This is a genomic window from Pseudomonas sp. NPDC086278, from assembly GCF_050280905.1.
Lineage (GTDB): Bacteria > Pseudomonadota > Gammaproteobacteria > Pseudomonadales > Pseudomonadaceae > Aquipseudomonas.
In genome coordinates this window covers 1-57,671 of record NZ_JBNNWE010000030.1, presented here as the reverse complement: position 1 = coordinate 57,671, position 57,671 = coordinate 1, and the positions used below count along the sequence as shown (strand labels likewise).

Below are 57,671 nucleotides of genomic sequence, written 5' to 3'. Positions count from 1 at the left end.
CGGCGGCCAGAACGCGATGATCGTCGACTCTTCGGCACTGACCGAACAGGTTGTGATCGACGTCGTTTCCTCGGCATTCGACAGCGCCGGCCAACGTTGCTCGGCACTGCGGGTGCTGTGTTTGCAGGAAGATTCCGCCGACCGTGTCATCGAAATGCTCAAGGGCGCCATGGCTGAATGCCGTCTGGGCAACCCTGAACGCCTGTCCGTGGACATCGGCCCGGTGATCGACGCCGAAGCCAAGGCGGGCATCGAGAAACACATCCAGGCCATGCGCGACAAAGGTCGCAACGTGTACCAGGTGGCCATCGCCGACGCCGAGGAAATCAAACGCGGCACCTTCGTCATGCCGACCCTGATCGAGCTGGAAAGCTTCGACGAGTTGCAACGCGAGATTTTCGGCCCGGTACTGCACGTGGTTCGCTACAAACGCAAAGACATCGACCAACTGATCGGCCAGATCAATGCCTCCGGCTACGGCCTGACGCTGGGTGTTCACACCCGGATCGACGAGACCATCGCCAAGGTGATCGATAACGTCAACGCCGGTAACGTCTACGTGAACCGCAACATTGTTGGCGCCGTGGTCGGTGTGCAGCCGTTCGGTGGCGAAGGCCTGTCGGGCACCGGTCCGAAGGCTGGCGGCCCGCTGTACCTGTACCGCTTGCTGTCGACGCGCCCTGCCGACGCCATCGAACAATCCTTCGCTCGCGGTGACGCTGTCGCTGCACCGGACGTTCGTCTGCGCGATGCCATGAGCAAGCCGCTGACCGCCCTGCAAGCTTGGGCCGACAGCAACAAGTTTGCCGACCTGAGCGCCTTGTGCGTGCAGTTCGCCGCGCAATCGCAAAGCGGCATCACTCGTGTTCTGGCGGGCCCGACCGGCGAGCGCAACAGCTACGCCATCCTGCCGCGCGAACACGTGCTGTGCCTGGCGGAAGTCGAAGGCGATCTGCTGACTCAATTGGCGGCGGTGTTGGCCGTGGGCGGTTCGGCGGTCTGGCCGGAAGCTGATCTGACCAAGGCATTGTTCGCACGGCTGCCGAAGGACATTCAGGCGCGAATCAAACTGGTTTCCGACTGGAACAAGGATGAAGTGGTATTTGATGCGGTCCTGCATCACGGCCATTCCGATCAGCTGCGTGCGGTGTGCCAGCAAGTGGCCAAGCGTGCCGGGGCGATTGTCGGGGTTCATGGGTTGTCCCAAGGCGAGACCAACATTGCGCTGGAGCGCTTGGTGATCGAGCGGGCGTTGAGCGTTAACACCGCGGCGGCGGGTGGTAATGCGAGCTTGATGACCATCGGCTAAACCGCTTCAAAACCAGGCGCCCGCAATGGTCGCCTGGTATGCAAAACCCCTTGTGGGAGCGGGCTTGCTCGCGAAGGCGGTGTGTCAGTCGACATCACATTGACTGTTACACCGCCTTCGCGAGCAAGCCCGCCCCCACATTTGATCAGTGGTTCTCGCCGACCACCATCACGCTCATCAATCATCCTGTTCAGCTTTTATTCGCGAGCCTAGACTCGGCCCATCCCCAAAAAAGGCAGGCCGACATGTCCGAGACGTTGCTCAGTTCCCGCAATCTGGCTTTCGAGCTGTACGAAGTCCTCGATGCCGAGGGCCTGACCCAGCGTGAGCGGTTCGCCGAGCACAATCGCGAGACGTTCGACGCCGCCATCGGCACCGCCCGCAACATCGCCGAAAAGTTCTTCGCCCCGCACAACCGCAAGGGTGACGAGAACGAGCCGCGCTATGAGAACGGTCAGGCAATTCTGATTCCTGAGGTAAAACCGGCGGTGGATGCCTTCCTCGAGGCCGGTTTCCTCAATGCCGCGCGCAGTTTCGACGCCGGTGGCATGCAACTGCCGACGTTGTTGTCCCAGGCCTGCTTCGCACATTTTCAATCGGCCAACGCGGCATCTACCTCGTATCCGTTCCTGACCATGGGCGCGGCCAATCTGATTGAGAGTTTTGGCACCGAGGAGCAGAAACGGCGCTTCCTGCAACCGATGATCGACGGGCGCTTCTTCGGCACCATGGCGCTGACCGAGCCGCATGCCGGGTCATCGCTGTCGGATATTCGTACGCGTGCGGAGCCGGCGTCTGACGGCACCTACCGCCTCAAGGGCAACAAGATCTTCATCTCCGGCGGCGACCATCCGCTGTCGGAAAACATCGTGCACATGGTGCTGGCCAAATTGCCGGACGCACCTGCCGGGGTGAAGGGCATTTCGCTGTTTATCGTGCCCAAGTTTCTGGTCAACGATGACGGCAGCCTCGGCCAGCGCAACGACGTGTTGCTGGCCGGGTTGTTCCACAAGATGGGCTGGCGCGGCACCACCTCCACCGCGCTGAACTTCGGCGATAACGGCGAGTGTGTCGGCTATCTGGTGGGCAAGCCGCACCACGGCCTGAGCTACATGTTCCAGATGATGAACGAGGCGCGGATCGGCGTCGGCATGGGCGCGGTGATGCTCGGTTACGCCGGCTACCTGTACTCGCTGGAATATGCCCGCGAACGTCCCCAAGGTCGCGTGCCGGACAGCAAGGACCCGAACACCGCGCCGGTGGCGATCATTCAACACGCCGACGTCAAGCGCATGTTGCTGACGCAAAAGGCCTACGTCGAAGGTTCGTTCGACCTTGGCTTGTATGCGGCGCGGCTGTTCGACGACACCACGACGCTGGAGAGCGAAGCCGCGCGCAAACAGGCCCACGAGCTATTGGACTTGCTGACGCCGATCGTCAAATCCTGGCCGTCGGAGTTTTGCCTGAAGGCCAACGAACTGGCGATCCAGATCCTCGGTGGCCACGGTTATACCCGCGAATATCCGGTGGAACAGTATTACCGCGACAACCGTTTGAACCCGATTCACGAAGGCACGCATGGCATTCAGTCGCTGGATTTGCTGGGCCGCAAACTGGCGCAAAACGGTGGCGCGGGGCTCAAGCAATTGATCCGGCTGATCGCCAACACCGCCGAACGCGCCCAGGCGTACGAGTCGCTGACCGCACTGCGTGAACCGCTGGAGAAACTGGTGGCGCGCCTGCAAACGGTGACCATCGGTTTGCTGACGGACCTGGGGCAGGGCAAGGTCAACAGCAGCCTGGCGAACTCGGCGCTGTATTTGAAAGTGTTCGGGCACACGGTGATTGGCTGGCGCTGGCTGGAACAGGCGATTCGCGCCGAGGAAGGGTTGGCCAGGGGCAACGCGGCGGATGTGAGCTTCTATAAAGGCAAGCTGCAGGCGGCGCGGTATTTCCTGACCTGGGAAGTGCCGGGTTGCCACCATGAACTGGCGATTCTTGAGGCGCGGGATGATGTGTGTTTGACGATGCAGGATGAGTGGTTCTGATCCAGGCCCCTTTAGCGCTGCTGAAATCCATTCGCGGGCAAGCCCGCTCCCACAGGGTCGGTGTTTACAGATCCAATGTGGGAGCGGGCTTGCTCGCTATGGCGCGGTTAACTGTGGGAGCGGGCTTGCTCGCGAAGAGGCCAGCGCTGACGACGCGTCAGTTGAGCTTGAACCCACCCATCTGCCGCGCCAAATCATCGGCCAGGCGCTGCAAGGTCTGACAATCTTCACGACAAGCCCTGACCTCCCCGGCGGTAGCCCGGGCCAGATCGGAAATCCCTTGCACGTTGCGGTTGATCTCTTCGGTCACCGCCGACTGCTCCTCCGTCGCCGTCGCCACCTGATGGTTCATGTCGCTGATGCGCTCGACCTGCCCGGTGATCGCCGTCAACGACGCCCCGGTGCGCTGGCTCGATTCAACCCCTGTGCCCGTCGCCGCTTGCCCGGAATGCATCGATGACACGGCATTCTCGGCGCCTTGTTTGAGGCTGCCGATCATCTGCTGAATCTCATCCGTCGATGACTGAGTCCGTCGCGCCAGCGTTCGCACTTCATCCGCCACCACCGCAAACCCGCGCCCCATGTCGCCGGCCCGCGCCGCTTCGATGGCCGCGTTCAGCGCCAGCAAATTGGTCTGCTCGGAAATCCCGCGAATCACCGCCAATACCTGATCGATCGACGCCACCTGATTGGCCAACTCACCGACGGCATGGGCGGCGAGGCCGATTTCATCGGACATGCTTTCGATATGCCGAATCGAACCGCCGACCACTTCCCGCGCCTGCATCGCTTCGTCGCGAGCGTTCTGCGAAGCGACCGCCGCGTTGCCGGCGTTCTGGGCGATTTCCTGCACGGTCAGGCCCATTTCGTGAACGGCCGTGGCGACCATGTCGGTCATTTCCTGCTGGCGCCCGGAACGCTCGGCGGTGTTGTCCACCACCTTCGCCACTTGGCTGACAGCGGTACGCAAGCGTTCGCTGGTGGTCAGCACTTCGCCAATCATCTCGCGCTGACTGTCCAGAAAGCGGTTGAAACCGCGCGCCAGGTCGCCCAGCTCATCGGCGCGACTGGCATCCAACCGGTGAGTCAGATCCCCACCGCCGCTGCCGATGGCTACCAGCGCCGCTGTTACCTGGCGGATCGGGCGCACCAAACCACGGGCCAGCAACACCACCAGCATCAGGCACACCAGCGCCACCGCCAGGCCGATGCCGCCGCTCATCCACATCGCGCGACGGGCCTCGGCGTAAATCTGCGCCTGGGGCACTTCGGCCACCAGCGTCCAGCCCAAGTCCCGCAACGGCAGGCTCAGCGCCAGATAATCTTCGCCGTCCCGCACAAAACCGCTGCTGGTGGCGGCTTTTTGACCCATGACCGCTTGTGCCGCCGGCGCGCCAATTTGCTCGGCCAAGGTGCGTTTGCCGCTGAATTTCGCCTCGGGATGCACCTGGATCAAACCGTCGGAACGCACGAGATAGACCTTGCCGCGCGCCCCGAAGTTGAAGTTGTGGATCAGCTGCGACAGCTCGTTCAGGCTCAGGCCAAGCCCGGCGACGCCCACGACTTTGCCCGCCTGCTCGACCTTGAGGTCGATGAACAGCGCCAATTCTCCGGTCGCGGTGTCAGTGTCGATATTGAGGGTGCGCGGCTGGTTACTGTCCAGAAACGAGTAGAACCAGGCGTCTTTGGGATTGGCACGGCTGAGGGTCCGGTCCAGGCCTTTTTCCGTGAAGTAGTGGTTTGAGGATGTGCCGACGATCAGCGCGGTAAACGCTTTGTGCTCGGCGCGGATGCCTTCCAGGTACTGCACAAACGTGGCGGTCTGCGCACTGTCTTCACCCCCGGCCAACCAGTCGCGCACCATGCTGTTGCTGGCGATGTCCTTGGCGGCGGTGAGGGGTTGAACGAGGATTCGTTCGATGTCGTTGCGCATCGCTTCGATGCTCGACGGCAGCGCTTGTTCGACCAGATAGCTCTGGGCGAGACGGTTAACCACCAGGGTATAAATGCCCGCCACGATCAGAATACTGACCAGCAGGGCGGTGCCCATACTCAGGATTAACTGCCATTGAATACTGCGTCGCCAGAACTGCATGGAGCACCCCCAAAGAATAAGTGGCTGAAACACTGCAACAGCCGTGCCGATTGTATACAACGCTTATCGACAATTTATTCTCTGGTTGTGCGCAAAGCTGATCAGGCCTGATTGATCGTCTTGGAGATCACTTCAACCGTGGCGCTGACTTGCTCTTGGTAACGGTCGAGTTCGAACTTGTGCTGCTTTTGCATCTCGATCTGCTGGGAACACAGGTTCATCGCAGCCAGCACCAACAGGCGATCACCGATCAGCGTCGGGTACTTCCTTTTAGTGTCGGCCAGAGCAGCCTTCAACATCATGGCGGCGTCCAGCAGGGTTTGCTCTTCCCCGGCCGGTGCCTTGATCGAATAGTCCTCCCCCAGGATCGAGACGACTTTTACCCCTGCGGCGCCTTGATTCATGCGCTTACCGGGCCGGCGCTGACGCGCTCGACCAGGGCCTGGATGCGGGCGGCAGTGGCGCCTTGTTTCTCTTCCTGTTCCATCAGGCTCAGTTGCAGGCTTTCGTTTTCATCCTTGGCCTGGGCCAGTTCTGCACTCAGGGATTGGTTGGTGCCTAGCAGCGTCTGGTTCTGTTGCACCAGGTCGCTGACCAGTTGTTCCAATTGGCTTAGGGATGCTTCCAACATTTTGATTTTCCAAGCATTTCAAGGGGCGCGTACGATAAAGAAAAGTCACCACGGATGCCAGGGTTATTGGGGCGCAAAGCCTTGATTTTCCTGGCGAGCGACCTTCCTCGCGAACTTAAAAGACTGTGATTGGCGAATCTGGTTCCTGCACTTCGTCGCCATGGGACGCCTGTGGCAAATACGCGCAGCCATTCAAGACTTCAGTCGCGTGACCGATAAGTCACCCATACGTCAGTCTCAGCGCCGCACGGATAGCGCTCTTTTCGGTAAACACCATGTCCCTTCGTAATATGAATATCGCGCCGCGGGCGTTCCTCGGTTTCGCCCTGATTGGCGGTTTGATGCTGGTTCTGGGGGTGTTTGCCTTGAACCAGATGAGCAAGATCCGCGGTGCCGCCGAAAACATCACGTCGAACAGCGTGCCGAGCATTCAAAGCCTCGACGAGTTCACGCAGTTGACCCTGCGCCTGCGCGTGCTCTCTTACCGTTTGCTGGTGAACCGCGAACCGGACATCCAGCAAAAAACCATGGACCTGCTGGAATCGCGCAACCAGCAAATCCGCAGCGCTCAGGCGATCTACGAAAAACTGATCAGCGGCCCGCAGGAACGTGCGGCCTACGATCAATACGTGCAGTTGCTCGGCCAGTACCGCCAGATCGAAGACCGCATGAAAACCTTCTCGCGCAACAATCAGGTCGACGAACTGCGCACCCTGCTCAACACCGATTTGCTGGCCAACTCTGAAGCCGTCAACACGGTGTTGAACCGCTTGCTGGAAATCAACACCCAGCAAGCCGTCGACACCAACCAGCAAGCCGCCGACCAATATTCCTCGGCCTTTAACCTGGTGGTGACGTTGCTGGTGCTCGCCACTGGCCTGACCTTGCTGTTCGCCTGGCTGTTGACCAACAGCATCACCAAGCCCATCGCCAACGCCTTGAATGCTGCCGAGGAAATTGCCGAAGGCAACCTGACGCGCCCGATCACCGTCGATGGCGCAGACGAAGCCGGCCGCTTGCTGCAGGCCATGGCGAAGATGCAGGACAAGCTGCGCGACACCCTGCAACGAATTTCCGGCTCGGCCACGCAACTGGCGTCCGCCGCTGAAGAACTCAACAGCGTCACCGACGAAAGTGCTCGCGGCCTGACCCGGCAGAATAACGAAATCGAACAAGCCGCCACGGCGGTCAACGAGATGACCAGCGCCGTGGAAGAAGTCGCGCGCAACGCGGTGAGCACCTCCGAAGCCTCGAAAAACGCCACCACCTCGGCCGGTGATGGCCGTGATCTGGTGCAGGAAACCGTCACCGCCATCGAACGCATGAGCGCCGATGTGCAAAGCACCGCGACCTTGATTGGCGACCTGGCCAACGAATCCCGCGACATCGGCAAGGTGCTGGACGTGATCCGTGGCCTGGCGGACCAGACCAACCTGCTGGCGCTGAACGCCGCGATTGAAGCCGCGCGCGCCGGTGAAGCCGGGCGTGGTTTTGCGGTGGTCGCGGATGAAGTTCGCGCCCTGGCGCATCGTACCCAACAGTCGACCAGCGAAATCGAACGCATGATCGGCAGCATCCAGAGCGGCACCGAGCATGCGGTGGATTCGATGCGCAACAGCACCGAGCGTGCGGAATCGACACTGAACATCGCCCGGGGTGCGGGGATGTCGCTGGACACCATCAACAGCGCGATTGTCGAGATCAACGAACGCAACCTGGTGATCGCCAGCGCGGCTGAAGAGCAGGCGCAGGTGGCGCGGGAAGTGGATCGCAACCTGGTGAACATTCGTGATTTGTCGGTGCAGTCGGCGACCGGCGCCAGTCAGACGAGCGCGGCGAGCAATGAGCTGTCACGCCTGGCGCTGGACCTGAACAACATGGTCGGACGGTTCAGCCTGTAACGGCCAACAGCCTTTTTGTGGCTGATCGGCTTTTGAGCCCAGGGCTTTGAGCTTTGAGCTTGTGGGCTTATAGGCTTGTGGGCTTACAGGCTTCCGTGGCGAGGGGGCTTGCCCCCGTTCGACTGCGAAGCAGTCGCAAAACAGCCGACCTCATTCAATTGATATACCGCGGCGCCTGAATTCAGGGCCGCTCCACGACCCAACGGCGGCAAGCCCCCTCCCCACCACAGCAAAAGCTTTTTGACAGCATCACATTTCAACAGGTTAGAATCGCTGGCACGCAGACTGCATGGTCAGTTTGTGCCCGCCTTATCAGTTTTCTGGAGTACTGCCTTTGAATGCGACGACCATCAACAGCCTGTTCTTGATCGGCGCGTTGCTGGTAGGTGCGAGCATTCTGGTGAGTTCCCTGTCGTCCCGCCTCGGCATCCCGATTCTGGTGATCATCCTGGCCGTGGGCATGGCCGCCGGCGTCGATGGCGGCGGGATCATTTTCGATAACTACCCGACGGCCTACCTGGTCGGCAACCTCGCCCTCGCGGTGATCCTGCTCGACGGCGGTTTGCGCACCCGAGTGTCGAGCTTTCGCGTGGCATTGTGGCCGGCGTTGTCGCTGGCCACCGTCGGCGTGTTGATTACCACCGCGCTGACCGGCATGGTCGCCGCGTGGCTGTTCAACCTCAACATCATTCAGGGCCTGCTGATCGGCGCCATCGTCGGTTCCACCGACGCCGCGGCGGTGTTCTCGCTGCTGGGCGGCAAAGGCCTGAACGAACGGGTGACCGCCAGCCTCGAAATCGAATCCGGCAGCAACGACCCGATGGCGGTGTTTCTCACCGTCACCCTGATCGACATGCTCGCCAGCGGCCAGACCGGTTTGCACTGGAGCCTGCTCGGGCACTTCGTGCGTGAGTTCGGCATTGGCGCGGTCATCGGCCTCGGCGGCGGCTGGGTCATGTTGCAACTGGTCAACCGGATCAATCTGGCTAACGGCCTCTATCCGATTCTGGTGATTGCCGGCGGGCTGGTGGTGTTCGCGCTGACCAACGCCCTGCACGGCAGCGGCTTCCTCGCGGTTTACCTCTGCGGCCTGGTGATCGGCAACCGCCCGGTGCGCAGCCGCCACGGCATTCTGCACATGCTCGACGGCATGGCCTGGCTCGCGCAAATCGGCATGTTCCTGGTGCTGGGCCTGCTGGTCACCCCGCACGACTTGCTGCCCATCGCCCTGCCCGCTCTCGGTTTGGCGCTGTGGATGATTCTGTTTGCGCGGCCGCTGTCGGTGCTGGTCGGGCTGCTGCCGTTCAAGGCGTTCCACGGGCGCGAGAAGGCGTTTATTTCCTGGGTCGGCCTGCGTGGCGCGGTGCCGATCATTCTGGCGGTGTTCCCGCTGATGGCCGGCCTGCCCAACGCGCAGCTCTACTTCAACCTCGCGTTCTTCATCGTGCTGGTGTCGCTGCTGGTGCAGGGCACAAGCCTGCCGTGGGTGGCGAAGCTGTTGAAGGTGACCGTGCCACCGGAGCCGGCGCCGATCTCGCGCGCCGCGCTGGAAGTCCACGTCACCAGCGAGTGGGAGCTGTTCGTTTATCGCCTCGGCGCCGAGAAATGGTGCATCGGCTCGCCGCTGCGCGAACTGAAAATGCCCGAAGGCACTCGCATCGCCGCCCTGTTTCGTGGCCAGCAACTGCTCCATCCGTCGGGTAGTACCGTGCTCGAAGTCGATGATTTGCTGTGTGTTATCGGCCATGAACACAACCTTGCGGCCCTCGGCAAACTCTTCAGCCAGGCGCCACAGCGCGGCCTCGATTTGCGCTTCTTCGGCGACTTCGTGCTTGAAGGAGACGCCCAACTGGCCGCGGTTGCAGCGCTGTACGGGTTGAAGGTCGAAGGCATCGATCCGGACATGTCCCTGGCCCAGTTCATTGCACAAAAAGTCGGCGGTGCACCGGTCGTGGGCGACCAGGTGGAGTGGAACAACACCATCTGGACGGTCGCGGTCATGGAAGGGAACAAGATCGGCAAAGTGGGCGTCAGATTCCCCGAAGGAAGTCGCCCGGGTCCGGGACTCTTCCTCTAAACTCCACTCTTCGTCTCGTTCTCGATCGGTCTTTATGTCAACCCTGCGCACCTTTTTCATCATCGCCCTGCTGGGCTTGAGTCTTTCTGTCGGCACGTTGCAAGCGGCCGAACCGCCATCCAGCGAAGCCGTGCAGGCGAGCCTGGACAAGATCGCCGATCGCAAGCTGCCGGAAGCCGATCAGAAAGCCCTGCAAACCATCCTGCAAAACACGCTGAACCAGCTCAATAACCGGCGTGATTACGAGCAGAAGCTGACGGATCTCAAGCAACAGCTCGCCTCCGCGCCGAAGCAGAACATCGAAAACCAGCGCGAACTGGTTCGCCTCAAAGGCACCAAAGTGCAGCCGGTGGCGCAGCGTTACGCCAACCAGACGATTCAGCAACTCGAGCAAATGCTCACCGAGCGCTCGACTCAACAGAGCGATCTGCAAAAAGCGCTGGCTGACGCCAACAGCCTGGTGATCACCGCCCAGACTCGCCCCGAGCGCGCTCAAGCGGAAATCTCTTCCAGCCAGACCCGCATCCAGCAAATCAACAACACCCTCAAGACCGGCAAAGACGCCGGAAAAACCTTGAGCGGCGAGCAGCGTGACTTGCTCAACGCCGAGCTCGCGGCCCTCAACGCATTGATTCCGCTGCGGCGCCAGGAACTGGCCGGCAACAGTCAGTTGCAAGACCTGGGCAACAGCCAGCACGACTTGCTCTCGGAAAAGTCCGACCGTCTCGATCAGGAAATCCAGGAGCTGCAAAACCTGATCAACCAGAAGCGCCTGGCCCAGTCCCAGGAGACCGTAACGCAGCAGTCCATCGAAGCGCAGAAGTCCGGCGGCAGCAGCTTGTTGGCCACTGAAAGCGCGGCCAACCTGAAGCTCTCGGACTACCTGCTCAAAAGCACCGACCGCCTCAACGAAGTCACGCAGCAGAACCTGCAGACCAAGCAGCAACTGGACAACGTGACCCAGAGCGATTCGGCGCTGGACGAGCAAATCAACGTGCTCAAGGGCAGCCTGTTGCTCTCCAAGATTCTCTACAAACAGAAGCAGGCACTGCCGCGACTCAAGCTCGATCGCGACCTGGCGGACCAGATCGCCGACATTCGTCTGTACCAATTCGAAGTCAGCCAGCAACGGGAACTGCTGAGCAATCCGGCGACCTACGTCGACAACCTGCTGGCCTCGCAACCGCCGGAGCAAGTGACCCCGCAACTGCGCAAAAGCCTGCTGGATCTGGCCACGACCCGCGCCGACCTGCTGGAACGGTTGAACCGCGAGTTAAGCGCGGTGCTTAACGAATCCATCACCCTGCAACTCAATCAGAAGCAACTGCTGAGCACCGCACAAAACCTGCGCGCGACCCTCGACGAACAGATGTTCTGGATCCCCAGCAACAAGCCGCTGGACCTGGAATGGATGCGCGCGGTGCCGGAGCGTCTGCAACGCCAGGTCACGACCTTGCCGTGGGCTTCAAGCCTCAGTGAATTGACCGATGGCCTGATTCAGCGACCACTGCTGTTTCTGCCGCTGGTGCTATTGATCGGCGCGCTGCTGTGGCGGCGTAAAAGCCTGTATGCCCGACTCAACAAGGTTCACCAGGACATTGGCCACTTCAAACGTGACAGCCAGTGGCACACGCCGCAGGCGATCCTGATCAATATTCTGTTGGCGATGCCGGTCGCGCTGGGCCTGGCCTTATGCGGTCTGGCGTTGCAGATCGATGCTCGTGGGCAGAACGCCAATATGGGCGCGGCGTTGCTGCAAATGGGCCAGGCATGGCTGGTGTTCTACACCGCGTACCGAATCCTCGCACCGGGCGGCGTGGCCGAACTGCACTTTCGCTGGGAAAAGCCTCAGGTCGAATTCCTGCAAGGCTGGGTGCGGCGACTTGGGCTGGTGGTCATCGCGCTGGTGGCCGTGGTGGCCGTTGCCGAACTGCAACCGGCGGCGCTGGCCGACGATGTGCTGGGCATGCCCGTCGTACTGATCTGCTACGCCCTGATGGCGTGGCTGCTCAGCCGCTTGCTGATCAGCAGCCCGGCTCACGAAAACGCTTCGCTGTTTCGCAAAGCGGTCGGAATCATGTTTACCGTGCTGCCCGTCGCGCTGTTTGTGGCGGTGTGCTTCGGCTACTACTACACCGCGCTGAAACTCAGCGATCGCTTGATCAACACCCTTTACCTGCTGATGTTCTGGCTGGTGATCGAAGCCACCTTCGTGCGCGGCCTCAGCGTTGCGGCACGCCGGCTCGCCTACCAGCGCGCCCTGGCCAAGCGTCAGGCGGCGAAAGAGGCTGGCGATGGCGAAGCGGTGATCGAAGAACCGACACTGGACATCGAGAAGGTCAACGAACAATCCCTGCGCCTGATCCGCCTGGCGTTGCTCGGCGGCTTCATCGCGGCGCTTTACTGGGTCTGGTCCGACCTGATTTCGGTGTTCTCGTACCTCGACAACATCACCCTCTACGAGTACACCAGCGGCACCGGCGCCAACATGAGCATGGTGCCGATCAGCATCGGCGACATGCTCGGTGCGCTGATCATCATCGGCATCACCTTCGCCCTCGCGCGCAACTTGCCGGGGCTGCTGGAAGTGTTGGTGCTGTCCAAGCTGAACCTGGCGCAGGGCAGCGCCTACGCCACCACCACACTGCTGTCATACGTGATCGCCGGCGTCGGCTTCGTCTCGACCCTGTCCACACTCGGCGTGAGCTGGGACAAGTTGCAATGGCTGGTGGCGGCGCTGTCGGTGGGGCTCGGCTTCGGCATGCAGGAGATCTTCGCGAACTTCATCTCCGGCATCATGATCCTGTTCGAGCGCCCGGTGCGGATCGGCGACACCATCACCATCGGCAACCTGTCGGGCACGGTGAGCAAGATCCGCATCCGCGCCACGACCATCACCGACTTCGACCGCAAGGACATCATTGTCCCGAACAAGACGTTCATCACCGGGCAACTGATCAACTGGTCGCTGACCGACACCATTACCCGCGTCACGCTCAAGCTCGGCGTCGATTACGGTTCGGACCTGGACCTGGTGCGAGAGCTGCTGCTCAAGGCCGCGCGCGACAACCCGCGTGTACTCAAGGACCCGGAGCCGCATGTGTATTTCCTGAACTTCGGCGAAAGCACCCTCGACCACGAGTTGCGCATGCACGTGCGCGACCTCGGTGACCGTAACCCGGTGCTGGACGAGGTCAACCGCTTCATCAACCGCGAATTCAAGAAACAGCACATCAACATCTCGTTCCGGCAGATGGAGGTTTACCTCAAGAACCTGCACGGCCAGGAATACAAACTGGTGCCCATCGAGTCCGAAACCAAAACCATCGTGCCGATGGCCGATGGCAAACCGCTGCAAGAGCCGCCGGCCGCCAAGCTCGACTAACCGCCCTATCCCTAGCAGAATGCCCGGACATTCTGCTGGAGATGGCCGGTGAAAGCCCTCGACGAACTGACCTTCGATAATCGCTTCGCACGCCTGGGCGATGCATTTTCCGCCCACGTGCTGCCCGAGCCCATCGACAATCCGCGTCTGGTCGTTGCCAGCCCCGCCGCCATGGCGTTGCTGGACCTCGACCCGGCCGTGGCCGAAACCCCGGAATTCGCCGAGCTGTTCAGCGGCCACAAGCTGTGGGCTGACGCGGTGCCGCGGGCGATGGTCTATTCCGGTCATCAGTTCGGTTCGTACAACCCACAACTGGGCGATGGTCGCGGCTTGTTGCTCGGCGAGGTTTATAACGAGGCCGGCGAACACTGGGACCTGCACCTCAAGGGCGCGGGCCAGACGCCTTTTTCGCGCATGGGCGATGGCCGCGCCGTGTTGCGTTCGTCGATCCGCGAATTCCTCGCCTCCGAAGCGCTGAACGCCCTGAACATCCCGACCACCCGCGCCCTGTGCGTGATCGGCTCCGACACCCCGGTGTGGCGCGAGAAGCAGGAGCGCGCCGCCATGGTCCTGCGCCTGGCACCCAGCCACGTGCGCTTCGGGCATTTCGAATATTTCTACTACACCAAGCGTCCCGAGCAGCAAAAAGCCCTCGGCGAACACGTCCTGGCCATGCACTTCGCGCAATGCCTTGAGCAACCGGAGCCGTACCTGGCGATGTTCCGTGAAATCGTCGAGCGCAATGCCGAGCTGATCGCCAAATGGCAGGCGTATGGCTTCTGCCACGGGGTGATGAACACCGACAACATGTCGATTCTGGGTATCACGTTCGACTTCGGGCCGTTCGCCTTCCTCGACGACTTCGATGCCAATTTCATCTGCAACCACTCCGATGACCAAGGCCGCTATTCCTTCAGCAACCAGGTGCCGATCGGCCAATGGAACCTGAGCGCCCTCGCCCAGGCCCTGACGCCGTTCATCGAGGTCGACGCCCTGCGCGAAACCCTCGGCCTGTACTTGCCGCTGTATCAGGCGCATTACCTCGACCTGATGCGCCGCCGTCTCGGTTTCACCACGGCCGAAGACGACGACCAGAAACTGCTGGAGCAACTGCTGCAACTGATGCAGAACAGCGGCGTCGACTACACCTTGTTTTTCCGCCGCCTGGGGGATGAATCACCCGAGTTGGCCGTTACCCGTTTGCGCGACGACTTTGTCGACATCAAGGGTTTCGATGCCTGGGCTGCGCTGTACGTGGCCCGTGTTTCTCGCGAAGGCCTGGCTGATCAGCAACAACGCCGCACCCGGATGCATGCGGTCAATCCGCTGTACATCCTGCGTAATTACCTGGCGCAGAAAGCTATCGATGCTGCGCAAAGTGGCGATTACTCGGAAGTTCGGCGACTGCACGCGGTGTTGAGCAATCCGTTCAATGAGCAGCCGGGAATGGAGAGCTATGCCGAACGGCCACCGGAGTGGGGCAAGCATCTGGAGATCAGCTGTTCGTCGTGAGGCCGGCTAGATAAAGGTCTCCACCGACACTCCGAAGCGCTCGGCCAACCAGCGGATTTGCCGCAGGTTGAGCTGACGCTTGCCGCTCAGGATCTCGGACACGACCGACTGGGTGCCGACACCGGGCAGGTCGCTTTGATTCAAACCGTGTTCGCGCATCAAGTAGCCCAGGACATCGACGCCGCTGGCCTTCGGCATCGGATGATGCTTGTGATCCCACTCCTCGATCCAGTCGCCGATGATGTCCACCAGACTCATCAGCGGATGGGACTCATCGTCGCCGGTCATCTCGAGCAATTCGTCCAGCGCCTGCGCCAAGAGGTCGTAGTCCTCTTCATTCTTCGGCTTGCGCAGCAACGGTGAGACGAACTCCCAATGCTCGGCCGCTCTTTTGATCAGCGCACTCATACCCTTTCCTCCTTCCATTTTCCGCGGTCATATTCGCGGTGATCCAACACATGCTTGATATAAAGCTTTTGCTTTCGATACCTGACAAAAGCGATCAGTCGCAGTTTGTTGCCACCAATATCGAAAACATGAAGTTCACCTACCTTGTCGACAGCAGGAAATATGGCCTTCATCGCCGAGAAATCCGGCGGCGTATTACGTTTGCTCAATCGATACCAATGATCCAATGCGGTGGCTGCCTGCGGCCATTTTGCCTTGGCTTCACGAATTCGTTTTTCGGTGATGACATGCATGCAACATCCTTATCGCATTCTGCTATGGAGAGTAATCCCAGCGCGGACATATCGCAAGTTGCGATAATCATGCGTTGACGAGTGGTCTCGCTGAGTACGATTGAGCCTGGTTTTGTCGCCAAGCGCTGCACGGTTGAAACTGTGAGCAAACGTCTCCAAATAGCAGTTATTGGCTTCTTAACTGGATCACCCTCATGACCGACCCACTCCTCATCCCCTGCCCGCACTGCAACGGCCTCAACCGCATCCCCGCAGAACGCCTCGACGACCACCCGAAATGCGGTCGCTGCAAGGCTGCGGTCTTGCTCAGCAAACCGTTCGAATTGAAGCAAGGCGATTACGCCAGCCAGATCAAGGGTGATCTGCCGCTGTTGGTGGACGTGTGGGCGGACTGGTGTGGGCCGTGCAAGTCGTTTGCGCCGGTGTTCGAGCAGGCGGCGGGGCAATTGGCAGGCAAGTGCCGGCTGGCGAAACTGGACAGCGAGGCGAACCAGCAGTTATCGGCGCAGTTGGGGATCCGCTCGATTCCAAGCTTGATTCTGTTCAAGAACGGTCGAGAGGTGGCCCGCCAGAGTGGGGCTTTCCCGTTACCGCAACTGATGAGCTGGCTGCGCAGCCAAGGGATTTAAATCCACCCCGAATCAACTGTGGGAGCGGGCTTGCTCGCGAAGGCGCAGTGTCAGTCGACATCAATAATGAATGTCACATCGCTTTCGCGAGCAAGCCCGCTCCCACAGGGGTCTGCGTCATCCGCAGGGTTCAGGCTTTTTCCAGCAAGTTATGTAACTCGACAAATTGCTGGGTCAGCTTGTGCCGTGGGTCGAGGTGGATCAGCGGCGTATTGGCCTGGTGTGATTCGCGCATACGCACCGAACTGGCCAAATACACCGGCAACACCGGCAACCCTTCGGCAATCAGCTCGTCGAGGATCTGTTGCGGCAGGCTGGCACGGGCCTGGAACTGATTGACCACGATGCCTTCAACTTCCAGCCCTTCGTTATGGTCTTCCTTCAACTCTTCGATTTCCGCCAACAGGCCGTAAAGCGCCTGACGCGAGAAACTGTCGCAGTCGAAGGGGATCAGCACACGATCAGCGGCAATCAATGCCGAAACCGCGTAAAAATTCAGCGCTGGCGGCGTGTCGAGGTAGATGCGGTCGTAGTCCTCGCTCAGCTCTTCCAGCAATTTGCGCAGCTTGTTGATTTTGTGTTTGGCCTCAAGCTTGGGCTGCAGATCGGCCAGCTCGGCGGTAGCGGTGATGACGTGCAGGTTTTCGAACGGGGTTTCGTAGATGTCGACCTGGTTTTTCTTCGAAAACGGCCCGGAGGACAAGGTCTGCTTGAAGAAGTCGGCAATGCCCATCGGAATGTCATTCCCGGTGAGCCCCGTCAGGTACTGAGTGGAGTTGGCCTGGGCATCGAGATCGACCAATAACGTGCGATAGCCCTCGCTGGCGCTGACCGCCGCCAGATTGCAGGCAATGCTGGACTTGCCCACGCCCCCTTTCTGATTGAACACCACACGCCGCATGTCAAAACCTCCGTGTATCAAAGAATGACCGAGTGTAGTAGTCCACGGCGCTGCTTCGCTACCTCGACGGGAAAGGGACTACGCAGTCAGGTGCGATCGCCAGACAAAAAAATCGCCATCTCCTCAATTAAGCAAGCCTCCAGCCGACAGACATACTCAGTGCGTCGTGGATAATGGCCATTCGACAGCTTTTTCGCGAACCGGACGGTACATTTCATTGCACAAAATGTAACCAGCATTTGCTACACGCCCGCAGCACCGGGATAATGCGCGCCACTCGGCGCCAAGCGCCACGTCAGGCCAGTCGCTTTTTTTTACGACTGGCCACGTCAAGGAAGCCCGCAGGGGCGGGATGAATACCAGTGATCAATTTCAACATCGCCCAATGGCGCGCATGGGCCCCAGGGCTCGAAAGCGTGGACGATTGGCAGGCCTGGAGCCGACAACCGGTCGCTCTCCAGAGCAGCGATGCCGCCCCCGACGTCTCTTTTTTGCCGGCGATGCAGCGCCGACGCCTCAGTCGTCTGGCGCGAATGGCCTTCAGTGTAGGCTGGCCACTGGCCGACGGTCGCAAAGACCTACCGTTGGTCTTTATTTCTCGCCACGGCGAAACCCCGCGCACCTTTGAAATCCTCAGCGATCTGGCCGCTGATCAACCGTTGTCGCCGACCCAATTCAGCTTGTCGGTCCACAACGCGATCATCGGTCTGTGGTCGATCATGCGCGGCGAGACCAGCGAAATGACCGCCCTCGCCGCCGCTGGCGACGGCCTTGAACACGGCATGCTAGAGGCAGCGGCGCTGCTGGCCGAAGGTGCGCCGGCCGTGTTGCTGATCGTCACCGAGGAGCAACCGCCCGAGGCCTACTCGACCTGGATCGACGACGTACCGTTCCCGTACGCGGTCGGGCTGTTGCTGACCCCCGGCAACGACTGGCAGCTGTCGCTGAACAGCACTTCGCAACAATTGTCCAAAGCCCACTGGCCCCATGCCCTGAATCTCTTGCGTACGCTGCTCGGCCCGCAGGCCACCTGCCAACATGCCTGGAAAAATCGTGTATGGAACTGGCAACGCAACCCGTAACCGCCAAGCACCGCGACGCCTACTACTGGCGCCTGCTGGCGACTGCCACAAGCTTCGCCCTGTTCGGGTTGGGCGGGCTGTGCCTGCGGTTGATGGTTTTCCCGCTGCTGAGCTGCCTGCCTGGCAATGCGCAGAAGCATCGGCTGCGGGCGCGCCAGACCGTCAGTCGTTGTTTCTGGTTTTTCGTACGCTTCATGGCTCGCACCGGCGTGCTCACCTACGACATCCAGGGCGCGGAAAAACTCGGGCGTCCAGGGCAGATGATCATCGCCAATCATCCGTCGCTGATCGACGTCGTGTTCCTGATCGGCCTGGTGCCGCATGCCAACTGCGTGGTCAAGCAAAGCCTGTGGGACAACCCCTTCACCCGTGGCCCGCTGCGGCGCACTGAATACATCAGCAACGACGGCAGCATGGACATGCTCGACGCGGCGGCCGACGCATTGAAAAGCGGCCAGACCCTGATCATTTTTCCCGAGGGCACTCGCACCCAGCCAGGCGAACCGCCAGCCTTTCATCGGGGTGGCGCGGCAATCGCCCTGCGCGGTGCGAAAATCCTCACCCCGGTGATTATCAAGGTCAGCCCGGCCACGCTGACCAAGGCCGAGCCCTGGTATCGGATCCCGAAACGCCGCGTGCACTTCAGTTTTCGCGTCGGGGCCGATATAGACCCACAAGCCTTCGCCGCGCTGGGCCCTGCGCCTCAAGCTTCACGCAAGCTCAACGACTATTTGCACCACTACTTTATGAAGGAGCTCGCCGAAGATGAGCGATCTGAATCGTGACATCAAACTGCTGATCATCGACGCACTGGGCCTTGAGGACATTGGCGCCGACGACATCGGCGACGACCAGACGCTGTTCGGCGAAGGCCTGGGCCTGGACTCGGTAGACGCCCTGGAACTCGGCCTGGCGATCCAGAAAAAGTACGGCATCAAAATCGACGCCGACGCCAAAGACACCCGCAATCACTTCACCAACGTGGCGAGCCTTGCGGCGTTCGTCACTGCAAAACAGGCAGCTTGAGACCGGACCATGCAAACTCGTGACGACATTTTCAACACCCTGCGCGATGCCTTGGTCGAACTTTTCGAGCTGGACCCTGAACGCGTGAGCCTCGATTCCAATCTTTATCAGGACCTGGAAATCGACAGCATCGACGCCGTCGACCTGATCGATCACATCAAGCGTCAGACCGGCAAAAAAATCGCCGCCGAAGAGTTCAAATCGGTGCGCACGGTCAGCGACGTGGTCGAGGCGGTCTACCGTCTGGTTCAACCGGCCGCATGAGCCGACTGATCGGCCTTGGCTTGCTGCTCGCGGGCCTGTTGTACCCCTTTGCGGTGTATTTCGGCATGGAACATTTCGCGCCGTGGCAGTTCGGTCTGCTGCTGGGCAGCCTGTGGCTGGCGCGGGCGCTGCTTGGTGTGCGCAAGCCTGGCAGCCTGTGGATGGCGATTACCGCGATTGGTTTCTGCCTGTTGCTGGCGCTGTTCGACAGCCCGCTGTTGCTGCGCTGGTACCCGGTGTTGATCAGCGTGTTCATGCTCGGGCTGTTCGGCCTGAGCCTGAAATTCGGCCCGCCGATGATCGAGCGCCTGGCCCGGCTGCGTGAGCCGCGCTTGCCTGCCAGGGCGATTGTTTATACGCGCCAGGTGACGATTGTCTGGTGTGTGTTTTTCCTCTGTAACGCTGTGCTCGCCGCCGCCCTGACCCTGTGGGCGCCGCTGAGTTGGTGGATGTTGTACACCGGCCTGATTTCCTACGGATTGATGGGCCTGCTGTTTGCCATTGAATGGCTCATACGACAACGGGTACGAGGCCACCCATGAATTGGATAAAACTTGAGCAACTGTTGCTCAAGGCTCACCCGGATCGAGCCGTCACGGCCGAGCCGGCGTTGAATCACGCGCAGCTGTGCGAACAGGCGCTGAGCTTCGCGGCCGGCCTGCAAGCCCACGCTGTGCAGCGCATTGCCGTGCACCTGGAAGACGCCGCCGACCTGGCGATTGCCCTGCTGGGGGCCTGGCGCGCCGGTGTCAGCGTGCTGTTGCCCGCCGACCTGCAACCGCAGACGCGCCAACGCTGGTCCGGCGAAGTCGATCTGTGGCTGACCGATCTGCCGGACGACGCGCACCTCGCGGATTACCGCCCGGCACCGCTGAGCGCCGCAGCACTGGATCTGGATCGCTGTCAGTTGAGCCTGTGCACGTCGGGCTCCAGCGGCGAGCCCAAGCGCATCGACAAAACCCTGCGGCAGATGGCCAACGAAGTTCAGGCGCTGGAGCAGCTGTGGGGCGCGGACCTTGGCGATGCCTGCGTCATCGGCAGCGTCGCCACGCAACATATTTATGGCTTGCTGTTTCGCGTGCTGTGGCCGCTGTGCGCCGGGCGACCGTTCATGCGCAAGCAACTGGCCTTTCCGGAAGACTTGCAACGCGCCAGTCGCGAGCATGCGTCCTTTGCCTGGGTCGCCAGCCCGGCGCTGCTCAAGCGCATGGGCGACAACCTCGACTGGCCGGCGTTGAGTGCGGTGCGTCGGGTGTTTTCCTCCGGCGGCGCCTTGCCAATCGACGCCGCGCTGAGCTTGCGGCAGCGCTTGCAGCAATGGCCGACGGAAATCTTCGGCAGCTCGGAAACCGGTGGCATCGCCTGGCGTCAGGGGCACGATCTCTGGCAACCCTTTGCCGATGTCGAGCTGAGTCAAGAAAGCGACGGCGCCCTGTTGATCGCTTCGCCGTACTTGCCGGTCGGCCACATCGAACACACGGCGGACGCCGCACGCATCGCCGCCGATGGCCGTTTCGAATTGCTGGGGCGGCTCGACCGCATCGTCAAACTGGAAGAAAAACGTATCTCGCTGCCAATGCTCGAACAGGCGCTGCAAGCCCACGACTGGGTCGCCGAAGCGCGGCTGGGCGTGGTGCAGGAAAACCGTGCCTCGCTGGGTGCGCTGCTGGTGCTCAGTGCCTCGGGACTGCACGCGTTGCGCAATCAGGGGAGACGCACCCTCACGCAGGAATTGCGTCAGCACCTGAGCCAGCATTGCGAAGCGCTCGCCTTGCCCAGGCGCTGGCGCCTGCTGCGCCAACTACCCTTGAACGCGCAAGGCAAACTGCCTCAGGCGGACGTCGAAGCCTTGTTGCTGGCGCCGCGCCCGACGGCACCCGAGGTGTTGAATCAGACCGAAGTCGATGGCGAATTAAGCCTGCTACTGGCGGTGCCACCGGACCTCGCGTATTTCAGCGGCCATTTCCCGCAAACCCCGGTATTGCCGGGCGTGGTGCAGGTGGATTGGGCGCTGCACCTGGGCCAGCAATTGATGACACTGCCGGCGAAATTCGCCGGGATGGAAGTGTTGAAGTTCCAGCAACTGGTGCGCCCCGGCGATGAAATCCAGCTGCACCTGCGCTTCGATCCGGAGCGCAGCAAGTTGTATTTCGCCTACCGCAATGAAAGCGCCACCTGCTCCAGCGGGCGGATTTTGCTGGAGGCGGCGCATGTCTGATTTTGCTGAGTGTTTCGCCCTCATTCGCGAGCAAGCCCGCTCCCACAGGGGAATGGCGTCGTGCATAGATCCAAAGTGGGAGCGGGCTTGCTCGCGATGCAGTCACCTCGGTTTATCGGGTGTACGCCAACATGCATAACCCCTGCGCAATCATCCCGGTCTACAACCACGAAAACGCGATCACCACCGTGGTCGACGCGTTGATCGCCCGTGGTTTGCCGTGCATTCTGGTGGACGATGCCAGCGACCGGGCCTGCGCCAAGGTGCTCGACCAACTGGCCCGGCGCGAGATGGTCAACCTGATCCGCCTCGCCGCCAACCAGGGCAAGGGCGGTGCCGTCATGACCGGCCTGCGCGAAGCGTCGCGCCTGGGGTTCAGCCACGCCTTGCAGGTGGACGCCGACGGCCAGCACGACCTGCAAGACGTCGCGATCTTCATCGAGCAGTCACGCGCTCATCCGCACGCGGTGATCTGCGGCTATCCGCAATACGACGCCAGCGTGCCGAAAGGCCGGTTGTACGCCCGCTACCTGACCCATGTGATGGTCTGGATCAACACCCTGTCGTTGCAGATTCGCGATTCCATGTGCGGCTTTCGCGTTTATCCATTACCGCCGACCCTGGCGCTGATCGACTCGGCGAAGATCGGCAAACGCATGGACTTCGACTCCGACATCCTCGTGCGCCTGGCCTGGCGCAATCAGCCGATGCAATGGCTGCCGACCAAGGTTCATTACCCGCTGGATGGCGTCTCGCATTTCCGGATGATCCACGACAACGTACTGATTTCGAGCATGCACACCCGGCTGTTCTTCGGCATGGTGCTGCGGGCGCCGGTGATTCTCTGGCGACGGTGGCGAGCATGAACACTGAAACCGACAAAAAGCATTGGGCCGACCGCGAGGAGCGCGGCAGCTTCTGGCTGATGAAATTCACGGCGCTGTGCGCCAAAGTGCTGGGCCGGCGGCTGTTGAGCCCGCTGTTGTACGGCATCGTTCTGTACTTTTTCCTGTTTGGCCGCAGCGCCCGCAAAAGCGCCTGGCAGTACCAGCAACGCCTCGCGGACTGGAGCGGCCGCGCCGAATTGCGCCCGACGCACTGGAAGGTGTTCGGTCAGTTCATGGCGTTCGCCGATTCGATGCTCGACAAGCTCGATGTGTGGAACGGCAAACTGCGCATCGATCAGATCGAAATCGTCGACCCGGCGCTGCTGCGCAACCAACTGCGCAGCACGCGCGGGCAGCTGTTGGTGGGCGCGCACCTGGGCAATCTCGAGGTGTGCCGCGCGCTGGCGGAACTCGGTGAAAAGGTCACGATGAACGTGCTGGTACACACCAAGCACGCCGAACAATTCAACCGTCTGCTGGGCGAAGCCGGGGCGAGCAATCTGCGGCTGATTCAGGTCAGCGAACTGGACCCGGTGATCATGCTGCAACTGAGCGAGCGCCTGGAGCGCGGCGAGTGGCTGGCGATTGCCGGCGACCGCGTGCCGCTGCACGGTGGCCGCACGGTGACCGTGGATTTTCTCGGGCATCAAGCGGCATTCCCGCAAGGGCCGTGGCTGCTGGCCGGATTACTGAAATGCCCGGTCAATCTGCTGCTGTGCCTGAAGAAGCCGTCGGGCCAATACCGGATAACCCTCGAACCGTTTACCGAGGCCGTGGTGTGGAAGCGCAGCGACCGCGAACAGGTCATTCATCAGTGGACCTCCCGCTACGCCGAACGCCTGGGTCACTATTGCCTCCAGGCGCCACGACAATGGTTCAACTTTTACCCTTTCTGGAAAACCGATGACGACGCCAACGCTTGAGCCGGTAACCTTCGGCGAATTCCCTTTGCGCATCGAAGACGTGCTGGCCCTGGCCAACCGTCAGGTGCCGACCCGGTTGCAGAGCGATCCGGCTTACCGCGAGCGCATTGCCAAGGGCGCGCGATTCCTCGACTCGCTGCTGGACAAGGAAGGCGTGATCTACGGCGTGACCACCGGTTACGGCGACTCGTGCGTGGTCGCGGTGCCGCTGCATCACGTCGAGGCGCTGCCGCGTCACCTGTACACGTTCCACGGCTGCGGCCTCGGCAAGTTGCTCGATGCCCAAGCCACTCGCGCGGTGCTGGCGGCGCGTTTGCAGTCGCTGTGCCACGGCGTGTCCGGGGTGCGCGTCGAACTGCTGGAGCGCCTGCACGCGTTCCTCGAACACGACATCCTGCCGCTGATCCCGGAAGAAGGCTCGGTCGGCGCCAGCGGTGATCTGACGCCGCTGTCGTACGTCGCCGCGACCTTGTCCGGCGAGCGCGAAGTGATGTTCCGTGGCGAACGCCGGCAAGCCGCCGACGTGCACCGCGAACTCGATTGGCAGCCGCTGGTGCTGCGCCCTAAAGAAGCGCTGGCGCTGATGAACGGCACCGCCGTGATGACCGGTCTCGCCTGCCTCGCGTTCGCCCGCGCCGATTACCTGCTGCAACTGGCCACGCGCATCACCGCGTTGAACGTGGTGGCGCTGCAAGGCAATCCGGAGCACTTCGACGAGCGCCTGTTCGCCGCCAAACCGCATCCGGGGCAGATGCAAGTGGCCGCGTGGCTGCGCAAGGACCTGGCGATCGACGCACCGACCGCGCCGCTGCATCGCCTGCAAGATCGCTATTCCCTGCGCTGCGCACCGCATGTGCTCGGCGTGTTGGCCGACAGCCTGAACTGGCTGCGCTCGTTCATCGAGATCGAACTCAACAGCGCCAACGACAACCCGATCATCGACGCCGAAGCCGAGCGCGTGCTGCACGGCGGGCACTTCTACGGCGGCCACATCGCGTTCGCCATGGACAGCCTGAAAAACCTCGTGGCCAACGTCGCCGACTTGCTCGACCGCCAACTCGCGCTGCTGGTCGACGAGCGCTACAACCATGGTTTGCCGAGCAATCTGTCCGGCGCCAGCGCGGATCGGGCGATGCTCAACCACGGCTTCAAGGCGGTGCAGATCGGCACCAGCGCCTGGACCGCCGAAGCGCTGAAAAACACCATGCCGGCCAGCGTTTTCTCGCGCTCCACCGAGTGCCACAACCAGGACAAGGTGAGCATGGGCACCATCGCCGCCCGCGATGCGATTCGCGTGCTGGAGCTGACCGAACAGGTCGCCGCCGCGACCCTGCTCGCCGCCAATCAGGGCGTGTGGCTGCGCAGCAAGGCCGAGGACGCGCGCCCATTGCCGCCAGCCCTGGCCGCTATGCACGAAGCACTGGCCCAGGACTTCGCGCCGGTCATCGAAGACCGTGCGCTGGAAGGTGAATTGCGCCTGTGCCTGAAGCGGATCGCCGAGCAACACTGGAGGCTGCATGCGTAGCAAGGGCGTGCTTCACACCGATACGGAAATCCTCGTGCCGTTCTTCGACGTCGACACCATGCATGTCGTGTGGCACGGCCATTACGTCAAATACCTGGAAGTCGCCCGCTGTGCCTTGCTGGACAAGATCGGCCACAACTACACCGCGATGGTCGAGTCCGGCTACGCCTGGCCGGTGATCGACCTGCAACTGCGCTACGTGCGTGGCGCGGTGTTCGGGCAACGGCTGAACGTGCGGGCAAATCTGGTGGAGTGGGAGCACCGCTTGAAGATCAACTACCTGATCAGCGACCTGCAAACCGGCGAACGCCTGACCCGCGCCAGCTCGGTACAAGTCGCGGTCGACATGAGTAACCGCGAGATGCAATTGGCCTCGCCGAAGGTCTTCACCGATGCAGTCGAAAGGATGCTTGCATGAACCCGCTCTTCAAAGGCCTGGGCGCGTTGGCGCTGCTGGCGTTGTCCTCAATGGCACACGCGTTTGATCTGCAACAACTCAGCGATCAACTGGCCAGACCCGAAGTGATCCACGGCAACTTCGTTCAGGAAAAACACCTGCGGGCCCTGCCGAAACCCCTGATCAGCAAGGGCACCTTCGTCCTCGCTAAAAACAACGGCCTGTTGTGGTTGCTGAAAACGCCGCTGCAACAGGATTACCGCATCAACGCCAAAGGCATTGCCCGGCGTGACGCCAATGGCTGGCAACTGCTGCCGGGCAAAAGTGCCGGGGCCGAGCAGAACCGCTTGTTCCTCGCGGTGCTGCAAGGCGACAGCAGCGGCTTGCAGCGCGACTTCGAACTGAGCCTTGCCGGCGATTCACAGAGCTGGAAGCTGACGCTGACCCCGCGTTCGCTGCTGCTCAAGCAAGTGTTCAACCAGATCAACATCACCGGCGGTGAATTGGTCAGCACCATCGAATTGCTGGAAACCCAAGGTGACAGCACCCTGTTGCGCATGCAGGACAGCAGCAGCGCCCAACCACTGAGCGACGCGGAGCAACATGACTTTGCCGAGTGAACGCAGGCTTCCATGGCTGTTTCTGATCCTGCTGCTGGCGGTGCTCGCGCTCGCCGGTTGGCAATGGCGCAACGGCGCGCCGCTGTCGGCCAACCTCATGGAACTGGTGCCCGGCACCGCGCCGGACGCACTGGAACTGCGCGCCGAACAACGCATGCAGGAACCGCTGAACCGCGAAATGCTGGTGCTGGTCGGCCACAAGGATCGCGAACAGGCGGTCGCCATGGCGCAGAAGCTGGGCGAACAGTGGCAGGCCAGCGGTTTGTTCGAAAAGGTCCAGTGGACCCTGCAAGCCGACCTGCCGGCGCTGCGCACACAGTTGTTGCAAGGCCGTCTGGCCATGCTGTCCGATGCCGATCGGCAGCAGTTGATCGAGCACCCCGACGCGTTTATCCAGCAACGCGTGCAAGGGCTGTTCGACCCGTTCACCGGCTTCAGCCTGGTGCCCAGCCAGGACGACTGGCTAGGTTTGACCGGACGCATCCAGAACAGCCAGCCGCAACACGGCGCTGTGCAACTGGACATCGGCAGCGGCGCGCTGATCGCCGATGCCGACGGCAAGAGCTGGGTGTTGCTGCGAGCGAAAACCACCGGCAATGCCTTCGACATGAGCCTGCCGCTGCAAGTGGCCGACTTGCTCAAACACAGCCGCGAACAAGCGGCGCAGGCCGACGTGCAACTGCTCGCCGCCAGCGGTTTGCTGTATGCCGCCAACGGTCAGCAACAAGCCACCCGGGAAATGACCTGGGTCGGCGGCGGCGCCACGCTCGGCATTCTACTGTTGCTGTTATTGGCCTTCCGCCGCTGGCGGGTGCTGCTTGCGTTCGTTCCGGTGCTGGTGGGCATGCTGTTCGGCGCGGTGGCCTGTGTAGCGCTGTTCGGCCACATGCATGTGATGACGCTGGTGCTCGGCTCCAGCCTGATCGGCGTGGCGGTCGACTACCCGCTGCATTACCTGTCGAAAAGCTGGAGCATGCGGCCCTGGCACAGTTGGCCGGCGTTGCGCATCACCCTGCCGGGCCTGACGCTGAGCCTGATCACCAGTTGCATCGGCTACCTCGCGCTGGCCTGGACGCCATTTCCAGCACTGACCCAGATCGCCGTGTTCTCCGCCGCCGGCCTGCTCGGCGCCTATTTGTCTGCCGTGTGCCTGCTGCCGGCGCTGCTCAAAGGCGCGGACCTGCGACCGGCGCAATGGCCGCTGCGGGTCTGTGAGTGTTTGTTGAGCCTGCGTGAAGCGCTGCTCAAACGGGCGAGCACGCCGGTGTTGTTTGCCCTGCTGATCGCTTTCTGCGTCGGCGGGCTGATGCAACTGGAGAGCAAGAACGACATCCGCCAGTGGATCGGCGCACCGCAGCAACTGACCGACGAAGCCCGGACCATTGCGCGCATCACCGGTTATCAACCGACCAGCCAGTTCTTCCTCGTGCGCGGGGCCAATCAGCAGGAACTGCTGGCGCGGCAGACCGCGCTGAGCGAGCGACTGGATCAGTTGGTCAACCTGGAAAAACTTCAAGGTTACCTGGCGCTGAATCAACTGGTCAGCCAGCCGAGCGAACAGCAACAGGTGCGTGAAGCGTTGAGCAAACTGCCGCAGTTCTGGCAGCCGCTGCTGGACGTCGGCGTGCCGCTCGAAGCGCTGCAAGCCGAGCTGACCAAGCTGCAAGGATTGCCCACCGAAGACATCGACGCGGCGCTGGCCGGGCCGCTGGCCGAACCTTATCGCGCCCTGTGGCTGGGGCCGACCGCTGAGGGCGACGTGGCGGCGATGGTCAGCCTGCAAGGTCTGAACAATCCGGCGCTGCTGCGGGTTCAGGCGCTGGACTTGCCGGGCGTGGACCTGGTGGATCGCCTCGGCGAACTGAACAGCGTGTTCGCCGCGACGCAGATCAGCGCCGCTGAACTGAAGCTCGCCTCGTGCGTGCTGATTGTGCTGGTGTTGATCCTGCCCTTCGGCTTGGGCGGTGCGTTGCGCATCGTCGCCCTGCCGCTGCTGGCCGCGCTGTGCAGCCTGGCCAGTCTGGGCTGGCTCGGTCAGCCGCTGACGCTGTTCAGCCTGTTCGGCCTGCTGCTGGTGACGGCGATCAGCGTCGATTACGCGATCCTGATGCGCGAACAGGTCGGCGGCGCGGCGGTGAGCCTGCTGGGCACCCTGCTCGCGGCGTTGACCACGTGGCTGTCGTTCGGTTTGCTCGCGGTGTCCAGCACGCCGGCGGTGAGCAACTTCGGTTTGTCGGTGAGCCTCGGCCTGGCGTTCAGCTTCATGCTGGCGCCGTGGGCGGGACGAAACGGGCACACCGTTGCGGTCGCGGAGCCGGCCGTATGATGATCGCCGTGTTCTGGGCCATGGCCCTCGTGCTGTTCGCCGTGGCGACCCGTATCGGTCGTCATTTCGGCCTGATCCCGATTGTCAGCCAGTTGCTGCTGGCGTCCTTCGGCCTGCCGCTATTGATGTATTTCTGGATTGAACCGGGCTGGCACCTCAGCGGCGCCGAGCTGATCTCGCCGGTGTGGCTGAAAAATCTCTACAGCCTGAGTTTTGCCCTGCTGCTCGGGCACATTCTGAGCGACGTGATCGACCTGCGACTGGACCGCCAAAGCCTGAAAATCGCCCTGCCGAGTTTCTGCCTGCCGTTCGCCTGCGGACTGGCGACGGCGGTGTGGCTGTTGCCGGCGCAATCGTGGATCAGCTCACTGGCCGTCGGACTGGTGTTCGCCATCACCGCGATCCCGGTGTTGTATTTGTACCTGCGTCACATCAACTACCCGCCCACCGCGACCCGGCGACTGGTGCAAACCGCGATCCTGATCGACCTGACGTGCTGGACTGTGTTCGGCTTCGCCCAAGGCAGTTTGCACCTCGGCAGTCTGCTGCTGCCCTTGGCCGGCGCGTGCCTGCCGTTGCTGTTGCGCGTTATCGGGTTGCGCCAGCCGTTGCTGCACAGCGGCTGTTTCTTCGCGCTGCTGGTGGTCGCCGAACATTTCAAGCTCAACGCGTTGATTTTCGGCATCGGCTATCTGCTGTGCATGGCCGCAATGAAAGTGCCGCTGGTGCTGCCGTTGCCGGCAATCTGGATGAACCGTTTGCAGACCTGGATCGCCATTCCGCTGATCCTCACGTTCGGCATCGTGCAAATCGACGTGCACGCGGCCATGGCCAGCCTCGGCTGGGTGCAACTGGCGGCGCTGCTGCTGTTGCCGATTGTCAGCAAATTGCTCGGTAACTGGCTGGGCCTCGGCTGGGCCGGCGCCTCGTTCGAAGGTGCCAGCCGCTGGCGCGAAAGCCTGCTGCTGAATATTCGTGGCTTGAGCGAGATCGTCTTTCTCAACCTGCTGCTGCAACAACAACTCATCAGCCCGGCGCTGTACTTTGCGCTGATGGTGATGGGCCTGATCGCCACACTGCTGCCGGCACTCGCCGGCATGCACCGCCCCCCTTTGAACATCGCCGTCCCGGCAAGGAGCCCCCGTGCCAACAGTTGAAATGGAACATCGCCAGGTGGTGATCATTGGCGCGGGGCCTTCGGGCGCCATCGCCGGTGCGTTGCTCAAGCGCAACGGTCACGACGTGCTGATGATCGAGCGTCAGCGTTTTCCACGGTTCTCCATCGGTGAAAGCCTGTTGTCGCACTGCCTGGATTTCGTCGAAGAAGCGGGCATGCTCGATGCGGTAAACGCCGCCGGTTTCCAAGTGAAAAACGGTGCCGCGTTCATGTGGGGCGAGCAGTACAGCGCCTTCGATTTCGGCGATACGTTCAGCCACGGCAAGCCGACCACGTTCCAGGTACAACGCGCCGATTTCGACAAGCTGCTGGCCGATCAGGCTGAGCTGCAAGGCGTCGAAGTGCGCTATGGCGAAGCCATCGTCAGTGTCGACTTCAGCCTGCCGAAACCGCAGCTCGAGGTGTTGCGCGAAGACGGCAGCCACTACCGCATCGAAGCCGGTTTCGTACTCGACGCCAGCGGCTATGGCCGCGTGCTGCCGCGCTTGCTGGACCTTGAAGCACCGTCGAATTTCCCGGTGCGCCAAGCGGTGTTCACCCACGTCGAAGACCACATCGACAGCCCGACTTTCGAACGCGAAAAGATCCTCATCACCACCCATCCGATCCACCGCGACATCTGGTTCTGGACCATCCCGTTCAGCAACGGCCGTTGCTCGGTGGGGGTGGTCGCGGCCGCCGAACACTTTGAAGGTCGCATGGACGATATGGACGCCTGCCTGCAAGGGTTCATCGCGCAAACCCCGAGCCTGTCCAGCGTGCTGAAAAATGCCGTGTGGGACACGCCGGCGCGCACCATCGGCGGCTACTCGGCCAACGTCAAAACCCTGCACGGCCCGGGCTTTGCGCTGCTCGGCAACGCGGCGGAATTTCTCGACCCGGTGTTCTCCTCCGGCGTGACCATCGCCATGCGTTCGGCGAGCATGGCCGCCGCCGTGCTGCACCGCCAGTTGCAGGGTGAAGCGGTCGACTGGCAGCGCGAATTCGCCGAACCGCTCAAGCGCGGCGTCGACACCTTCCGCTGCTACGTCGAAGGCTGGTACGCCGGAACCTTTCAGGACGTGATTTTCCATCCGGGCAGCTCGCCCGACATCCGCCGCATGATCAGCTCGATCCTCGCCGGTTACGCCTGGGACGAACGCAACCCGTTTGTGGTCGAACCGAAACGCCGGTTGCGCATGCTCTCCGAAATTTGCGCCAGGGACGCCACATGAGTTTCTTCAGCGAAAGCTACGTTGAAGAAACCCGGTTCGGTTTCTGGTTCCTGCGCAGTCACACCTGGCAGCACCATGTGCTGCGCGTGGCGATCAATGATTTGCGCAGCCTGTTCAGTGAGCCGCCGCCGAGCGGCCCGGTGCTGCTGGACGCGGGCTGTGGCCAGGGCAAGTCTTTTCAGTACCTGCGCCAGGCGTTTGCGCCCGCGCGGCTGATCGGCGTGGACGCCGATCCTCACAGCCTGACCCTCAGCGGCGAAGAAGCGGTGCGCCAGGGCATGGACGTGGACCTGATCGGCAGCGATTGCGCGACCCTCGCGGTGCCGGACGCCAGCGTCGACCTGGTGTTCTGTCACCAGACCTTCCATCACCTGGTGGAACAGGAACAGGCGCTGGCCGAGTTCTACCGCGTGCTCAAACCGGGCGGCTATCTGCTGTTCGCCGAATCCACCGAGGCCTACATTGATACGTGGGTGATTCGCTGGCTGTTCCGTCATCCGATGCACGTGCAGAAAAGCGCTGCCGGGTACCTGCAGATGATTCGCCAGCAAGGTTTCGAATTCGCGGCGCACAACGTGTCGTATCCGTATTTGTGGTGGAGTCGCGCCAAGGATTTCGGCCTGCTTGAACGCTTGGGTTTGCGCCAGCCAAAGCCCTTTGGACAACGGGAAGAAACCCTGGTCAACGTGGTCGCGCGCAAACCCCTTGAAGGTGCTGTTTGATGGCTACTGCAACTCAAACCTGTGGGCAAACCTTCAGGCAAACCTGTGGTAGCGAGCTTGCTCGCGATAGCGGTGTGTCAGTCGACAAATGTTTTGCATGGAGTGGCGCTTTCGCGAGCAAGCCCGCTCCCACGGGGATTTCGCTGCTGCAGCGTTTTGTGTTCGCGGCCTGTGCCTTGTTGCTGAGCGCTTGCGCCAGCCAGGCGCCGTTGCCCGAACACACCTCGAACCTGCCGTTGCCGCAGCAATTGCACATTCAGCGCCTGGTCGCCGACCAGCGTCAGGACTGGGTGCTGGTGATTGCCCGTGAAGGCCCCGGCATTCGCTGGTCGATGATGGATTTGCTCGGCATTCCGCAGGCACGCCAGAAGCTGATCGACGGCCAATGGCAGGCCGACGGCCTGCTGCCGCCGAACCCGGAAGCCCGGGAATTGTTCGCCGCGTTGCTGTTCGCGCTGACCCCGCAAGCCGAATTGCCGACCGACTATCCCGCCGCCTGGCAGCATGGCGCGCAACGGTCCCTGCCCGCTCGCTGGGACGTGCATTATTCGCAACCGCTGCAGTTTGAGCTGAACCTGCCCAAAGGCCCCAGGTATCTGGTCACGCCGCTCAGTGGGGAGACGCCATGACGGCTTATTTGAACGCACTCGGGGTGATTTGCGCCCTGGGCCGCGACAAAGCCCAGGTCGCCCGCAAGCTGTTTGCCGGCGATTGCTCCGGCATGCGCAGCGAGGCTGGCTGGGTCGCGGGCCGCTCGTTGCCGGTGGCGGCGGTGCAGGGTGAGCTGGCGCCGATCCCTTCTGAATTGGCAGCGCAAAGCAGCCGTAACAACCAATTGCTGCTCGAAGCCGCACTGCAAATCCGCGATGACATCGATCAAGCCATCCAGACCTTCGGCCGCGATCGCGTCGGGGTGATTCTGGGCACCAGCACGTCCGGCATCGACGAAGCCAGTCGCGGCCTGGCCCATTACATTCGCGAGCACGAATTCCCGGCGGACTACGACTATCAGCAACAGGAACTCGGCGCGCCGGCCAACTTTCTCGCCGACTGGCTGCAACTGAGCGGCCCGGCCTATGTGATTTCCACGGCGTGCACCTCCAGCGCCCGGGCGCTGATGAGCGCCCAGCGCCTGCTCGACCTGGGCTTGTGCGACGCAGTGCTGTGCGGCGGCGTCGACAGTTTGTGCAAGCTGACGCTCAATGGTTTTTCGGCGCTGGAAGCGGTGTCGGAACAGCGCTGCAACCCGTTCTCCGCCAACCGCAACGGCATCAACATCGGCGAAGCGGCGGTGCTGTTTCTGATGACCAGAAGCGCCGGCGACGGCCCGGCGATTGCCCTGCTGGGCAGCGGCGCCAGTTCCGATGCGCACCATATTTCCGCGCCGGAACCGAGCGGCCGGGGCGCCCTGCAAGCCATGCGCAAAGCCTTGAGCCGGGCGAATTTGCAACCGGAGCAGATCGGCTACCTGAACCTGCACGGCACCGCGACCCAACACAACGATGCGATGGAAAGCAGCGCCGTGTCGGCACTGTTCCCCAACGGTGTACCCTGCTCGTCGACCAAACCGATGACCGGCCATACCCTCGGCGCCGCCGGAGCCCTGGAAGCGGCGTTCTGCTGGTTGAGCCTGAGCGCCGATAATCGCGAGCACGCCCTGGCGCCTCACGTCTGGGACGGCCAGCCGGATCCCGCTCTGCCAGCCTTGCAGTGGGTGACCGCGGCCGAGCGCCTGACGTCCATTGCACCTCGCTACCTGATGAGCAATTCCTTCGCTTTCGGTGGCAACAACGTCAGCCTGATTATCGGAGACGCACCATGATTGACTGGCCGCTCGCCGACCTGCTGCCCCACGCTGGCGACATGATCCTCATCGAGCAGATCCTGTCGTTCGATGACGAGCAGATTCACACCCGCCTCACCGTCAAGCCCGGTGGCCTGTTCAATCGCCCCGACGGCAGCCTGCCGGCCTGGGTCGGCATCGAACTGATGGCCCAGAGCGTCGCCGCTTACGCCGGTTGCCATGCGCGCCAGCGCGGCGATGCGGTGGAACTGGGGTTTCTGCTCGGCACCCGCAAATTCGAATGCAACGTCGAACACTTTCCCGTCGGCACCGAGCTGACCGTCCACGGGCTGCGCTCGCTGGAAGACGACAACGGCATGGGCGTGTTCGAGTGCCACATCAACGCCCCCGGCATCCACGCCAGCGCCCGCCTGAACGTATTCCGCCCGCCTCAGGCCGCGCAATATCTTGATGAATCCAAAGGAGTCCAGTCATGACTGAATCCGTACTGGTCACCGGTTCCAGCCGTGGCATCGGTCGCGCCATCGCCTTGCGCCTGGCCCAGGCCGGGCACGACATCGTGCTGCATTGCCGCAGCGGCCTGGCCGAAGCTGTCGCCGTGAAGGCCGAAGTAGAGGCGTTGGGCCGCCATGCGCGCGTGCTGCAATTCGACGTGTCCGACCGCGCCAGTTGCAAAGCCATTCTCGACGCCGATGTCGAAGCTCACGGCGCCTACTACGGCGTGGTGCTCAACGCCGGCCTGACCCGCGACGGTGCTTTTCCGGCGCTCAGCGAGGACGACTGGGACGTGGTGATGCGGACCAATCTCGACGGCTTTTACAACGTGCTGCACCCGGTGATGATGCCGATGATTCGTCGGCGCGCCGCCGGGCGAATTGTCTGCATCACGTCCGTTTCCGGTTTGATCGGCAACCGTGGCCAGGTCAATTACAGCGCCTCCAAGGCCGGGTTGATCGGCGCGGCGAAAGCATTGGCGATCGAACTGGGCAAGCGCAAGATTACCGTCAACTGCGTCGCCCCCGGCCTGATCGACACCGCCATGCTCGACGAAAACGTGCCCGTGGAAGAACTGATGAAAATGATCCCCGCACAACGCATGGGCACCCCCGAAGAGGTGGCCGGTGCGGTGAATTTCCTGATGTCGGCGGAAGCCTCGTACATCACCCGGCAGGTTCTGGCCGTCAACGGAGGCCTGTGCTGATGAAGCGCGTCGTCGTCACCGGCATGGCCGGCATCACTTCACTGGGCAGCGATTGGGAAACCATCGCCGGCCACTTCGCCGCCAACCGCAGCGGCATCCGCCGGATGGACGAGTGGGACCGTTTCACTGAACTCAACACGCGCCTGGCCGGGCCCATCGATGACTTCAAAGTGCCGAGCCACTGGACCCGCAAGCAACTGCGCAGCATGGGCCGGGTGTCGCGGCTGGCGGTCGGTGCCGCCGAACAAGCATTGGCTGACGCCGGTTTGCTCGGCGACGAGTCGATCAAGGACGGGCGCATGGGCGTTGCCTGCGGCTCATCGACGGGCAGCACCGACGAGATCAAGGCATTCGGCAACATGCTGCTCAATTCGGTCGCCGAAGGCCTGAACGCCAACTCCTACGTGCGGATGATGCCGCACACCACCGCCGCGAATATCAGCATCTTTTTCGGCCTCACCGGGCGGCTGATCCCGACTTCCAGCGCCTGCACCAGCGGCAGCCAGGGCATCGGCTATGCGTACGAATCGATCAAGTTCGGCCGTTTACCGCTGATGCTGGCCGGTGGCGCCGAAGAACTGTGCCCGACCGAAGCCATGGTCTTCGACGCGCTCTACGCCACCAGCCTGAAAAACGATGCCCCGCAAACCAGCCCGCGCCCATATGACACCGGACGCGATGGCCTGGTGATCGGTGAAGGCGGCGGCATGCTGGTGCTCGAAGAACTCGAACACGCCTTGGCCCGCGGCGCGCGCATCCATGCCGAACTCGTCGGCTTCGGCAGCAACGCCGACGGCCAGCACACCACCCGTCCGGAGCAGCTCACCATGCGCCGGGCCATGGAGCTCGCACTGGAAGACGCCGGGCTGCAGCCGTCGGACATCGGTTACGTCAACGGTCACGGCACCGCTACAGAACAGGGCGACATTGCCGAAACACTGGCCACCAGCGCGTTGTTTGGCGAACACATGCCGATCAGTTCGCAGAAAAGCTTCCTCGGCCACACCTTGGGCGCCTGCGGTGCGCTGGAATCGTGGTTCAGCATCGAGATGATGAACCGCAACTTGTACGCCCACACGTTCAACCTCGATGAGGTCGACCCGCACTGCGGCAAGCTCGACTACCTGCGCGGCGAATTCCGGCAGATGAGCAACGAGTACGTGATGAACAACAACTTTGCGTTTGGCGGGGTTAATACTTCGCTGATTTTCCGCCGCTGGTCTTAATCGAATTACTCAGGGTCAAGGAGACCTCCATGCACTTCAAGAAACTCGCCGCTACCGCCACACTACTGATCTGCGCTTTGCCGGCCGTCAGCCAGGCCCGTGACACCGCCGTGTACCTGCCATTCGACCAAGCCGTCGCCGAAGCCACCCGCAGCGGCAAAATCGACGGCAGCGTGAAGTTCTACCTGGCGGGCAATGCCCCTGCCGGCAAGGTTACCGTCCTCAGCGCCGGCGCCGTGACCAACAAGAAAACCAACGCCTTCAACAAGTCCGATGAAGTGGCCTGCGAATGGGTCGCGCAATCGGCAATCATCAGCCTGCACCAGGCAGCGAAAAGCGCCGGCGCGAATGCGGTGACCAACATCGTCAGTTTCTACAAGAGCATCGAGCGCAAGGACCCCAAGACTTATGAATGCCACGCGGGCGCGATCATGGCCGGGGTTGCGTTGAAGGGGGATTTGGCGAAGGTTCAGTAACACCCGACAGCTGTGGGAGCGGGCTTGCTCGCGAAAGCGGTCATTCATTCAACATTGATGTCGACTGACACGCCGCTTTCGCGAGCAAGCTCGCTCCCACAGTGGATCTGCGTGGTGACCACTTTCCATGCAATGCAACAGAACGGGCTTGCTCGCGAATGCGGCGAAGCCATCACGCTTTTGACGGTTCAACCTTACGCGTCAACAACTCGACAAACGCCTTGGCCATCGGCGACTTCTGATCCTTGCGCTGCACCAGCCACACCGCCGACACGGCCGCCGAATCGAGCAATGGCCGATACACCACGCCATCAATGCGCATCCGCTGGTACGACGCGGGCAGCACCGACACCCCTAATCCCGCCGCCACCAGGCCAATGATCGTCATCGCCTCCCCCGCCTCTTGCGCGAAGTGCGGGCTGAAGCCGGCGTCTCGCGCCAGGCTGAGCAGTTGCGCGTACAGGCCGCTGCCGTAACTGCGTGGGAAAAACACGAACGGCTCGGGGGCCAATGCCGACAGGAACAGGCCGTTTTCGCTGGCATTGACCAGTGGATGCTTGGAACTGAGCACCGCCACCAGCGGTTCGCGCATCAATTCCACCACGCTCAACGAATCCGGCAGACCCAGCGGCCGCATGATGCCGACTTCAATCGACTCATCCACCAGCGCATCGGCCACTTGGGTGCTGCTCATCTCCCGCAGGTTCAAATGCACCGCCGGGAAGCGCTGGCGAAAAGAGAAAATCGCCTGGGGAATGGTCGAGTTGAACGGTGCCGAGGACGTGAAGCCGATTTTCAGCTCACCCAACTCACCAAGCTGCGCGCGCCGGGCCACATCGGCAGCCTTGTCGACCTGCGCCAGCACCAATCGCACCTCTTGCAGAAACAAGCGACCCGCTTCGCTCAATTCGACCCGACGATTGGTTCGCTCGAACAATCGGGCACCGACTTCCTGTTCCAGCGCCTGAATCTGCTGGCTCAACGGCGGCTGCGAGATGCCCAGCACCTGAGCGGCGCGGCCGAAGTGCAGTTCCTCGGCAACGGCGATGAAGTAGCGCAGGTGACGCAATTCCATGAAAACTCCATTAGGTCGTAAAACGTCTTAAACAGGTCGAACAATATATTGGATTGAATCGTTAGCCAGCTATATGCTTTTTTCATTGCCTGACCGGCTGCGCCCTCCGAGGTCCGAAGTGAAAACTGCTGTCGCCCCACTTGCCCATGAAGTTCCACCCGCTGCGGTGGACGATGTCGTCGCGGAGCTGAAAGAGATCTACATCGAGAAAGGCACACCGATGTTTATGCGCACGGTATTGGCGCTGTTCTCTGGCGGTTTCGCGACCTTCGCTTTGCTCTACTGCGTGCAGCCGATGATGCCGCTGCTGTCGCACGAGTACTCGATCAACGCCGCGCAGAGCAGCCTGATCCTCTCGGTCGCCACCGGCATGCTCGCAATCGGTCTGCTGATCACGGGGCCGATTTCCGACCGCGTCGGGCGCAAACCGGTGATGGTTGCAGCCCTGTTCGCCGCCGCGCTGTGCACCATGGCCAGCGCGATGATGCCGAGCTGGGAAGGCGTATTGATCATGCGCGCGTTGATCGGGTTATCGCTGAGCGGTTTGGCGGCGGTCGCCATGACGTACCTGAGCGAAGAGATTCATCCGCAGCACATCGGCCTGGCGATGGGTTTGTACATCGGCGGCAACGCGATTGGTGGCATGAGCGGGCGTTTGATCACCGGGGTGTTGATCGACTTCGTCAGTTGGCACACGGCGATGCTGGTGATCGGTGGCCTGGCGCTGATGGCGGCGACGGTGTTCTGGAAAATCCTCCCGGAATCGCGCAACTTCCGCTCCCGCTCGCTGCACCCGCGCAGCCTGATTGATGGCTTCACCATGCACTTTCGCGACGCCGGCCTGCCGCTGCTGTTTCTCGAAGCGTTCGTGTTGATGGGCGCGTTTGTCACGCTGTTCAACTACATCGGCTATCGCCTGCTGGCCGAGCCGTATCACCTGGATCAGGTGTTTGTCGGGTTGCTGTCGGTGGTGTACCTGTCGGGCATCTACAGCTCGGCGAAAATCGGCTCGCTGGCGGACAAACTGGGACGGCGCAAAGTGCTTTGGGCGACCATCGTGCTGATGCTTGCAGGCCTGGCGTTGACGATGTTCACGCCGCTGCCGGTGGTGATTGTCGGCATGCTGATCTTCACCTTCGGCTTCTTCGGCGCGCATTCGGTGGCCAGCAGCTGGATCGGCCGTCGCGCACTCAAGGCCAAGGGACAGGCGTCGTCGCTTTATCTGTTCAGCTATTACGCCGGATCGAGCATTGCCGGGACGGCGGGAGGGGTGTTCTGGCACATGGGCGGGTGGAACGGGATCGGGTTGTTCATTGGCGGATTGTTGGTGATTGCGCTGTTGGTGGCGTTGAAACTGGCGAAGTTGCCGCCATTAGGCAATGTGAAGGCCTGACAAAAAAACCTGTGGGAGCGGGCTTGCTCGCGAAAGCGGTGTAACAGTCAATGTTGATGTCGACCGACACACCGCTTTCGCGAGCAAGCCCGCTCCCACATTGACCGTGTACGGCTCCCTGACCCACAAAAAAACGCCCGGCATAAGCCGGGCGTTTTTTATTGCGCGACGATCACTCGTGATACTGCGCCGACAACTCATGCACCGCGCGCAGGAACGCACCCGCATGTTCCGGATCGACTTCCGGGGTGATGCCATGGCCGAGGTTGAACACGTGGCCGCTGCCCTTGCCGTAGCTGGCGAGGATGCGCCCGACTTCGGTGCGGATGGCTTCGGGCTTGGCGTACAGCACCGTCGGGTCCATGTTGCCTTGCAGCGCGACTTTGTTGCCGACGCGGTCACGGGCGTTGCCGATGTCGCAGGTCCAGTCCAGGCCTAATGCGTCAGCCCCGGCGTCGGCGATGCTTTCCAGCCACAGGCCGCCGTTTTTGGTGAACAGGATGACCGGCACTTTGCGGCCCTCGTGTTCGCGGATCAGCCCGCCGACGATTTTGCGCATGTAGGCCAGGGAGAATTCCTGGTACGCCGCCGCCGAGAGATTGCCGCCCCAGGTGTCGAAGATCTGCACCGCTTGCGCACCGGCCATGATCTGCCCGTTGAGGTAGCTGGTGACCGACTGCGCGAGTTTATCCAGCAACAGGTGCATGGCTTGCGGGTTGTCGTAGAGCATGGCCTTGGTCTTGCGGAAGTCTTTCGACGAGCCGCCTTCGACCATGTAGGTCGCCAGTGTCCACGGGCTGCCCGAGAAGCCGATCAGCGGCACGCGGCCGTTCAGTTCGCGGCGGATGGTGCTGACCGCGTCCATGACGTAGCCGAGGTCTTTGTGCGGATCAGGAATCGGCAGGGCTTCGATGTCGGCCAGGGTGCTGACGACTTTCTTGAAGCGCGGGCCTTCACCGGTTTCGAAGTACAGGCCCTGGCCCATGGCGTCCGGAATGGTGAGGATGTCGGAGAAGAGAATCGCCGCGTCCAGTTGCGGGTAGCGGTCGAGCGGTTGCATCGTGACTTCGCAAGCGAACTCCGGGTTCATGCACAGGCTCATGAAGTCACCGGCGTGGGCACGGCTGGCGCGGTATTCAGGCAGGTAGCGACCGGCCTGACGCATCATCCATACCGGCGTGACGTCTACGGGTTGCTTGAGCAGGGCGCGAAGGAAACGGTCGTTCTTCAGGGCAGTCATGTCGGCATCCGGAAAAAAAGTGCGGGCATTTTCTCAGAGCGCGACGCAAAAGGCACGGCAAGCGCCGCACCTTTTGTCTATCGGGTCAATTTGTCGCGGGGAAAACCGGTTTTCGCAACTCCACAAACCATTGTGGGAGCTGGCTTGCCTGCGATGCAGACACCTCGGTTTGTCAGTTAGGCCGAGGTGATGCTATCGCTGGCAAGCCAGCTCCCACAGGTATTGCATTTCAATCAGGTGGAACGGGTTTAGACGCCCAGGTAATCCAGGATCCCTTCGGCGGCATTGCGGCCTTCGAAGATGGCCGTTACCACCAGGTCGGAACCACGAACCATATCGCCACCGGCGAAGATTTTCGGGTTGCTGGTCTGGTGCTTGTACTGGCCTTGTTCCGGGGCCACAACGCGGCCCTGGCTGTCGGTCTGGATGCTGTGCTGTTCGAACCACGACGCCGGGCTTGGGCGGAAACCGAAGGCGATGACCACGGCGTCGGCCGGGATGATCTCCTCGGAACCCGGAATCGGCTCAGGGCTGCGACGGCCACGGGCGTCCGGCTCGCCGAGACGGGTCTCGACCACTTTCACGCCTTCAACCTTGTCTTCGCCGACGATGGCGATCGGCTGGCGGTTGTAGAGGAATTTCACCCCTTCTTCCTTGGCGTTCTTCACCTCTTTGCGCGAGCCCGGCATGTTGGCTTCGTCACGACGATAGGCACAGGTCACCGATTTGGCGCCCTGGCGAATCGACGTACGGTTGCAGTCCATCGCCGTGTCGCCGCCGCCCAGTACCACGACTTTCTTGCCTTTCATGTCGACGAAATCTTCCGGCGACTTTTCAAAGCCCAGGTTGCGGTTGACGTTGGCGATCAGGAAGTCGAGCGCGTCATGCACGCCCGGCAGGTCCTCACCGGCAAAGCCGCCCTTCATGTAGGTGTAGGTGCCCATGCCCATGAACACGGCATCGTATTCTTCAAGCAGTTGCTCGACGGTCACGTCCTTGCCCACTTCGGTGTTCAGGCGGAACTCGATGCCCATGCCGGTGAAGACTTCGCGACGATTGCTCAGCACGGTCTTTTCCAGCTTGAACTCCGGGATACCGAAGGTCAGCAAGCCACCGATTTCCGGGTTCTTGTCGAACACCACCGGAGCCACGCCACCGCGCACCAGCACGTCGGCACAACCCAGACCGGCCGGGCCGGCACCGATGATCGCGACACGCTTGCCGGTCGGCTTGACCTTGGACATGTCCGGGCGCCAGCCCATGGCGAACGCGGTGTCGGTGATGTACTTCTCGACCGAACCGATGGTCACCGCGCCGAAGCCGTCGTTGAGGGTACAGGCACCCTCGCACAGACGATCCTGCGGGCACACCCGGCCGCACACTTCCGGCAGGGTGTTGGTCTGGTGCGACAGCTCGGCGGCCTGGAGGATGTTGCCCTCGGCCACCAGCTTCAGCCAGTTGGGAATGAAGTTGTGCACCGGGCACTTCCATTCGCAATACGGGTTACCGCAACCCAGGCAGCGGTGGGCCTGATCGGCCGAATGCTGGGGTTTGAACGGTTCGTAGATTTCCACGAACTCTTTCTTGCGTTGACGCAACAGTTTCTTCTTCGGATCTTTGCGCCCGACGTCGATGAACTGGAAGTCGTTATTCAGACGTTCAGCCATTGTTAAAACCTCATCAAACTCTTCAGGCGCATATCACTGCGGGTTGGCACGGGTGCTGGAAAGCAACGATTTCAGGTTGGCAGCCTTTGGCTTGACCAGCCAGAAACGGCGCAGGTAGTCGTCGAGGTTTTCAGCGAGGTTACGACCCCATTCGCTGTCGGTTTCCGTGACGTATTCGTCCAGAACGCGTTGCAGGTGGCTGCGATAGGCTTCCATCGCTTCGCCGCTGATCCGCTGGATTTCCACCAGTTCGTGGTTGACCCGGTCAACGAAGGTGTTGTCCTGGTCGAGCACGTAGGCGAAACCACCGGTCATGCCTGAGCCGAAGTTGTAACCGGTCTTGCCCAAGACGCAGACGAAACCACCGGTCATGTATTCGCAGCAGTGATCGCCGGTGCCTTCAACCACGGTGTGAGCACCGGAGTTACGCACGGCAAAACGCTCGCCTGCGGTGCCAGCGGCGAACAGCTTGCCACCGGTGGCGCCGTACAGGCAGGTGTTGCCGATGATGGCACTGTCCTGAGTCTTGTAGACGCTGCCCTTCGGCGGAACGATGACCAGTTTGCCGCCGGTCATGCCTTTGCCGACGTAGTCGTTGGCGTCGCCTTCCAGGTACATGTTCAGGCCGCCGGCGTTCCACACACCGAAGCTCTGACCGGCCGTCCCTTTGAAGCGGAAGGTGATCGGCGCGTTCGCCATGCCTTGGTTGCCGTGCTTGCGGGCGATTTCACCGGAGATCCGCGCGCCGATGGAACGGTCGCAGTTGCAGATATCCAGCGCGAAATCGGCGCCGCTCATGTCGTTGATGGCCGAGGTGGCCATGTCGACCATTTTCTCGGCCAGCAGGCCTTTGTCGAACGGCGGGTTGCGCTCGACCTGGCAGAACTGCGGCTTGTCGGCCGGGATGTGATCGCTGCCGAGCAACGGCGTCAGGTCCAGGTGTTGCTGCTTGGCGGTCTGGCCTTCGAGAACTTCCAGCAGATCGGTACGCCCGATCAGCTCTTCGAGGGAGCGCACGCCCAGCTTGGCCAGCCACTCACGGGTTTCTTCGGCGACGTAGGTGAAGAAGTTGATCACCATGTCGACGGTGCCGATGTAGTGGTCCTTGCGCAGCTTCTCGTTCTGCGTCGCGACGCCAGTGGCGCAGTTGTTCAGGTGGCAGATGCGCAGGTATTTGCAACCCAGCGCGATCATCGGCGCGGTGCCGAAACCGAAGCTTTCAGCGCCGAGGATCGCGGCCTTGATCACGTCGAGGCCGGTTTTCAGACCGCCGTCGGTCTGCACCCGGACCTTGCCGCGCAGGTCGTTGCCGCGCAGGGTCTGGTGGGTTTCGGCCAGGCCGAGTTCCCACGGTGCGCCCGCGTATTTGATCGAGGTCAGCGGCGATGCGCCGGTGCCGCCGTCGTAGCCGGAGATGGTGATCAAGTCCGCGTAGGCCTTGGCCACACCGGCGGCGATGGTGCCGACGCCCGCTTCCGCGACCAGCTTCACCGAGACCAGCGCCTTCGGGTTGACTTGTTTGAGGTCGAAAATCAGCTGCGACAAATCTTCAATCGAATAGATGTCGTGGTGCGGTGGCGGCGAAATCAGGGTCACGCCCGGCACTGCGTAACGCAGCTTGGCGATCAGCCCGTTGACCTTGCCGCCAGGCAACTGGCCACCTTCGCCGGGCTTGGCGCCCTGGGCGACTTTGATTTGCAGCACTTCAGCGTTGACCAGGTATTCCGGGGTCACCCCGAAGCGACCCGTCGCGACTTGCTTGATTTTCGAGCTTTTGATGGTGCCGTAGCGCGCCGGGTCTTCGCCGCCTTCGCCGGAGTTGGAACGCGCACCGAGGCGGTTCATGGCTTCGGCCAGGGCTTCGTGAGCTTCCGGTGACAGGGCGCCCAACGAGATGCCCGCCGAGTCGAAGCGCTTGAGCACCGACTCCAGCGGTTCGATCTCGCTGATGTCCAGCGGCGTGTCCAGGGTCTTGACCTTGAACAGGTCGCGGATCATCGACACCGGACGGTTGTCCACCAGCGCCGTGTATTCCTTGAACTTGCTGTAGTCGCCCTGCTGCACAGCGGCTTGCAGGGTGTTGACCACGTCCGGGTTGTACGCGTGATATTCGCCACCGTGGACGAACTTCAGCAAACCACCTTGCTGGATCGGCTTGCGCGGGCTCCAGGCTTCGGCGGCCAGGGCTTTCTGCTCGGCTTCGATGTCGACGAAACGCGCCCCCTTGATGCGGCTCGGCACACCACGGAAGCTCAGCTCGCAGACTTCTTCGGACAGGCCGATGGCTTCGAACAACTGCGCACCGCGATACGAGGTGATGGTCGAAATGCCCATCTTCGACAGGATCTTCAGCAAACCTTTGGTGATGCCTTTGCGGTAGTTCTTGAACACCTCATACAGGTCGCCCAGCACTTCACCGGTCCGGATCAGGTCGCCCAGCACTTCGTAGGCCAGGAACGGGTAGACCGCCGAGGCACCGAAGCCGATCAGCACCGCAAAGTGATGCGGGTCGCGAGCGGTGGCGGTTTCCACGAGGATGTTGGAGTCGCAGCGCAGGCCTTTTTCGGTCAGGCGGTGGTGCACCGCGCCAGTGGCCAAGGAGGCGTGGATCGGCAATTTGCCCGGAGCAATGTGACGGTCACTCAGCACAACCTGGGTACGACCGGCGCGCACGGCTTCTTCAGCCTGATCGGCGACGTTGCGGATCGCCGCTTCGAGGCCGATGCTTTCGTCGTAGTTGAGGTCGATGATCGCGCGTTCGAAGCCCGGACGATCGAGGTTCATCAGCGAGCGCCACTTGGCCGGAGAAATGACCGGCGAGCTGAGGATCACGCGCGAAGCGTGTTCCGGCGACTCCTGGAAGATATTGCGCTCGGCACCGAGGCAGATCTCCAGCGACATGACGATGGCTTCACGCAACGGGTCGATCGGCGGGTTGGTGACCTGCGCGAATTGCTGACGGAAATAGTCGTACGGCGTACGCACGCGCTGGGACAGCACGGCCATCGGCGTATCGTCGCCCATCGAGCCCACGGCTTCGTAGCCTTGTTCGCCGAGCGGACGCAGCACCTGGTCGCGCTCTTCGAACGTGACCTGGTACATCTTCATGTATTGCTTGAGCTGATCGACGTCGTAAAATGCCGAACCGTGGTCGTTGTCTTCCATGGTCGCCTGGATGCGCAGGGCATTCTTGCGCAGCCATTGCTTGTACGGATGACGGGACTTCAGGCGGTTGTCGATGGCGTCGGTGTCGAGGATCTGGCCGGTTTCGGTGTCCACGGCAAAGATCTGGCCCGGGCCGACACGGCCCTTGGCAATCACGTCTTCAGGCTGGTAGTTCCAGACACCGATTTCCGAGGCGAGGGTGATAAAACCGTTTTTGGTGGTGACCCAACGCGCCGGACGCAGACCGTTACGGTCGAGCAGGCAGACCGCGTAGCGACCGTCGGTCATGACCACGCCGGCCGGGCCGTCCCACGGTTCCATGTGCATCGAGTTGTATTCGTAGAACGCCCGCAGATCCGGGTCCATGGTCTCGACGTTCTGCCACGCAGGCGGGATGATCATCCGCACGCCACGGAACAGGTCGATGCCACCGGTGACCATCAACTCGAGCATGTTGTCCATGCTGGAGGAGTCGGAACCGACGCGGTTGACCAGCGGCCCGAGTTCTTCGAGATCAGGCATCAGGTCGTTGGCGAACTTGGTGCGACGGGCCACGGCCCAGTTGCGGTTGCCGGTGATGGTGTTGATCTCGCCGTTGTGCGCCAGGAAGCGGAACGGTTGCGCCAGCGGCCATTTCGGCAGGGTGTTGGTCGAGAAGCGCTGGTGGAACACGCAGATTGCGGTTTGCAGGCGCTGGTCGCTGAGGTCTGGATAGAAGGCGGTCAAATCCGCCGGCATCATCAGGCCTTTATAAATGATGGTCTTGTGCGAAAAGCTGCAGATGTAGTGGTCGGTGTCGACAGCGTTGGCCACGGACGAACGACGACGGGAGCTGAACAGCTTGATCGCCATCTCCTGATCGCTCAGGCCTTCGCCACCGATGAACACCTGTTCGATCTGCGGCAGGCGCTCAAGGGCCAGGCGGCCGAGGACGCTGGTATCGATGGGCACTTTGCGCCAGCCGACGAGCGTCAGGCCGGCAGCCAGGATCTCGCGATTCATGTTTTCGCGAGCGGCCTGGGCTTTGACCGGGTCCTGATTGAAGAAGACCATGCCCACGGCATATTGCTTGGGCAGTTCGACGCCGAAGGTTTCCTGGGCGATGGCTCGCAGGAACACGTCCGGCTTCTGAATCAGCAGACCGCAACCGTCACCGGTCTTGCCGTCAGCATTAATCCCACCGCGGTGGGTCATGCAGGTCAGGGCCTCGATGGCCGTTTGCAAAAGGGTATGACTGGGTTCGCCCTGCATATGGGCTATCAGGCCGAAACCGCAGTTATCCTTGAATTCATCTGGTTGGTACAGACCTGCTTTCATAGACACTTTCTCACCAGGCTGCCTCTTACCGAGGCAAATTTCTTTTCAATTCAACCACTTACCATCCGCGCTGAACGTACGCCAGCTTAGCGGGGGCAAAAGGGAGGTCATTGTACACACCGACACAGGGGCTCACAAATTTGACGACGAACTGTCGCAAATCTATGTCGCATTTGTGAAAGGTTTAAAGCGATCTGCTGTGCTAGTCAAAACTTTTTTAATTTTGACCGCTACGACTCAAAGACTACTGTGACGCAGACACCACAAGGTACGCGGCCTTGAGGGTCGCGCGCGCTTGCAGAAATTTTGAGGTGCCGGGAGAGGCGGCCTGGGTAAGGCCGCCGAATCTTCAGCGAGTTGTTGCCAGTTCCTGTTGGACGCTGGCGACAGTGCGAGGCCAAGGTTTACCAGCCTGAACCTTCGCTGGCAAGGCCTTGATGGCGGTAACGGCTGCATCGCGATTGGCGAAGTTACCGTAAGTGATGACGTAAAGCGGCTTGCCGTTGAGGACTTTCTTGAAGTAGCGGTACTCGCCGCCCTGCTCTTTCACGAAGTTTTGCGCGGTCGCTTCAGAGCTGGTGCCGAGGATCTGCACCACATAGTTGCTCGTTGGCTGACCGGCATACCAGGTGCCACCCGCACCCTTGGCAGGGGCGGCTGGTTTTTCGGCAGGTTTGGCGGTCGCTACGGCGGCAGGTTTCGCGGGCGCTGGCGCTGGCGCCGGCTTCACTGCAGGCGCAACCGGGACTGGCTTGGCCGTCGCGACCTGCGTCGGCGCAGGCGTCGGCACAGGCGTTGGTTTGGCGGCTGGCGTCGGCGCCGGACCAGGCTGAATACCGGCCGGCGGCGCAGTGGTGGTCACGGTGGGTGGCGTGGCGCTGGAGCCTTCGACTGGCACGCCGTCGTCGCCTTCGGTGATGCCACCGGCCGCTTCGGCGAGAGGACCGCGCATGACCGGTTGCGAGTTGCCGACCAGCGGCAATGGCATCGGTTGCGAGTTACCGGCGAATTCGACGGAAGGCGCGCCGCCGCTATTGGGTTGTGGCGTGCCCTGACCCAGCGGCAGTTGTGCCTGTTCATTGGCAGGTGCGCCAGTGGTCGGTGCTTTGCTGCGACCCGGCATCAACCAGGCGGCGGCTACCGCGACCACGACAACGGCGGAAATCGCCAATACGTGTTTCTTCGGCATGTTGAACCCCATACTTGGACGCTTTACCGCAGAGCGGCTGGCAATCATTGCTTCGATCATTGCATCGCGGGCGACCTGGTTGATGTTGCCAGGCCAACCGTCAGAGCTTTCGTGAATATCAGAGATCTGATCGGCGGTGAAAAGTTCGACACCCTGCCCGGCACCTTCGAGGCGCTGAACCAGATATTCGCGGGTTTCCTCTTCGGTGTACGGCTGCAGTTCGATGACGTGAAAGCGCTCTTCCTCAAGGCTCAGCGCCTCCAGTTGAGCGATCAGCGAAGACTCGCCGAACAGGAACACGTGCGGGCGACCTTCCGGTGCACCGGCGGCCAGCGCCATCAAGGCTTCCAGCGCGGATTCGTCGAGTTGCTCGGCATCATCCACCAGCAAGTAGACTTCCTGGCCGGTCAGCGCGAGTTGCACCACTTGAGCCAGAATCGCGCCGATCTCGGCCTGGGCGACGTTCAGCGACTGCGCCACCTGGCGCAAAATGCCGGACGCATCGCCGGCGCCACGGGCGGAAACCACCACGCTCTGCACCGATTGCTTGTTGGTGCTGGCCACCAGGGCCTGGCGCAACAGGGTCTTGCCACTGCCTTGCGGGCCGGTAACCACCAGCAGCAACTGACTGTAACGCGCCAGATGATGCAGCTGCCCCAGCACGGGTTTGCGCTGGGCCGGGAAGAATTTGAAGCCAGGCACCCGTGGAGCAAAAGGGTCATGACTTAACTGGTAATGGCCGAGGAAAGCCTCGTCGGCGTGCAAACTAGTCATCGGAATCTTATTAACCTTTAAGCTGAGCCAGGGCGCGGTAATCCGCTCCCAGCGTGGCCTGTAGAACCTCTTTCGGATAATCGTCGGTCACCACCGCTTCGCCCATGTGGCGCAGCAGCACCAGGCGCAAACGACCGTCGATCACTTTCTTGTCAATTGCCATGTGTTCGAGAAAATCGGCTTCGGTCATCTCTTCAGGCGGGATGACCGGCAGGCCGGCACGCTGGAACAGGCGAATGCCGCGATCGCGCTCTTGTTCGCTGATCCAGCCCAGTCGCGCGGACATTTCCAATGCCATTACGGTGCCAGCAGCCACCGCTTCACCATGTAGCCAGACACCATAGCCCATGTGAGTTTCGATGGCGTGGCCGAAGGTATGGCCCAGATTAAGCGTGGCGCGCACCCCCGTTTCCTTTTCGTCGGCACCGACGACCTCGGCCTTGGCCTCGCAGGACCGCTTGATCGCGTATGTCAGGGCGACCTGGTCGAGGGCGCGCAGGCGCTCGACGTTTTCTTCGAGCCAGCTCAGGAACGGCTCGTCGCAGATCAGCCCGTATTTGATGACTTCGGCCAGCCCGGCTGACAACTCGCGGGGCGGCAAGGTATTGAGCGAGGCGGTGTCGATGAGCACCACGTTCGGCTGATAGAAGGCGCCGACCATGTTCTTGCCCAACGGATGATTGATCCCGGTCTTGCCGCCCACCGAAGAGTCGACTTGCGACAGCAGCGTGGTCGGCACCTGGATGAAATCAACACCGCGCTGGTAGCAAGCCGCAGCAAAACCGGCCATGTCGCCAATCACACCGCCGCCGAGGGCGATCACGGTGGTGCGGCGGTCGTGCCGGGCGGTCAGCAAACCGTCGAAAATCAGTTGCAGGGTTTCCCAGGTCTTGAAGGCTTCGCCGTCCGGCAGCACCACGGAAATCACCGAAAATTGCGCGAGGCTGCGGGTCAGACGTTCGAGGTAGAGCGGTGCAACAGTCTCGTTGGAGATGATCGCTACTTGCCGTCCGCGAATGTGCGGGGCCAGCAGCTCAGGCTGATCCAACAAACCTTCGCCAATATGAATCGGGTAGCTGCGCTCGCCTAGATCGACCTTGAGTGTCTGCATGTGTCCCCACAGTGAAGATGAATCAGGCGTCCTGCCTTGAGTTAACGAATGTCCACGGTGCCTGCTGATGCGACGCCGGTTGATAGCCATCTGCCACAGCCCTGAGCGGCCATGACAGGACGCCGAGGATAGCGCATTTCGCGCTGCGCTTTAACGGGGAGGTAGCTGTTGCAAGCGCTCGAGGATATCGAGCACGACCATTCGCGGCGGCCGCTCATCGGTTTCGACCACCAGATCGGCAATCTCGCGGTAGAGCGGATCGCGGATCGCCAGCAGATCCCGCAGGGTCTTGGCCGGGTCGGCGGTACGCAGCAACGGCCGATTGCGATCGCGCGCCGTGCGTCCGACCTGTTGTTCGACAGAGGCGTGCAGGTAAACCACCCGACCACCGGCGTGCAGCGCCCGACGATTGGCCTCGCGCATGACCGCACCGCCACCCGTCGCCAGCACCACGCCGTCGCAGGCGCACAGCTCTTCGATCATCGCTTGCTCGCGATCACGAAAGCCGGGCTCACCTTCCTTATCGAAGATCCACGGGATATTGGCGCCCGTGCGCAATTCAATTTCCTTATCGGAATCTTTGAACGGCAGGCGCAGCTCTTTGGCCAGCAACCGGCCGATGGTGCTTTTTCCAGCCCCCATCGGTCCAACAAGAATCAAATTTCGCACAGAATCAATGACTCACAGCAATCGCCTGGTTGTTCATGATACGCGGAGTGAGAAATACCAGCAGCTCGGATTTTTTCTCCGAAACCACGTCACGCCGGAAAAGGCGGCCAAGATACGGCACATCACCGAGAAATGGCACCTTATCTACAACCTTGCTCTGAGTATTTGAGAAAACCCCACCAATCACGATGGTCTCGCCATCGTTGACCAGGACCTTGGCGTTGACCTCGTTTTTCTTGATCGGCGGTACATCCTGCACCTTGTTCAGGTAGTCCGGCTCATCCTTGGTGACCTTGACCTCCATGATGATGCGGTTGTCCGGAGTGATCTGTGGCGTCACTTCCAGCGACAGCGAGGCTTCCTTGAAAGATACCGACGTAGCGCCGCTGGAGCTCGCTTCCTGATATGGAATCTCGGTGCCTTTGAGGATCTTTGCGGTTTCCTTGTCGGACGTGACCACCTTGGGCTGCGAGACGATTTCGCCGTTACCGGTCTTCTCCATCGCCGTCAGTTCAAGGTCCAGCAACACATTGTCCGTGATGAAGGCGATGCCGATCCCCGACGTATTGCCAGCCGTGCCCATGTCGACGAACGGTGAGTTGGTGCTGGTGCTGCCCGGAGTGCCGATGGTGGTCGACGAACCGTTGCTGACCCCGGAGGTGTTCCAGTTGCCCTTGTTCTGCACCGAGCCGCCCCAGCGCACGCCCAGGCTTTTGTCGTAGTCGACGTTGGCTTCGACGATTCGCGCTTCGATCATCACCTGGCGCACCGGAATATCCAGCTGCGCGACAATCCGCCGAAGCTCGTCGAGCCGGTCCTGAGTCTGATAGGCAATGATGTTGTTGGTGCGGTCATCGACCGTGATCGAGCCGCGCTCGTCGGCTTTGGCCTCGGCACTGGTCACCGAGGTGAACAGTTTGGCGATGTCGGCGGCTTTGGCGTAGTTGACCTGCAACAGTTCGCGCCGCAGCGGCGCCAGTTCGGCAATTTGTTTCTGTGATTCCAGCTCCTGGCGCTCGCGCGCGGCGATTTCATCCGCCGGAGCGACCAGCAGGACGTTGCCAATCTTGCGCTTGTCCAGACCTTTGGTTTTCAGCACCAGGTCCAGCGCCTGATCCCACGGCACATTCTGCAAGCGCAAGGTAATGCCACCCTGCACCGTGTCGCTGGCCACCAGGTTGAGGTTGGTGAAGTCGGCGATCAGTTGCAGTACCGAACGCACATCGATGTCCTGAAAATTCAGCGACAGCTTTTCCCCGGTGTAGGCAAAGCGCTCGGCGTTACGCTTTTGCAAGTCGTCAACGGTCATCGGACGAATGCTGACGGTCAGCTTGTTGTCGGTCTGGTAGGTCGAATAATCGAAAGCGCCGCTGGGTTCGATACTGATCGTGGCCCGATCACCCGTGGCGCTGGCGTTGACGAACTGCACCGGGGTGGCGAAATCCTTGACGTCCAGACGCACCCGCAACTTCTCGGGCAACTGCGTCCGGGCAAAACCGAGGATTATTTTGCCGTCGCGCTCCTGGATGTCCGGCGCGATGGAAGGGTCTGACAGGTCGATCACCACATTGCCTTCACCCTGGGTGCCGCGTTGGAAATCGACACCACGAATGCCTTTGCTCACAGGCGCGTAGGTTTTTGCCGGCGCCGGCGTTGCAACCGCGGCGCGAGGGGCGCTGGCCGGTTTCATCGCTTTGCTATTGGCGCCTTGCCCGACGACCACCAGCAGATTGTTGCCTTCAACCCTTGCGCTGTAGGGCGTCAATTGCGTCAGGTTGATGATCAGTCGCGTACGATCCTTGGCTTCCACCACCGTGGCGCTGCGGGCATTGCCGCCGCCCAGATCGCGGTTCTTGTTCGCCAACTGGCTGGCCACGCCAGGCAGGTCGAGCGCAATCCGCGCCGGCTGCTCGGTCGTATAACCCCGGGGTTCCGGTGGCGGTGCATCGAAAGACAACTTCAACTCGACACGGTCACCCGGCAGCGCTGCAACATCCAGCGCTTTGAGGTTGGCCGCTTGCACCATCGGCGACAACAACGCTATCCATAGCGAGATACCGAGGGTTGAGAAAATCCTGTTCATTATTCGAGTTCCACTATGAGTGCTCTTTCAAAGGGATGGTCCTTGGTCGTTCCAGCCAGGCGCCCTCGCCATCGGGAACGATTTCGACCACATCGACTTGTGAGCCGCTGATGGCGACGATCCGACCATAGTTGCGCCCCAGATAATCGCCGACTTTCAGCCGATGCACGCCGCCCGCCCCGCGCAATAGCGCAAAGGAGCCACCTGCATTGGAGATCGTGCCGACCATTTCAAACTGCTCGATGTTGAAACCTTCGAGGTACTGTTTGACCCGGCTGGGGTCGGGTTTGACGTTGCGCGAACCGCGCTTCTGGCCGGCCAGATCAATCCGCACCTGCCGCGAGAAAGGGCTGCGCAGGTTGGCGGCGTTGTAGGTGAATGTTGGGTAAGACCGGAATGTCGGCGTTGGTTCAATCTTGCCGGGCGGTCGCAGGCGCACTTCGTTCATGTAAGCGTCGAGGTCGCTGAAGTCATTGCCCCCACCACAACCGCCCAGACCGACAAACAACAGCACCATCGACAAGCAACGAAGCGGGCTCATTTTTGCAGCCCCTTGTCGTTGTAGCGGTAGGTCTTGGCCAGGATGCTCATGCGCAGCTTCTGCCCGCCCTCGGGGTTGGCCGGGGCGAGGTCGAAATCATGCAGGGTGACAATCCGGGGCAGCCCGGCCACGCCGCTGACAAAAGTCGCCAGGTCGTGATAGGCGCCGGTCACGGTGATCTGGATCGGCAGCTCGATATAGAACTGCTGGGTAACCTCCGGCAGCAATTTGATCTCTTCGAACTCCAGCCCGCTGCCGAGCCCGGTGCGGGTGATGTCCTCCAGCAAACCCGGCACCTCGGTATCGCTGGGCAGTTGGCGCAACAGCACGCCGAAGGAATTCTCCATTTCCTTCATCTGCTGGGTGTAGAGCTCCAGGTTGGCCGCCAACCGCGCCTTGGAGGCGAATTGCTCCTTGAGCGTCGATTCTTCCTCGCCCTTCAACGCCAGCTGATCTTGCAGATCGCTGAGGTAGAACGTGTACCCCAGCGCCAGCACCAGCACCATCAGCAAAGCCCCCACCACCGCCTTGATCGCCGGCGGCCAGGAACCGATGTTGCTGGTGTCCAGATCGTTGATATCGATGTTGCGCAGCCCTTCGAACCACTCGGACGGCCTCATTTGTCGTCCCCCGTGGCCGTGGGCTGAGTCTGGCGAACGGTCAACTGGAAAACGTTGGCCTGATCCAGCTGGCCGGCGGTGGTCGCCTTGACCTCAGTGAGGCTGGGCGCGTCGAACCAGTCGGACGCATCAAGGTTGCGCATCAGGTCGGAAACACGGTTGTTGGACTCCGCCGCGCCAGTGATCGACAGGGTTTTGCCGACCATTTTCACTTCGGTGAAATACACCCCTTCCGGTAACGTGCGCGCCAACTGATCAAAAATCCGCCCGCTGATCTGCCGGTTCCCTTGCAGGTCCTGGATGATGCGCATGCGCTCGACCAGTTGCTGACGACGAGCCTTCAGATCGCTGATCTGCTTGATTCGCTCATCGACCAGGGCAATTTGTTTGCCGATGTAATCGTTGCGAGCGACTTGCCGGTCGATGGCGCTGCCAATCACCTGGTCCGCGATCAATATCGCCCCCACGGAACCTGCCAGAACGCCGATCAGCGCAAGAAAAAAGCGCTTGCGGCGTTGTTCACGCAGTTCTTCACGCCAGGGTAAAAGGTTGATCCGCGCCATCAGTCGAAACTCCTGAGGGCCAGACCACAGGCAATCATCAGTGCTGGCGCATCGCTGGCCAGGGCGCCGGCATTGACCTTGTTGCTCAGGGCCATGTCGGCAAACGGATTGGCAACCTGGGTCGGCGTGCCCAGCCGCTGCTCGATCAACCGGTCAAGCCCCGGCACCGACGCCGTGCCACCGGCCAGCAGGATGTGATCGACCGCGTTGTACTGGCCGGAGGCAAAGAAGAACTGCAACGAACGCGAGACTTGCTGCACCAGCGCATCGCGAAAGGGTTGCAGGACTTCGCTGACGTAATCGTCCGGCAAGCCGCCCTGTTTTTTCGCCAGCCCGGCCTGTTCGATGGTCAGCCCGTAACGTCGCTGGATCTCTTCCGTGAGTTGGCGACCGCCGAACAGTTGTTCGCGGGTGTAGATGATCCGCCCGTTGTAGAGCACGCTCAGGGTGGTCATGGTGGCGCCGATGTCGACAACGGCGACCGTCAGGCGCTCCTGTGACGCGGCCAGATGACTCGACAGCAGGCCGAACGAGCGCTCCAGCGCATAGGCTTCGACGTCTACCACCCGTGCGGTCAGGCCGGCCAGTGCCAGCGCCGCCTCACGAACTTCGACGTTTTCCTTGCGACAGGCGGCCAGCAGCACATTGACCCGCTCTGGGTTGCGCACCGACTCGCCCTGGACTTCGAAATCGATGGCGACTTCGTCCAGTGGATAGGGAATGTATTGATCGGCCTCGATCTTCAGCTGGTTTTCCATCTCGTCGTCGGAAAGACCGGCGTCCATCTCGATGGTCTTGGTGATGACCGCCGAACCTGCCACGGCCACGGCGACGTTTCTGAGGCTGGTTCGGGCCTTTTGCAGCACACGGGTGAGTGCCTGGCCCACGCCTTCGAGTTCGGCGATATTTTTCTCGACCACAGCGTTCGCTGGCAGCGGTTCGACGGCATAAGCCTCGACCCGATACCGGTCGCCCTGCCGGCTCAGCTCCAGCAGCTTTACCGACGTGGAGCTGATATCGATCCCCAAAAGCGTGTTGGCCTTTTTATTGAAGAGTCCTAGCACTACCAATTCCCTATGACTATCCGTGAGTTACGGACTCTGTAATATCCATTGCGTTCAATCACCCCGTCTTGACAGAAGCGCAAATGACGCTCACCACGGAAAAATGCTTATAATGCCCAGCGTTTTTTTCCGCTTTTTATTGCAAGCGCGGGTTGTTCTCTGTAATCCGGACCCCTGACGCCTCATTCATTCTTTGCCCTGGATGTCCAAAAGCCTTGATTCGTCTGCTGAAATTTTTCGGTTGGTCCATCGTCGCCGTTTTCTGCGGACTGCTCTTAGGTCTCAGTGGCGCCTATCTTTACCTTAGTCCGGGATTGCCGTCCGTGGAGGCTCTGAGAAGCATCCAGTTGCAGATTCCGTTGCGGGTCTACAGCAGCGACAACAAGTTGATCGCAGAATTTGGCGAAATGCGCCGCACACCGATCCGTTTCGCCGACATTCCCCCCAACTTCATAAATGCGTTACTAAGTGCTGAAGATGATAATTTCGCCAACCATTACGGCGTCGACCCGAGCAGCCTGATGCGTGCCGCCACTCAGTTGGTAAAAAGCGGACACATTCAGTCCGGCGGCAGCACCATCACCATGCAGGTGGCGAAGAACTTCTTCCTGACCAGCGAACGCAGCTTCTCGCGCAAAACCACCGAAATTCTGTTGGCCCTGCAGATCGAACGGCAACTGACCAAGGACGAGATCCTTGAGCTGTACGTCAACAAGATCTACCTGGGTAACCGCGCCTACGGCATCGAAGCCGCCGCGCAGGTTTACTACGGCAAGTCGATTCGTGATGTCTCTCTCGCGCAGATGGCGATGATCGCCGGCCTGCCAAAAGCCCCATCGCGCTTCAACCCGCTGGCCAACCCGGCGCGCAGTAAAGAACGTCGCGACTGGATCCTTGGGCGCATGTACAAGCTCGGAAAGATCACCGAAGCCGACTACACCACTGCAATCAACGAACCTCTGAACGCCAGCTATCACGTGCCGACGCCGGAAGTTAATGCGCCGTACATCGCTGAAATGGCCCGCGCCGAGATGGTCGGCCGCTATGGCAGCGATGCCTACACCGAAGGTTTCCGCGTCACCACAACGGCGCCGAGCAACTTGCAGGAAATGGCCAACTCCGCCGTCCACGAAGGCTTGATGACCTACGACCAGCGGCACGGCTATCGCGGTCCTGAATCGCGCCTGCCAGGCAAGACTCGCGAGGCGTGGGCCACCGAGCTGACCAAGCAGCGCACCATCAGCGGCCTGGAGCCCGCCATCGTCACCCAGGTCGACAAAACGGGCCTGCAAGTGATGACCCGCACCGGCGACGAACATGTCGGCTGGGACAGCATGAAATGGGCGCGCCCGTTCCTGAACACCAACAGCATGGGCGCCAATCCGAAGCAACCGGCGGACGTGGCGCAAGTCGGCGATCTGATTCGCGTGCAGCGCCAGCCGGACAATTCGCTGAAATTCAGCCAGATCCCGCAGGCGCAGGCAGCGCTGGTGTCGCTTGATCCGCAGAACGGTGCCATCCGCTCGCTGGTCGGTGGTTTTGCCTTCGAGCAGAGCAATTACAACCGCGCCATGCAGGCCAAGCGCCAACCGGGCTCGAGCTTCAAACCGTTCGTCTACAGCGCGGCGCTGGATAACGGCTACACCGCCGCCACGCTGGTAAACGACGCGCCGATCGTGTTTGTCGACGAATACCTGGACAAGGTCTGGCGACCGAAGAACGACACCAATACCTTCCTTGGGCCGATTCGTTTGCGCGAAGGCTTGTACAAGTCGCGCAACCTGGTGTCGATCCGCCTGGTGCAGGCGCTGGGCGTCGACCGCACCATCGACTACATCAGCAAGTTCGGCTTCAACAAGCAGGACCTGCCGCGCAACCTGTCCCTCGCCTTGGGCACTGCGACCCTCACGCCCATGGAAATCGCCACCGGCTGGAGCACCTTCGCCAACGGCGGCTACAAGATCACGCCGTACATCATCGACAAGATCGAAAGCCGCAACGGCGACACGCTGTTCGTCGCCAACCCGCCGAGCGTGCCGCAGGGCGACGCCGCCAGCAGCGGCATCGCCGCACCGGCCGCGCAGACGTTCACGGTCAACCCCCCGCCGGGCGAAGCGGCGACCGCACCCGGCACCGCGCCGCAAACGCCAGCCGTGGCCGAGCGCATTGTCGATGGCCGCACCACTTTCATCCTCAACAGCATGCTGGAGGACGTGATCAAGCTCGGCACCGGTCGTCGCGCACTGGCGATGGGGCGCAGCGACATCGCGGGCAAGACCGGTACAACCAACGAATCCAAGGATGCGTGGTTCTCCGGTTATAACGCTGATTACGTGACCACGGTCTGGACCGGTTTCGACCAACCCGAAAGCCTGGGCAAACGCGAGTTCGGCGGCACAGTGGCGCTGCCGATCTGGATGAACTACATGTCGGCGGCGCTGAAAGACAAGCCGCCACACACCCAGCCAGAGCCGGAAGGCATCCTCAGCCTGCGGGTCGATCCGATCAGCGGTCGCGCGGCCAGCCCGGGCACGCCGGGCGCTTACTTCGAGCTGTTCAAGTCGGAAGATACGCCACCGTCGGTGAATGAGCTGGGCAACGGCACTGCGCCGGGTAGCCCGCTGCCAGCGGATGAAGCGGCGCCGATCGATTTGTTCTGATCGCTTAGCAGCGAAAAGCCCCGCCTTCGAGAGAAGCGCGGGGCTTTTTGTTGCCTCATATTTTGTGTTGGCTGAACCGGCCTCTTCGCGAGCAAGCCCGCTCCCACAGGGAATACATTTCAATGTGGGAGCATTGTGGGGCTTTTGTTGCCTCATATTTTGTGTTGGCTGAACCGGCCTCTTCGCGAGCAAGCCCGCTCCCACAGGGAATGCATTTCAATGTTGGGGGGGGGGTGGTCGCGAAGAGGCCCGGTGTGGCGCTG

At 61.5% G+C, this 57,671-nt stretch carries 47 protein-coding genes and 3 pseudogenes (1 of these 50 running past the window's edge); 31 read left to right on the top strand and 19 right to left on the bottom strand.

Features of this window, described 5'->3' with window-relative positions; all coding sequences use genetic code 11:
• Together putA and ACQKP4_RS12215 are read left to right on the top strand one after the other, a co-directional pair.
• Positions 1-1,309: pseudogene (putA, locus tag ACQKP4_RS12220) on the top strand (bifunctional proline dehydrogenase/L-glutamate gamma-semialdehyde dehydrogenase PutA) (its annotated part extends 1,271 nt beyond the left edge of the window); the annotation flags it as partial.
• 245 nt (positions 1,310-1,554) lie between these two features.
• A complete protein-coding gene (locus tag ACQKP4_RS12215) occupies positions 1,555-3,357 on the top strand; it encodes an acyl-CoA dehydrogenase (protein ID WP_427633403.1) in 1,803 nt (600 codons plus the stop codon).
• 157 nt (positions 3,358-3,514) lie between these two features.
• Here ACQKP4_RS12215 and ACQKP4_RS12210 read toward each other — a convergent pair whose 3' ends face one another.
• From ACQKP4_RS12210 to ACQKP4_RS12195, 4 genes and pseudogenes are all read right to left on the bottom strand, one after another.
• A complete protein-coding gene (locus ACQKP4_RS12210) occupies positions 3,515-4,246 on the bottom strand; it encodes a methyl-accepting chemotaxis protein (RefSeq protein ID WP_427633412.1) in 732 nt (243 codons plus the stop codon).
• Between the two features lie 132 nt (positions 4,247-4,378).
• A pseudogene (locus ACQKP4_RS12205) lies at positions 4,379-5,407 on the bottom strand (HAMP domain-containing protein); the annotation flags it as partial.
• Positions 5,408-5,553: 146 nt separating this feature from the next.
• On the bottom strand, positions 5,554-5,856 hold the full coding sequence (locus ACQKP4_RS12200) for a cell division protein ZapA (RefSeq protein WP_427633401.1): 303 nt from the start codon (positions 5,854-5,856) through the stop codon (positions 5,554-5,556).
• A complete protein-coding gene (locus tag ACQKP4_RS12195) occupies positions 5,853-6,083 on the bottom strand; it encodes a hypothetical protein (RefSeq protein ID WP_427633399.1) in 231 nt (76 codons plus the stop codon). The genes ACQKP4_RS12200 and ACQKP4_RS12195 overlap by 4 nt, the downstream gene beginning before the upstream one ends.
• Positions 6,084-6,358: 275 nt before the next feature.
• On the opposite strand from ACQKP4_RS12195, the pseudogene ACQKP4_RS12190 reads away from it, so the two are divergent.
• From ACQKP4_RS12190 to selO, 5 genes and pseudogenes are all read left to right on the top strand, one after another.
• Positions 6,359-7,081 (top strand): annotated as a pseudogene (locus ACQKP4_RS12190) (MCP four helix bundle domain-containing protein); the annotation flags it as partial.
• A 30-nt stretch (positions 7,082-7,111) separates the two neighbouring features.
• The gene (locus ACQKP4_RS12185) at positions 7,112-7,984 is read left to right on the top strand and encodes a methyl-accepting chemotaxis protein (protein WP_427633410.1); all 873 of its coding nucleotides are present in this window, start codon (positions 7,112-7,114) and stop codon (positions 7,982-7,984) included.
• Positions 7,985-8,318: 334 nt separating this feature from the next.
• Complete coding sequence (locus ACQKP4_RS12180; RefSeq protein ID WP_427633397.1) at positions 8,319-10,061, top strand: potassium/proton antiporter; 1,743 nt, start codon at positions 8,319-8,321, stop codon at positions 10,059-10,061.
• 34 nt (positions 10,062-10,095) lie between these two features.
• Complete coding sequence (gene mscK / locus ACQKP4_RS12175; RefSeq protein ID WP_427633395.1) at positions 10,096-13,446, top strand: mechanosensitive channel MscK; 3,351 nt, start codon at positions 10,096-10,098, stop codon at positions 13,444-13,446.
• Positions 13,447-13,494: 48 nt separating this feature from the next.
• Positions 13,495-14,958: a protein adenylyltransferase SelO gene (gene selO / locus ACQKP4_RS12170; RefSeq protein ID WP_427633393.1), complete on the top strand. Its 1,464-nt coding sequence runs from the start codon at positions 13,495-13,497 to the stop codon at positions 14,956-14,958.
• A gap of 6 nt (positions 14,959-14,964) precedes the next feature.
• On the opposite strand, the gene ACQKP4_RS12165 is transcribed toward selO, so the two are convergent.
• Both ACQKP4_RS12165 and ACQKP4_RS12160 read right to left on the bottom strand, forming a co-directional pair.
• Positions 14,965-15,366 (bottom strand): helix-turn-helix domain-containing protein, encoded by a 402-nt coding sequence (locus tag ACQKP4_RS12165; protein WP_427633391.1) that lies wholly within the window; start codon positions 15,364-15,366, stop codon positions 14,965-14,967.
• Complete coding sequence (locus ACQKP4_RS12160) at positions 15,363-15,659, bottom strand: type II toxin-antitoxin system HigB family toxin (protein WP_427633389.1); 297 nt, start codon at positions 15,657-15,659, stop codon at positions 15,363-15,365. The genes ACQKP4_RS12165 and ACQKP4_RS12160 overlap by 4 nt, the downstream gene beginning before the upstream one ends.
• A 194-nt stretch (positions 15,660-15,853) precedes the next feature.
• Here ACQKP4_RS12160 and trxC point away from each other — a divergent pair, with 194 nt between their 5' ends.
• Entirely contained in the window at positions 15,854-16,288 is a 435-nt protein-coding gene (gene trxC, locus ACQKP4_RS12155; RefSeq protein ID WP_427633387.1) for a thioredoxin TrxC, read from the top strand.
• Positions 16,289-16,418: 130 nt separating this feature from the next.
• Here trxC and ACQKP4_RS12150 read toward each other — a convergent pair whose 3' ends face one another.
• Positions 16,419-17,189 (bottom strand): ParA family protein, encoded by a 771-nt coding sequence (locus ACQKP4_RS12150; protein ID WP_427633385.1) that lies wholly within the window; start codon positions 17,187-17,189, stop codon positions 16,419-16,421.
• A 356-nt stretch (positions 17,190-17,545) separates the two neighbouring features.
• Here ACQKP4_RS12150 and ACQKP4_RS12145 point away from each other — a divergent pair, with 356 nt between their 5' ends.
• The 21 genes from ACQKP4_RS12145 (at position 17,546) to ACQKP4_RS12045 (ending at position 36,277) form a co-directional block, all read left to right on the top strand.
• Positions 17,546-18,271: a beta-ketoacyl synthase chain length factor gene (locus tag ACQKP4_RS12145; protein WP_427633408.1), complete on the top strand. Its 726-nt coding sequence runs from the start codon at positions 17,546-17,548 to the stop codon at positions 18,269-18,271.
• Positions 18,247-19,056: a lysophospholipid acyltransferase family protein gene (locus tag ACQKP4_RS12140; RefSeq protein WP_427633383.1), complete on the top strand. Its 810-nt coding sequence runs from the start codon at positions 18,247-18,249 to the stop codon at positions 19,054-19,056. Before ACQKP4_RS12145 ends, ACQKP4_RS12140 begins: the two co-directional genes overlap by 25 nt.
• Positions 19,037-19,297, top strand: coding sequence for a phosphopantetheine-binding protein (locus ACQKP4_RS12135; RefSeq protein ID WP_427633381.1), 261 nt, complete (start codon positions 19,037-19,039; stop codon positions 19,295-19,297). The genes ACQKP4_RS12140 and ACQKP4_RS12135 overlap by 20 nt, the downstream gene beginning before the upstream one ends.
• 9 nt (positions 19,298-19,306) lie before the next feature.
• Positions 19,307-19,561 (top strand): acyl carrier protein, encoded by a 255-nt coding sequence (locus ACQKP4_RS12130; protein WP_008025124.1) that lies wholly within the window; start codon positions 19,307-19,309, stop codon positions 19,559-19,561.
• The gene (locus ACQKP4_RS12125; protein ID WP_427633379.1) at positions 19,558-20,103 is read left to right on the top strand and encodes a hypothetical protein; all 546 of its coding nucleotides are present in this window, start codon (positions 19,558-19,560) and stop codon (positions 20,101-20,103) included. Before ACQKP4_RS12130 ends, ACQKP4_RS12125 begins: the two co-directional genes overlap by 4 nt.
• Positions 20,100-21,779, top strand: coding sequence for an AMP-binding protein (locus ACQKP4_RS12120; protein WP_427633377.1), 1,680 nt, complete (start codon positions 20,100-20,102; stop codon positions 21,777-21,779). Before ACQKP4_RS12125 ends, ACQKP4_RS12120 begins: the two co-directional genes overlap by 4 nt.
• A gap of 131 nt (positions 21,780-21,910) precedes the next feature.
• Positions 21,911-22,645 (top strand): glycosyltransferase family 2 protein, encoded by a 735-nt coding sequence (locus ACQKP4_RS12115; protein WP_427633375.1) that lies wholly within the window; start codon positions 21,911-21,913, stop codon positions 22,643-22,645.
• A complete protein-coding gene (locus tag ACQKP4_RS12110) occupies positions 22,642-23,589 on the top strand; it encodes a glycosyl transferase (protein WP_427633373.1) in 948 nt (315 codons plus the stop codon). Before ACQKP4_RS12115 ends, ACQKP4_RS12110 begins: the two co-directional genes overlap by 4 nt.
• On the top strand, positions 23,570-25,114 hold the full coding sequence (locus ACQKP4_RS12105) for an HAL/PAL/TAL family ammonia-lyase (RefSeq protein ID WP_427633371.1): 1,545 nt from the start codon (positions 23,570-23,572) through the stop codon (positions 25,112-25,114). The genes ACQKP4_RS12110 and ACQKP4_RS12105 overlap by 20 nt, the downstream gene beginning before the upstream one ends.
• Positions 25,107-25,532, top strand: coding sequence for an acyl-CoA thioesterase (locus ACQKP4_RS12100; RefSeq protein WP_427633369.1), 426 nt, complete (start codon positions 25,107-25,109; stop codon positions 25,530-25,532). The genes ACQKP4_RS12105 and ACQKP4_RS12100 overlap by 8 nt, the downstream gene beginning before the upstream one ends.
• Positions 25,529-26,131: an outer membrane lipoprotein carrier protein LolA gene (locus ACQKP4_RS12095; RefSeq protein WP_427633367.1), complete on the top strand. Its 603-nt coding sequence runs from the start codon at positions 25,529-25,531 to the stop codon at positions 26,129-26,131. Before ACQKP4_RS12100 ends, ACQKP4_RS12095 begins: the two co-directional genes overlap by 4 nt.
• On the top strand, positions 26,115-28,457 hold the full coding sequence (locus ACQKP4_RS12090; RefSeq protein WP_427633365.1) for an MMPL family transporter: 2,343 nt from the start codon (positions 26,115-26,117) through the stop codon (positions 28,455-28,457). The genes ACQKP4_RS12095 and ACQKP4_RS12090 overlap by 17 nt, the downstream gene beginning before the upstream one ends.
• The gene (locus tag ACQKP4_RS12085) at positions 28,454-29,614 is read left to right on the top strand and encodes a sodium:proton antiporter (RefSeq protein ID WP_427633363.1); all 1,161 of its coding nucleotides are present in this window, start codon (positions 28,454-28,456) and stop codon (positions 29,612-29,614) included. The genes ACQKP4_RS12090 and ACQKP4_RS12085 overlap by 4 nt, the downstream gene beginning before the upstream one ends.
• The gene (locus ACQKP4_RS12080) at positions 29,601-30,848 is read left to right on the top strand and encodes an NAD(P)/FAD-dependent oxidoreductase (RefSeq protein ID WP_427633361.1); all 1,248 of its coding nucleotides are present in this window, start codon (positions 29,601-29,603) and stop codon (positions 30,846-30,848) included. The genes ACQKP4_RS12085 and ACQKP4_RS12080 overlap by 14 nt, the downstream gene beginning before the upstream one ends.
• Positions 30,845-31,570, top strand: a complete 726-nt coding sequence (locus tag ACQKP4_RS12075) for a class I SAM-dependent methyltransferase (RefSeq protein ID WP_427633359.1) — start codon at positions 30,845-30,847, stop codon at positions 31,568-31,570. The genes ACQKP4_RS12080 and ACQKP4_RS12075 overlap by 4 nt, the downstream gene beginning before the upstream one ends.
• Complete coding sequence (locus tag ACQKP4_RS12070; protein ID WP_427633357.1) at positions 31,570-32,199, top strand: hypothetical protein; 630 nt, start codon at positions 31,570-31,572, stop codon at positions 32,197-32,199. The genes ACQKP4_RS12075 and ACQKP4_RS12070 overlap by 1 nt, the downstream gene beginning before the upstream one ends.
• Positions 32,196-33,392 (top strand): beta-ketoacyl-[acyl-carrier-protein] synthase family protein, encoded by a 1,197-nt coding sequence (locus ACQKP4_RS12065; protein ID WP_427633355.1) that lies wholly within the window; start codon positions 32,196-32,198, stop codon positions 33,390-33,392. The genes ACQKP4_RS12070 and ACQKP4_RS12065 overlap by 4 nt, the downstream gene beginning before the upstream one ends.
• Complete coding sequence (locus ACQKP4_RS12060; protein ID WP_427633354.1) at positions 33,389-33,850, top strand: hotdog family protein; 462 nt, start codon at positions 33,389-33,391, stop codon at positions 33,848-33,850. The genes ACQKP4_RS12065 and ACQKP4_RS12060 overlap by 4 nt, the downstream gene beginning before the upstream one ends.
• Positions 33,847-34,575, top strand: a complete 729-nt coding sequence (gene fabG, locus ACQKP4_RS12055) for a 3-oxoacyl-ACP reductase FabG (RefSeq protein ID WP_427633352.1) — start codon at positions 33,847-33,849, stop codon at positions 34,573-34,575. Before ACQKP4_RS12060 ends, fabG begins: the two co-directional genes overlap by 4 nt.
• Positions 34,575-35,801, top strand: coding sequence for a beta-ketoacyl-ACP synthase (locus tag ACQKP4_RS12050; RefSeq protein WP_427633350.1), 1,227 nt, complete (start codon positions 34,575-34,577; stop codon positions 35,799-35,801). The genes fabG and ACQKP4_RS12050 overlap by 1 nt, the downstream gene beginning before the upstream one ends.
• A 29-nt stretch (positions 35,802-35,830) precedes the next feature.
• Positions 35,831-36,277 (top strand): excinuclease, encoded by a 447-nt coding sequence (locus tag ACQKP4_RS12045; protein WP_427633348.1) that lies wholly within the window; start codon positions 35,831-35,833, stop codon positions 36,275-36,277.
• Between the two features lie 172 nt (positions 36,278-36,449).
• On the opposite strand, the gene ACQKP4_RS12040 is transcribed toward ACQKP4_RS12045, so the two are convergent.
• Complete coding sequence (locus ACQKP4_RS12040; RefSeq protein WP_427633346.1) at positions 36,450-37,352, bottom strand: LysR substrate-binding domain-containing protein; 903 nt, start codon at positions 37,350-37,352, stop codon at positions 36,450-36,452.
• Between the two features lie 166 nt (positions 37,353-37,518).
• On the opposite strand from ACQKP4_RS12040, the gene ACQKP4_RS12035 reads away from it, so the two are divergent.
• Positions 37,519-38,745 carry an MFS transporter gene (locus ACQKP4_RS12035; protein WP_427633407.1) on the top strand — a complete coding sequence of 409 codons (1,227 nt, stop codon included), beginning with the start codon at positions 37,519-37,521 and terminating at the stop codon, positions 38,743-38,745.
• A gap of 172 nt (positions 38,746-38,917) precedes the next feature.
• On the opposite strand, the gene hemE is transcribed toward ACQKP4_RS12035, so the two are convergent.
• From hemE to ACQKP4_RS11980, 11 genes are all read right to left on the bottom strand, one after another.
• Entirely contained in the window at positions 38,918-39,985 is a 1,068-nt protein-coding gene (gene hemE / locus ACQKP4_RS12030) for a uroporphyrinogen decarboxylase (RefSeq protein ID WP_427633344.1), read from the bottom strand.
• Positions 39,986-40,233: 248 nt separating this feature from the next.
• Positions 40,234-41,652, bottom strand: a complete 1,419-nt coding sequence (locus tag ACQKP4_RS12025; RefSeq protein WP_427633342.1) for an FAD-dependent oxidoreductase — start codon at positions 41,650-41,652, stop codon at positions 40,234-40,236.
• A gap of 33 nt (positions 41,653-41,685) precedes the next feature.
• The gene (gltB, locus tag ACQKP4_RS12020) at positions 41,686-46,134 is read right to left on the bottom strand and encodes a glutamate synthase large subunit (protein WP_427633340.1); all 4,449 of its coding nucleotides are present in this window, start codon (positions 46,132-46,134) and stop codon (positions 41,686-41,688) included.
• Positions 46,135-46,483: 349 nt separating this feature from the next.
• A complete protein-coding gene (locus tag ACQKP4_RS12015; RefSeq protein ID WP_427633338.1) occupies positions 46,484-48,097 on the bottom strand; it encodes an AAA family ATPase in 1,614 nt (537 codons plus the stop codon).
• 10 nt (positions 48,098-48,107) lie between these two features.
• Positions 48,108-49,208: a 3-dehydroquinate synthase gene (aroB, locus tag ACQKP4_RS12010; protein WP_427633336.1), complete on the bottom strand. Its 1,101-nt coding sequence runs from the start codon at positions 49,206-49,208 to the stop codon at positions 48,108-48,110.
• A 150-nt stretch (positions 49,209-49,358) separates the two neighbouring features.
• Entirely contained in the window at positions 49,359-49,877 is a 519-nt protein-coding gene (gene aroK / locus ACQKP4_RS12005) for a shikimate kinase AroK (RefSeq protein WP_201192108.1), read from the bottom strand.
• Positions 49,878-49,881: 4 nt separating this feature from the next.
• A complete protein-coding gene (gene pilQ, locus ACQKP4_RS12000; RefSeq protein WP_427633333.1) occupies positions 49,882-51,960 on the bottom strand; it encodes a type IV pilus secretin PilQ in 2,079 nt (692 codons plus the stop codon).
• A 13-nt stretch (positions 51,961-51,973) separates the two neighbouring features.
• A complete protein-coding gene (locus ACQKP4_RS11995; protein WP_427633332.1) occupies positions 51,974-52,501 on the bottom strand; it encodes a pilus assembly protein PilP in 528 nt (175 codons plus the stop codon).
• Entirely contained in the window at positions 52,498-53,121 is a 624-nt protein-coding gene (gene pilO, locus ACQKP4_RS11990) for a type 4a pilus biogenesis protein PilO (protein WP_427633330.1), read from the bottom strand. The genes ACQKP4_RS11995 and pilO overlap by 4 nt, the downstream gene beginning before the upstream one ends.
• A complete protein-coding gene (locus ACQKP4_RS11985; protein ID WP_427633328.1) occupies positions 53,118-53,684 on the bottom strand; it encodes a PilN domain-containing protein in 567 nt (188 codons plus the stop codon). Before ACQKP4_RS11985 ends, pilO begins: the two co-directional genes overlap by 4 nt.
• Positions 53,684-54,748, bottom strand: a complete 1,065-nt coding sequence (locus tag ACQKP4_RS11980) for a pilus assembly protein PilM (protein ID WP_427633326.1) — start codon at positions 54,746-54,748, stop codon at positions 53,684-53,686. The genes ACQKP4_RS11985 and ACQKP4_RS11980 overlap by 1 nt, the downstream gene beginning before the upstream one ends.
• 218 nt (positions 54,749-54,966) lie before the next feature.
• On the opposite strand from ACQKP4_RS11980, the gene ACQKP4_RS11975 reads away from it, so the two are divergent.
• Positions 54,967-57,408 carry a penicillin-binding protein 1A gene (locus ACQKP4_RS11975; RefSeq protein WP_427633405.1) on the top strand — a complete coding sequence of 814 codons (2,442 nt, stop codon included), beginning with the start codon at positions 54,967-54,969 and terminating at the stop codon, positions 57,406-57,408.
• The last annotated feature ends 263 nt before the right edge of the window (positions 57,409-57,671 follow it).

What these genes read in the sequence shown, in the direction of transcription:
- ACQKP4_RS12150 (WP_427633385.1), bottom strand. Translation starts at nt 17,189, where the DNA reads ATGCGGCGTGTGGTGTTCAATCAGAAAGGGGGCGTGGGCAAGTCCAGC.
- ACQKP4_RS12195 (WP_427633399.1), bottom strand. Translation starts at nt 6,083, where the DNA reads ATGTTGGAAGCATCCCTAAGCCAATTGGAACAACTGGTCAGCGACCTG.
- ACQKP4_RS12140 (WP_427633383.1), top strand. Translation starts at nt 18,247, where the DNA reads ATGGAACTGGCAACGCAACCCGTAACCGCCAAGCACCGCGACGCCTAC.
- aroB (WP_427633336.1), bottom strand. Translation starts at nt 49,208, where the DNA reads ATGCAGACACTCAAGGTCGATCTAGGCGAGCGCAGCTACCCGATTCAT.
- ACQKP4_RS12115 (WP_427633375.1), top strand. Translation starts at nt 21,911, where the DNA reads ATGCATAACCCCTGCGCAATCATCCCGGTCTACAACCACGAAAACGCG.
- ACQKP4_RS12095 (WP_427633367.1), top strand. Translation starts at nt 25,529, where the DNA reads ATGAACCCGCTCTTCAAAGGCCTGGGCGCGTTGGCGCTGCTGGCGTTG.
- ACQKP4_RS11995 (WP_427633332.1), bottom strand. Translation starts at nt 52,501, where the DNA reads ATGAGCCCGCTTCGTTGCTTGTCGATGGTGCTGTTGTTTGTCGGTCTG.
- ACQKP4_RS12160 (WP_427633389.1), bottom strand. Translation starts at nt 15,659, where the DNA reads ATGCATGTCATCACCGAAAAACGAATTCGTGAAGCCAAGGCAAAATGG.
- ACQKP4_RS12025 (WP_427633342.1), bottom strand. Translation starts at nt 41,652, where the DNA reads ATGGCTGAACGTCTGAATAACGACTTCCAGTTCATCGACGTCGGGCGC.
- ACQKP4_RS12085 (WP_427633363.1), top strand. Translation starts at nt 28,454, where the DNA reads ATGATGATCGCCGTGTTCTGGGCCATGGCCCTCGTGCTGTTCGCCGTG.
- trxC (WP_427633387.1), top strand. Translation starts at nt 15,854, where the DNA reads ATGACCGACCCACTCCTCATCCCCTGCCCGCACTGCAACGGCCTCAAC.
- ACQKP4_RS12015 (WP_427633338.1), bottom strand. Translation starts at nt 48,097, where the DNA reads ATGACTAGTTTGCACGCCGACGAGGCTTTCCTCGGCCATTACCAGTTA.
- ACQKP4_RS12070 (WP_427633357.1), top strand. Translation starts at nt 31,570, where the DNA reads ATGGCTACTGCAACTCAAACCTGTGGGCAAACCTTCAGGCAAACCTGT.
- ACQKP4_RS12185 (WP_427633410.1), top strand. Translation starts at nt 7,112, where the DNA reads ATGGCGAAGATGCAGGACAAGCTGCGCGACACCCTGCAACGAATTTCC.
- ACQKP4_RS12135 (WP_427633381.1), top strand. Translation starts at nt 19,037, where the DNA reads ATGAGCGATCTGAATCGTGACATCAAACTGCTGATCATCGACGCACTG.
- ACQKP4_RS12050 (WP_427633350.1), top strand. Translation starts at nt 34,575, where the DNA reads ATGAAGCGCGTCGTCGTCACCGGCATGGCCGGCATCACTTCACTGGGC.
- ACQKP4_RS12040 (WP_427633346.1), bottom strand. Translation starts at nt 37,352, where the DNA reads ATGGAATTGCGTCACCTGCGCTACTTCATCGCCGTTGCCGAGGAACTG.
- ACQKP4_RS12130 (WP_008025124.1), top strand. Translation starts at nt 19,307, where the DNA reads ATGCAAACTCGTGACGACATTTTCAACACCCTGCGCGATGCCTTGGTC.
- ACQKP4_RS12110 (WP_427633373.1), top strand. Translation starts at nt 22,642, where the DNA reads ATGAACACTGAAACCGACAAAAAGCATTGGGCCGACCGCGAGGAGCGC.
- ACQKP4_RS12200 (WP_427633401.1), bottom strand. Translation starts at nt 5,856, where the DNA reads ATGAATCAAGGCGCCGCAGGGGTAAAAGTCGTCTCGATCCTGGGGGAG.
- ACQKP4_RS12045 (WP_427633348.1), top strand. Translation starts at nt 35,831, where the DNA reads ATGCACTTCAAGAAACTCGCCGCTACCGCCACACTACTGATCTGCGCT.
- pilO (WP_427633330.1), bottom strand. Translation starts at nt 53,121, where the DNA reads ATGAGGCCGTCCGAGTGGTTCGAAGGGCTGCGCAACATCGATATCAAC.
- ACQKP4_RS12105 (WP_427633371.1), top strand. Translation starts at nt 23,570, where the DNA reads ATGACGACGCCAACGCTTGAGCCGGTAACCTTCGGCGAATTCCCTTTG.
- ACQKP4_RS12165 (WP_427633391.1), bottom strand. Translation starts at nt 15,366, where the DNA reads ATGAGTGCGCTGATCAAAAGAGCGGCCGAGCATTGGGAGTTCGTCTCA.
- mscK (WP_427633395.1), top strand. Translation starts at nt 10,096, where the DNA reads ATGTCAACCCTGCGCACCTTTTTCATCATCGCCCTGCTGGGCTTGAGT.
- ACQKP4_RS12210 (WP_427633412.1), bottom strand. Translation starts at nt 4,246, where the DNA reads ATGGTCGCCACGGCCGTTCACGAAATGGGCCTGACCGTGCAGGAAATC.
- pilQ (WP_427633333.1), bottom strand. Translation starts at nt 51,960, where the DNA reads ATGAACAGGATTTTCTCAACCCTCGGTATCTCGCTATGGATAGCGTTG.
- ACQKP4_RS12060 (WP_427633354.1), top strand. Translation starts at nt 33,389, where the DNA reads ATGATTGACTGGCCGCTCGCCGACCTGCTGCCCCACGCTGGCGACATG.
- ACQKP4_RS12100 (WP_427633369.1), top strand. Translation starts at nt 25,107, where the DNA reads ATGCGTAGCAAGGGCGTGCTTCACACCGATACGGAAATCCTCGTGCCG.
- ACQKP4_RS12120 (WP_427633377.1), top strand. Translation starts at nt 20,100, where the DNA reads ATGAATTGGATAAAACTTGAGCAACTGTTGCTCAAGGCTCACCCGGAT.
- fabG (WP_427633352.1), top strand. Translation starts at nt 33,847, where the DNA reads ATGACTGAATCCGTACTGGTCACCGGTTCCAGCCGTGGCATCGGTCGC.
- ACQKP4_RS12125 (WP_427633379.1), top strand. Translation starts at nt 19,558, where the DNA reads ATGAGCCGACTGATCGGCCTTGGCTTGCTGCTCGCGGGCCTGTTGTAC.
- gltB (WP_427633340.1), bottom strand. Translation starts at nt 46,134, where the DNA reads ATGAAAGCAGGTCTGTACCAACCAGATGAATTCAAGGATAACTGCGGT.
- ACQKP4_RS11985 (WP_427633328.1), bottom strand. Translation starts at nt 53,684, where the DNA reads ATGGCGCGGATCAACCTTTTACCCTGGCGTGAAGAACTGCGTGAACAA.
- ACQKP4_RS12075 (WP_427633359.1), top strand. Translation starts at nt 30,845, where the DNA reads ATGAGTTTCTTCAGCGAAAGCTACGTTGAAGAAACCCGGTTCGGTTTC.
- hemE (WP_427633344.1), bottom strand. Translation starts at nt 39,985, where the DNA reads ATGACTGCCCTGAAGAACGACCGTTTCCTTCGCGCCCTGCTCAAGCAA.
- ACQKP4_RS12065 (WP_427633355.1), top strand. Translation starts at nt 32,196, where the DNA reads ATGACGGCTTATTTGAACGCACTCGGGGTGATTTGCGCCCTGGGCCGC.
- ACQKP4_RS12090 (WP_427633365.1), top strand. Translation starts at nt 26,115, where the DNA reads ATGACTTTGCCGAGTGAACGCAGGCTTCCATGGCTGTTTCTGATCCTG.
- ACQKP4_RS12215 (WP_427633403.1), top strand. Translation starts at nt 1,555, where the DNA reads ATGTCCGAGACGTTGCTCAGTTCCCGCAATCTGGCTTTCGAGCTGTAC.